Here is a 57671-nt window from a genome sequence, read left to right as displayed (position 1 = left end):
AACAATTTCTTCAACAATTTCTTCAGGCGGAATTTCTTCAACGGGTGGCTTTGCTTTAGCAGGCTTAGGACCACGCATGAGTGCAGGATTGCCAGCGAACCGAGGCTCACTTTTATCTCTAGAATCTCTTTTACCTTTAGAGCGATCGCGATCCCGGTCTTTGTCGCGGTCTTTATCGCGATCGCTGTCACGGTCTTTATTTCGAGTTGGAGGAGGAGGAGAACTCCGCTCCCCAGAAGGCTGGGAAATATCAAGGCTGTCTGTTTCGGTGTCTTTAGCTGGAGTGTCTTTAGCTGGACGCTCAGACTTCTTAATTGGACGTTCTACCATTGTTTTTTCTGATTCACTAGAGGTATCATACCTTGCTCTGGCTATGCAAGGATAACCCAAACCTGGCGATCATGCACTCCTTAGACCGGGTTCTCAAGCTAGGATAGGATTGCTCTTTCCTCCAAAGGTCTTGCAGGCTCACAACGTTGCCTACTCAGTTAACAGCCTCACTTAGGCAAAAGGGATTAAGGTGAGGATAAAAACATGCGCCCCTAGAGCAAGCTGTTATCCTTACCGAGCCGCTGGCACCTCTTTGACGATCCAACCCTGCGCTTCGAGGCTAGCAATTTCTTGCAAGCGTTCATTAAAGTAACGGTTAATACCTTGCAGCTTAATCGGTTGCCGATTGAGTTCATCTAAAGAAACCCGATAGGCAAAAGTTACTGTTCCTAATGGGTCTAAAGTTTTGATCTCTGTTCCACCAAACCCACCATTCCGCGTAGCAGTCACATCATAGGTGGGGGGAAGTTGTGCAAAGTCTTGTCGATCGATCGCAGCCCCTGTCTCCGGATCGTTCAGAAAAGCTGACAAATTAGTGAGTTGTCCTGTTTTATCTTGATTGTTCTGAACCTTGATCGTTAAGTTGGGTTTTGTAGGATCTTTAACGTTCGAGTTGTAAGTAAAAGTAACGTTGATATCGACTCCACCTTCTCGTTCTGCAACTAACTGACCTTGGCGATCATACTCCCGGCTATATCCTTCTCCTTCCCAAGTATTTGTCCATTGATAAATACCTGGCGCGATCGGGTTTGCCAGCAAGTCAGACCCACGGACTTCAGACACATAAGGGAAGCGAGTTCCATCTAACGTTGAACCAGCGCTTGCACTTGGGGCGACTGGGTCTGCAATAGTTTCAACTTCTTCGGCAGGCACCGAATATGCCACAACTCCAGCAGCAATCTGATTGGTTTTCCAACCGCCAGGAACAGCAGCCTCTAAGGGCTTAATTTGTGATTGGTTAAAGTTTTTGGCGATCGCACTAACGGCACCTAGAGCGGGCTGCAACGTTTCGACCTCGTTTTGACTAGTGCGAGGAACGTTCCAAAGAATTCCTAAACCGGTGGCGGCAGCCAAGGCAGTTAAAGCTAAAAAGGCTCTCTGTGAATGAATCTGCTGAGCAGAATCATGATGAGTAAGGGGAACGCCACTAAATTTATATTTCATAATGCTGTCTCTGGTTAAGTATTTTCTCTTATTACGCTGCGTCGAGAAACCCTGATTTATATGATCGAGTATCGTACTGTCATCTTGTATTTTATTTTACAAAATGACTGAAAACAATTAGATCATTCGGTAGAAGGATTTTTGCCCAAGGTGAAGGCAAAACCATGTTTCTTATGACCTAGAACCTACAGATATCTAATCAAACTAGAGTCGAATTTAGAGAAGACTGAGCTTTGGAAAGAACGACTGCCGAGATAAACCTTATACGCTTAATTAAACATTCAAATTAGAAAATCAGGTTGAGGAACTTGTGAAGCACCCAAAGATTCCTATAAAGGAATGAATAATTTATAGATAAGACGCACTCGTGCTTTGTGCTACACAGTAGCGTGGTTAACTTAACTCCCTGCCTGTCATCATTCAAGAATAAGAATTTGGACATAGAACAGAATAAAGTTCAGTTGAAATCTCTGTCCCTTACTTAATCAAATTACTGGTCTTCTCTTCGTTTCCATGGAAGCAAGTTGCCACTTTCAAGAAGTGTCTGGTCTTTGCTAGCGCCATGGGTTGCTGGCTCAAGGAACAACCAATGAATTTGGAATGATTTGCCGCTACGCTTTGTGACACTTTGAGCTTTCGTCCATTGAGGGGTTTGCGATCGCCCAGGTTTGAGCAGCTATTGACTCAGCAATTAAAAAACATCGCGAATTTATCCTGCTTGAATAGAAAACGTTGCCGTTGTAAAACGGCAACGTTTTCTATTCAAGTAAATCTTGAGTGATTATTCTAAGCAGGTGTTAAGCCCAACCATTGTCTTGGAACCAACCTGCGCGTTGGATAACATCCCAAGAATAATCTTTGCCTGTGGTATAGCCATCCACATCCAGCCCAGCCCTAAGAGCGGCAACAACGTTGCTAGGGCCTGCATTGTAGGAGGCGATCGCGCCCCTCAGCAAGTCAAAGCCCGTAAGACTGGTGTTCCGAGATAAATAGCTATAGTACTCAGCCAACACATTATCAACGGCGTACTGGATGTTAACGCCCGGATTACGCCAGTCTTTGGTTCGGATAAATTCTGCATGAGAATCGCTGTCAATTTGCATGATCCCATGACCATACCCGCTATCTCCCTTATCCTGGGAGTCGAGGAACAAGCCCCAACCCGATTCACGGGAACCGATCGCCGCCAAAATTGAGGGTTTCAGCCACTTGTAGGGAGATGCTGCCGCAGTTACCGCCGCTTTATAAGGCTGTGCTGCCTTAAGGTGCTCCCCATAGTAGGTGCTCTTAGGATTAAGAGAAGAGGAATACTTGCCGCCATTATCGCCGCCGTCAACGTAGTAAGCCGCAACGTATCCCGTTTGACCATTGCTGGCTTTGACCTGATACCACTGGTCATAAGGGACATCATTGACGTAATACCTATCTCCAGCAACTTTGCCAACAATGTTCAAGGAAGCGTTCTTAGACAAATCACTTAGAATTGCTGCACTCGTTCCCGCTCCCGATCGCAAGCCGATCGAGCTACCTTTAACAAGCCCTTTAGAAGGAATAGAACCACTGCTTGATCCAAATCCTCCTGTGTTACCAGGAGTTGTGGGGATAGTTGGGGTCGTTGGAGTTATGGGCGGTTTGGAAATGATGCCACCCCCGCCCTCACTCGTGCCTAGCGTTACAACATTAGAGCCACCTACCAGTTCAGACAACCCAGACCCCGCCGAAACAAAGCCCCGCTTGCCGTCCTTAGTTTTAATCTCATACCACGCAGGATTGCTGGCATCGTTAGATTTGACTTGCTTACTAATCTTGAACGTGTCGTTTTGTTTTAGTAACCGGAAGGGAGTGTTGCCTGTTGTTGAAGGCTGTTGGCGAACATTGAGTCCGGTTGAAGTTTTCACCCGCCCTGTTTGTTCCACTTCTTCCAACTTTACATTGATGCTCGATCGCCCGCTCTTGTCGTAGTACTGTACATAAAAGTCGTACTTACCGCCTTTGGGCACGCTTAGCACCTTATTCCATTCAGGGGCTCTAGTACTACGAGTGCGCCAATCGCCACTCAATGTAGTTAATACTTGTCCTGTTTGCTGATCTTTGAAGAAGAAGCGAGTCCCATCGTCTGACTTACTTGAAACCTTATAAAACTTGCCTTCTTGTAGCTTCACGCTTGTCCAAGCCTGCATAGCAAAATTATTGCTTTGAACATTGCTAGTCGGACGACCGTTGCCAAAACTAATTTTCAGTTGAGCTGCTGTTTTGCCTTTGCTGCCGCCAGATCCTAGATCAAGGGTGGCAGCAGGACGGCTAAAATCGTATGAATTATAGTCGGCAACGTCGCTGGAAGTGCGGTTGAGGAAGCTTGCATTCCATTTGCCAGGGTTATTGGTAGATGCAGTTTTAGCTTTTGCCGATCGCACATAAAGATCTTTAGTCGATAATGCAGAATTGGCAGTAGCATTCCAAGAATTGAAGGTGGCGACTTTGGTTTTGGCGGCGATCGTAGATTGGTTTTGGGTCGAAGCTTTAGTGCCTTTGGTATTTGATTCAAGGCTACTTTTTTGATTTAACTGAAAACGGTAATATTTACCTGCATCAGCATCACCGATCGCGTTCTGATAAGCAGTATTTTGAGCGTTCACATTCAAGGTTGTCGCCTGCTTAAGGCTGGTTCCACTATTTCTTGATATCATTGTCTTCCCTATCCCTGTAGTTATATATTTCCTAGTTGATGCCTTAGGAATGCTTGGGTTCTTTTGGTCAAGACTTCTAAAAGAACCTAATCACTAGATGCTCCCTTTCGGCTGGTAGACAACCCTTATGCTTATCCACCTATGACGCAAGATACTCAAACTAAGTGCCCGATTCTAAAGACAAAACTCCACTGTTTTTTCTGGCACACCTTATCCGGAGCATGAGGTAAGCGATCGCCCTCTAAACTCGTTGATTAACAAGGCTTTCAGCTAAAGTAACGATGTGTCACTTCTGGCTTTGGGAGGCAAGTTGCAGCCAATCCGGATGCAATTCTAGATGGAGTGTAAGAAGAATGGTTAGAATTGCAGGGCACTCTAATCGTAGATTTTGAGTCGTGAGTCAGGTAGTGCAACATCAATATCCTATGATTATTAGCATTATGTTTCGCCCCATCGCCCGCGCTAATCTGCGTCGGTTTCTCCCCAAATTTTTGATCTATATAGTCTGGGGAATATTGTTGTTTTACGGGAGTGGCACCCTTATCCATGCTGCCAACCCATTGCCCTTTCTGACTTCGCCTCAAGCAGAACAGTTCCCACGGCAAATTGCTAATCCGATTCGACGCGACTTGGCTCGGCGACTAAATCTGCCTAGGCAGCAGTTGAGTATTGCTAGCTCCACGATTGAAACTTGGGAAGACGATTGTTTGGGTCTCAAAGCGCCTGGAGAATTGTGCATTCAACTTCCAATAGAAGGATGGCGAGTAGAAGTTACCAACGGGCACCGAAATTGGTTTTATCGGGCAGATCGAGCAGGTCAAAATATTCGGTTAGAAAGCGAAGTTGGGGTAGTGAGTTTGCCACCGCAAGTGGGCGATCGCATTCTTGCAACGTCGGCAGAGCAATTGGGCATTCCTGCCAGCCAACTTAACATTGCCCAATCTCAGCAGTATTGGCAGACTTGTCCATCTCTGGCGATCGCCTGCTCTGATTTACCAGGGTGGCGCGTTATTGTCGTTGACAATAGAACGGATAATCCTCAGATCAGCAGTTCTGGAGTGGGTAGCCTTGCTCCAGCGCCTAGTTTCTGGGTTTACCACGCGAATGATAGCGGCTCAGAAATTTATTTGGATGAAGCCGTTAGTCAACAAACTTCGCTTGTTCCCACGTTCCTGCCTACCTATAGAAATCCCGCTAAATTAGGAGCCTCTGTCGTGTTTCGGGCAGTTGCTAGCGGCGGCTTTACTCGTCAAACGTATGAAACAATCTTGCGAGAAGATGGTCAGATTTGGCGATCGCTTCTTAAGCCTGGAGCTTCTCTATCTCAATTTCAGTCTCATCAAATTTCGCTTCAGCAGGTTGAGGCATTTCAGCAGCTTTTAAAGCAACAGCAGTTTAGCGACTTTAATGGGTTAAATTACGTGGGAAGAAATGCCGAGAGTATTACAATAACGCTGATGAGCAAGGATGGAATGACTCAATATGAGAGTACAGTTGAAGCCCAACTTCCTTCTGCTTTATTGGGCATTGTTCGAGCTTGGGATCAGATGGTAGGTTAGAAGGTAAGCGTTTCCCATCTGATTTGTTTCTCTTCAAATTTCAGTGCCGATAGTTCAGTGTCGATAGTTGTAATGACCGAAAATTGCGTTCGGTAAACTTATCTTCTGCAAAAGTAAAGTAAGGCGATAGGATAAATCTATTACAAAGATCACCTAAGACACTTGATAAGATTCAGGAGAAATATTACATGCAAAGCTCGGATGCTGGAAAACGTAAGCTGCTATCGATTCTGAGCCATGGATCGATTTTTATTAGCCTTTCACTGGTTGGCATTGCTATCCCGATAGCAATCTCTGTTCTTTCCGAGGATTCGGTCGTTAAAGCCAACGCCAAGGAAGCCATTAACTTCCACTTTAACGTGTGGTTCTGGGGGGCAATTCTGGGCAGCATTTATGGCGTGCTATCGTTTATCAGCTTCGGTCTATTGGGCTTGGTGCTATGGCCTTTACTTGTTTTAGGATTCTTGCTGCACTGGGGTCTGACGATTTGGGCGATCGCGCACTGCTTGGGCGATTCTAACCAACCTTTCCGCTATCCTTTTATTTTTCGTTTGGTGTAAGGCAAAAAATTTCGCTTAATTCTACAAAGATGACCTGGTTCAATGTCGAAGATGTTAAGCCAGGTCGTTTTAAGTTCTAGCCTAACGAATGATCTCAAAGATGAGTGCGCTTAAGCTAGCGGCGATCGGAATTGTCACGACCCATGCCAAGCCGATCCCTCGCAGTGGCTTAAATTGGACATTCCCTTGCACCAACCCAATTCCCACCACGCTGCCCACAATTGCATGGGAAGTTGAAACCGGAAACCCAAGTTGAGAAGCCACCAAAACCGTCACGGCAGTTCCCCACTGCGCACAAAAGCCTACGCTGGGCTGAAGTGGAATAATCCCTTCTCCTACTGTTGCAATTACCTTTTTGCCCCACGTTGCTAAGCCTCCTACAATGCCCACGCCACCAATGATCAGCACCCACAGCGGCGTTGCAAAGCTTTGATTGGGAATAGAGCCTGTTGTACTGGCATAGACGATCGCCGACAGAGGGGCAATTGCATTGCCCACATCATTTGCACCATGGGCAAAAGCAACCAAGCCAGCACTAAAGATTTGGAATGGAATGAGCGATGATTCGACCTGAGTTAATGCTGTCCTCCAAACTACAATTGCTAGTCCAACGCTCAAAGTTCCACCGACAGCGATTTGCTCAATGGGCAAAATATGATTGCCCCACTCTACTTTTTCGACTAAGGTTGGAAACACTAAGCAGCCAAAAGTACCTACCACACAGGCACTTAACCAGGGTATCCACTCTAGGAGGTGCATGAGAGGATCGGGCTGATCGAGAATCCAATATTTGACCCAACTATAAAGAGCAGCGGCGATCGCGCCACTCACTACGGGCGTGATCACCCAAGTTAAAGAAATCAGCCCGATCGCCTGCCAAGCTACGCCATCAAGGCTACTAGCAACCCAAGCAAACCCGGCGATCGCCCCCACTACGGCATGGGAGGACGAGACGGGCAAGCCAAACAGCGTGGCAATGTTTAGCCAGACTCCGCAGGCAATCACGACTGCAATCATCCCAGCAATAAACTCTTGCGGACTGGGCGTAAAATGAGCGGGATTAATGATTTGTGTGGCTAAGGTTGCAGAAACTTCTTGCCCCAGTAAAAGCGCTCCAGCAAATTCTAAAATTCCGGCGATCGCCAATGCCTGCCTCAACGTTAAGGCTTTAGATCCAACCGCTGTCCCCATGGAATTTGCAACGTCATTGGCTCCCAGGTTCCAAGCGAGATAGAAGGCGAGCAGGCTAGTTAAGAAAAGGAGCGTCATAACTCAAATCATACAAAATAACGGTTCACTGACAAGCTCCCTGCTTTCATTTGCTGTCTTGCCATCTCAATCCCTGTCATATCTATCACTAGATCGCGTCCTGCCGAAAAGCCTTTGCCGCTGTCATTAACTGATAAATAGGTGCGACTTCCCCACTTAAAAAAGACGGCTTCGTTAGGGGCGATCGCCTGCTTTCCTAGCTTTTTTTGATCCTTATCGGCATACGCGGCTTTAGCAGCAGAGGTCAAATTGCCGCACCATTCATCTTTATAAACTTAGACTGTCGTGCCTGTGATGAATAGGACGTGTTAGAGAATGGTTCAAGCGCGATCGCGTTGGTTTGATTACTTTTAGGTATATTAAGCGGCTGATTGATGTTAATTCTGTCTGATCCAGGACTTGTGATTGACATGTCAATCACTGGGGCAGCCACCAAGAACGGATGAATTAATGCCCCGTTCACCTCTTGCAAAGCGCCTAACTTTGATCAACAATTTGGCTATTAGCAGCAACCCGTCGCCCTGTATAGTTAGGGGCAGGATATTCGATGTTACCGCCGCCATCTCTCGGTTGATACCCGACCTGTTGCTCATAGTTAACAACAGATGCAGTATTAAATGCAACGATCGAGTGAGTCAGTGTGACAGGCTGATTCTCATTATTCATCCAAATTGCACCGCTCGCTTGGTTCGCCCAGTTATGAACAATTGTGGTATTAGTGATATTAACGGGAGCGTTAATACTGGTATTCAGTACCATTGCCCCGCCGATGTCATCCGTCACGCGATTGCCCGAAAACGTGCTGTCAAGAATGTTGGTCGGCGAATCTCCATCAATCCAAATGCCGCCGCCTTGTCCTGCTGATGTATTGTTGGCAAAAGTAACGTTGCGAATGGTCAAATCAGAGTTCGATCGCAATCCACCTCCACGCGCCACACCATTGCCAAATCCTTGGGTACCTTTAGCGACAGAATTATTAATGACAGTACTATTTTCAAGAATAATTTTATCGGGCTGATATCCGTACAAAAACAATGCGCCGCCTTCGCCCATTGCTTTATTTCCTTCAAACCAACTGCCCCGCACTGCGATTGTACCGCCAACTGTGCCACCAGGGCCTACTGGATTGCCGCCATCGGTAAAAATTGCACTGCCGCCTTCCCCGATCGCCTCATTATCGCGGAATATACAGTTTTCTACCGTCAGCGGACTTAACAGGCTGTAAATTGCACCGCCGTTAAAGCCTTGGTTGCGGGTAAATTGACTATCTTTGATCACCATTTCACCAGAGCCGTCATTGGCGATCGCCCCGCGAAGCGATCCAGCCCCGCTATCCGCAGCACTCGTCACAGTAATCAAGTTCGGCATCAGAATTCCTTCTTCGGTCAACAACTGGCAAACGCCATCTACTTCTTCAGAGGTTTGCCGGCTAGACCGGATGATTAGGCGTGACTATGCCATTTTATGAGGCGCGATGCTAATCACGGGTAAAGTAGTCAAAGTATGGTAGGGCAACAGGTCTTCTTTATTGCCACAATCTCTCTGCATGATGCTGAATATGATCTTCTATGAAGGTGGAAATGAAGTAGTAACTGTGATCGTATCCTTCTTGCATTCGCAAGTTCAGCGCCTGCCCAACCCGATCGCAAGCTTGTTCAAAGACCTGCGACATGAGTTGCTTTTCTAGAAAAGTATCCGCCGTTCCTTGATCGATCAGAATGGGGGAAGGAAAAGAATGTGTCTGAATTAATTCACTGGCATCGTATGCTTTCCAATGCTCGGAATTTTGTCCGAGATAATGACTCAATGCTTTTTGTCCCCACGGGCATTGGATCGGGGCAACAATGGGGGCAAATGCTGAAACAGAACGATAGCGATCGCTATTTCGCAACGCACAAACTAACGCGCCATGACCGCCCATGGAATGACCAAAAATGCTCTGGCGATCGCTTTTAACAGAAAAATTTTTGGCAATTAGCTGAGGTAACTCCCGCACCACATAGCTGTACATCTTGTAGTGCGATCGCCAGGGCATCTCAGTCGCATCGACATAAAACCCTGCTCCTGTACCCAAATCCCAATCCTCTTCTTCGCCTGCTGTGGCGGTGTTTCGAGGACTAGTATCTGGTGCAACCAGCATTACTCCATACTTTGCCGCAAACTGCTGCGCCCCAGCTTTGGTCATAAAGTTTTCTTCGGTGCAGGTTAGCCCCGACAAAAAATACAGCACTGGGACGGACTCTGATTGAGCCTGCGGTGGAATGTATACCGAAAACCTCATTTCGCTGTTGCACGCCTCAGAAAAATGGCTGTAGAACTGAACCGTTCCGCCAAAGCAAGCATACTGGGAGTTAAGTTTAAGAGTCACAGAATTTCCTTCTCAAAACAGCAGGGTTTCAAAACGTCAGGTTTTTAGAAAGTCAGTTTCTTAAAAAGTCAAAACAGTACGGATGCCTTCGCCTCTGTGCATGATGTCGAATGCTTCATTGACTTGCTCGATCGGCATGACCTTGGTGATTAAATCCTCAATATTGATCTTGCCATCCATATACCAATCCACAATCTTGGGCACATCTGTTCTACCCTTTGCCCCACCAAACGCCGAACCTTTCCAGACTCGTCCGGTAACCAGTTGAAATGGACGAGTGCTAATTTCTTGCCCTGCACCCGCTACGCCAATAATGACGCTAACGCCCCAACCTTTGTGGCAACATTCCAGCGCTTGCCGCATTAATTTAACGTTTCCAATGCACTCAAAGCTATAATCTGCGCCGCCTTTAGTTAAATCTACCAGGTAGGGAACCAGATCGCCTTCAACTTCGCTGGGGTTGACAAAGTGCGTCATGCCTAGTTTCTCAGCCAGCGATCGCTTTTTAGGATTGAGATCTACGCCGACAATCATATTTGCGCCTACCATGCGAGCGCCCTGAATGACATTCAATCCAATGCCGCCCAACCCAAACACCACGACATTTGCCCCTGGTTCAACTTTTGCCGTATTGATCACTGCCCCAATGCCTGTGGTCACTCCACAACCGATGTAGCAGACCTTTTCAAAAGGTGCATCTTCCCGAATCTTCGCTAAAGCGATTTCGGGTAACACCGTGTATTGGGCAAAAGTAGACGTGCCCATGTAGTGATGAATCATGGTTTTATCAATTGAAAAAGGGCTGGAGCCATTGGGCTTACCCTTCTGCGATCGGCTCTGTAGGGCAAAGCGACTGGTGCCATCGGGCATCACCCCGCGCCCCTGCGTCGTCCGGATTGCCTGACAAAGGTTGGTTTTACCGCTGAGGCAATAGTCGCAGTTACGGCATTCTGGCGTGTACAGAGGAATCACATGATCGCCAGGTTTAAGCGACTTCACCCCCGCCCCGACTTCAACCACCACACCGGCGCCTTCATGCCCCAAGATGGTTGGAAATAAACCTTCGGGATCAGCCCCTGATAGCGTATAAGCGTCAGTGTGGCACACCCCCGTTGCTTTAATTTCTACTAAAACTTCGCCTTCTTTGGGAAGGTCGAGATGAACGGTTTCAATCGTTAGAGGCTTGCCAGCTTCAAAAGCAACGGCGGCTTTGACATCCATAACTCAACTCCAAGGGTTACTTTAAAGAACAAACTGCTTACAAGACTCCTGAATAGCAATATGCCATATTTACGCTTAATGTGACGCTCAATGTTGAGTTTCTGAGTTACTAGAGCGGGTTGCTGTTTCAAAATTTCTGAACTGTGCCAGTTTGCTTGCTTATGCCAGTGAGCACCCAACTTTGAGGTTTGACGCAATTTCTGCCCTGTGTCAATCCCAGAACTGCGCCAAACCTTGCTCAAAACCAACTGCGATCGCCCCCATATAAGGTTTAGGAGTATGGGGTAAGACACATGGAACTGAAGCGAGAAATTTCGAGGGTACTCTATCTGGCGATTCGGGAGAAATACGAGCGCGGCTGGTATCGGGATGCAATTTTGGCAGCGATTACTTGTTTAGAAGATTGCATTCGGGAAAAGGCAAACTTTGAACGAGATCAGATTTTAATCAATCCTGAAAGCTGCTTTCATCGCGCATTTGGGAATATTGATCCGCTGATTAAGATTAATGAGAGAACGGCGATCGCCCATCTTTACGAACAGCAAGGTTTTGCCCAAATAGTGTTAGGTATCCACCAAGGCATTCGTACCCCTCGTATTCATGGAGAACTGTGCGATGACGAAAAAACGACCAATACGATTATTGTATTTATTGACTATTTAATTCAACGGATTCAAGCTGCAAACGGGTGAACCATCTTTCGACGCAGCCATTTTAGCCCCAGCCAGCCTAAAAAACTACCCACCGCATAGGGTGGAAAATCTGACAGTGTAAACGTGTTTCCTAAGACAATCCGTCCTAACCAGGTAGCGCGAATGGCTTGTAGAAACGGAGGTTGCCAGAGTTGGAGCAGTTCGCTCACACAGGATGCTACACAAACCCAGACTGCCACTTTTACCAATGATGCACGAGGGTAAAAGAACGTGAAAATTAACATTAAAAGAATTTGATAAGCAAGACTGCCAAAGATATCTTGCAACAATGGCATTCCTAAACCTGGAGCAAAACGCACGCCGTACCCCAAGGGAATAATCAGAGCAATACCGACTAGAAGTGCAGTACGGTAGACTTTATAGTTAGCTTTGTGCATGGGGCTTTTTTGCTAAAATGGGACGAAGGGCGGAACGAGAAAACAGAGAACGAAATACGGACTGGCGATCGCTGATTGATTCATCACTTAAATTCCACATCGTCTCATAAAAAAAGAATGACACTCCTGCAAACCCTTGTCTACGAACTGCTTCCACTTGCTCTTGCACCTGCCGAATTGCTACTGGACGATCCTTCAACCCTGTTAAAATCCCAACCCCAGTCGGAATATGCCTGCGTGCTTCTTGTACCTCTGGACGTGCTAACTCATTTATAAGTCCAGTTACACTGCTGGTATAAACTTGCACCACCAACTCTTCAACTAAGCCTTCCCGCTCCCAGGTTCGCCAGTCTTGCAGATGTTTGTTTAGCGCAAAGTCATAGCGATTAGGAGATAGCGAGACGACTACCTCTTCTTTTTGATCTTTAATGGCTCGGAATAGCTGACGCATGAACGCAGTAATCTTGTTAGCTCGCCACTTAATCCATTCTGGATCTTCAGCATTGCTGGGAGGCAAGTTACCCTGATGTTCTTGACGATAAAGCTGCACAGTATACTCATCGTAGCCGAACTCATGAGGTAAGCCAAAGTGATCATCAAACTGAATGCCATCAATATTGTATTGGGTAACGATTTCTAAAACCAAATTTTGAATGAACTGCTGCACCTCTGGCTGAAAAGGATTGAGCCATTTGCGTTGATAAATGCCTTCTTGCCAAATTTGTGAGCCATCGCGGCGTTGCGTAATCCAGTTAGGATGACGACTTGCCATTTCAGATTCGGCAGTGGTCATGAAGCCAAACTCAAACCAGGGAACGATCGCCAAGCCCCGCCGATGCCCAATCTCAACCATTTCTGCTAAGGCATCACGGTTCTGTAGCCCAGGCGATCGGGGGTCAACGGCTAGACCATAAGTTTGCTGGGCGATCGCACTAGGATATTGGGTATAGCCCCAGTTCCAAACTACCGGATAAACAGTGTTAAATTTTAGTTGCGTTAGTTGGTTAAAGGTGTTCCGAATGCCTGCCCGACTGAACATCACTTCGCTATCTACATTGGTCAGCCATACTCCCCGAATTTCTTGCAGAGGAAGCGTTGTGCGGAGGCGAATTGCTTCAGAAAAGACGGGATTGCTAAATAGCAAAATGGCAACAAGGCTAATCAAGAAAGGAATGACGTATAAAAATTTAGAGCGGAATGGGCGATACATTTTTAGGATGGTAGAAATATAGTCCGACAAATAACTATATTTCATGACGAAAGAATTGGAAGCTGGGTTGCAAAGACTTAACAGCAAACCGTTTTGAGTAAAAAAACTTACCCTTAAGTTCAGACCATTAGCCTGCACGTTCTGGTAAAATCTTGAGAACTTAAGTTTGAACGTTGATCTCAATACAAAGCTTTGTGTCAACCCGATGCTTTGTATTGCTTTTGCATAGAAAATACTTCTCAAGTAGAAGTTATATATTAATCGTACTGTCTTCTACTAAGAGGATGTCTGAGAAGTCTAGATTGTGATCCGATCCGCCCCCTAAATCTCCCAGAATGGGGGACTTTGAAGGAGGACTGGTGCGGAAGTCCCTGCCCCAGAATGGGGGATTGGGGGGCGAGTGTAAGAATCCTTGATACTTCTTAGACATCCTCTAACAGTCCCCTAATCACAGCCCTGTTTCTTGAGATACAATAATGAGGAAAGAAACGATGAAAGAAACTTCGGATCAACAAAGTTTTTCAAGAAGGAATCTCCTGCAACTAGCAGCAGGGCTAATTGGCACAGGTTCCTTGACAGTTTGGTTGGGAGAGGCATCCGCTCAAGGACTTGAGCCGGAAGCTTCTCAACCAAAGCAAAATCAGCCTGCCGCTGCTCTAGGCATGACTCCTGCCCAGAATATGTTGACTCCTGATGAGGCACTGATACAACTCATGGAAGGAAACCAACGATTCGTCACCAAAAAACGGCTCAATCTTCATCAGAATATTGCTCGTATTACTGAAGTCGCCACCCAACAAGCCCCCTTCGCTGCCATCTTAAGTTGTGCAGACTCCCGAGTTGTTCCAGAGATCGCTTTTGATCAGGGCATTGGTGATCTCTTTGTGGTGCGGGTGGCGGGTAATATTGCGGTTACTGAAGACACGGCTAGCGAAGAGTACGCGGTTGCGATGCTGGGCACACCGCTGCTGATGGTTTTAGGGCATGAGCGATGTGGGGCGGTGACAGCCGCACTGAAGGGAGGCGAATTACCTGGCGTTCTGAGCTCTCTTGTCCTGGCAATTCAACCCGCAGTGAAAGCCTCAGAAGGAGAACCGGGCGATCGCCTCACCAACGCAGTGAGAGCCAATGTGCGCCTACAAATCCAGCGCTTACAAACTTCTCCTATCATTGCTTCAGCGGTGCAAGCAGGTAAACTTAAAGTCGTTGGGGGCTTCTATGACCTGGATACAGGCACAGTTGATTTAGTCAGCGTCTAAGTTTAACCCCAGCAGCTTTTTGAGCAAATCCTCTTCTGGATTAAAGCTATAGGCTTGCAGCAGCGGACAATCGGGCTTGGCATAGATTGAATGAGTAACAATCTCACCTACGATCGCCCAGCTTAATTTATTGCTCCCCACGCTGATTAATCTCCACCACCCACTGCCGCCGATCGCCATGTTCCATCTCTAAAATGGATTCTAGCGACCAATGAAAATGCATTGCAATACAGGCTACCTCTTCCCGCATTTGATCCAAAGGGTAGCCTATCACTCCCCCGATAATGCTAACTCCGTAGTGAACTGTTGACGACAGGCAGGACAGGATGTAGGAATTGTTGCGTCTCCTTCCTGGTTAACGCGATTGTAGAACTCACGGAGGAAAGCTAAATCTAACGTGAATAGATTTTCTAAAAGTTCTGGGGTGATGTCAGTGCGATCGCCCAGCCGAGTAATCACCCGCGACAGCATGACCAGTGAGCCATAAGCTGAATTCTCTTGCGCTTGTCGGTTTTTCTGCAAAAAGATTTCGTCACGGGCTGTTGCTAACCGCATAGTGCCTTGCTGATGGCGATCGCCTTGCTCATCTACCAAGCCACGAGGAAGCTGAAAATCAAACTGGGTAATGGCTAAATTGCTCATGATTTGGAGTGTTAAATTTTAGAATTACCCTTCGTCTTCTAGTTCGTTAATTTGCCGATAAAAGGTTTGAAGATAGCTTAAATCGCAGGCAAAAAAACCTTCAACAACCGCTGGAGTCATCTCGTCTATTGCGCCCAAGCGGGTAATCACGCGCGCCAAAATCACAACTGTGGCGTAGGCGGGGTTTGCTTTAACACGCGGGTCGCGGAGAGGAATAATTTCGTCCATCGCGCGTGATAGGCGCATCGTGCCTTTGCGATGGAGGTTGCCATCTGGGTCTAAATAGCCCTTAGGAAGAAGAAATTCAAACTCTGTGGCGATCGCTTCTGGAGCATCTGCCCTAATAAATTCTGCAACTGCTGTTTCCATGCTTTAATCCTGCTCTAGCTAAGAGAAATAAGAGATGAGATCAACACTAAAAGACCTATTTTTTGGTAGAAGTTTAACTCTTGGAATGGGTGGAAGATGCTTTTTTAGAATCGGTGGATGAATTTTTAGAAGAAGGTTTACTGGCAGAGGATGATCCGGTCTTAGCAGTCGGTTCATCCGATACCCGAATAAACTCATCTACCGCTAATTCCATTTCCTCGATCGCAAATTCACCATTACCCGCTTTCACATCTGAGATTTTGTATTGAACAGGCCATCCCCCCAAAAACCGAAACCTTGCCTGTTCGATCGCACCCTGGTCATAAATTACCAAATCACCATCGCGTCGCTGAGTTGCCCAGTTACCACGCTCTACCGCTCGGAACCAATCCCAAACTGCTGTTGAGATCGTCATACCGCGCTTTAACACCAAGTTGTTACACGACGAATTACCCGGTACTTTTGTCCCTACCACTCGACCCGATGCAGTTGCATTTTTACCCCACTTTTGAGGCGTAACATGGGAAAATTCTATGACATCTTGCTTTCGTTGAAAGCCTGAACACTCCATAAAATATCCATCAATTCGATCGTCACTGCCATCTACTCGCAGTTCTAGATAGAAGCGCGAACTACTAAGAATTTCGTAATCATTGTCTGACATAAAATATCTATCGGGGAGTGGGCGATCGCAGTACTCAAACGTTCATAATTTGATTCATTGTCACTTGTCATTAGTGTTAATTCATAACAAATGACAATGACTCACTTCTTACTTCATCCGGTGCAAATGTTCGTAAATAAAGTCCAATGTTTCTGTTGCCAATGCAGTCGATCCTGCTTCCATCTTGGTAGATTTATAGCTAGCTGCCATAATTCCAGTTAAATCCCATTGGGCTGCGGGTTCTCCTCCCTGGTTATAAAAAACGAGCGAACCAGTCAAACGCTTTCCCTTGTTAACAGAACCGCCACCCGCGATCGCTTCGGAATGAGAATCGCTGTAGAGATCTAGTAACCGTCTGTCTTCAACCGTTGAAACATATTCAACCGTAATCTTACCATTTTCCGTTCCAGTTACCGTTGCTTGGATGACGCTTTTCCCGTCTTTCGTCACGCCATAAGACTTCGTATCTCCTGCAACCTGAAGAGTTACACCGACCCCACTGACACTTTTCACAATCAAATCATCGTATCCATCAAGCTGAAAATAAAACTTAGAACAAGATAAAACTTCACCCGCAGCCATAACAATTCTCTCCTAACAAATGCAGTACAAAAAGGTTGCCGAATCACCTGCGTGCAGCCCTGCACGCAGGCGACGCATTAAGTGGGTCGATTAATTTGTTCACAAACAATCTCGTAAGTTTCAAATGCCAGTTCGTTGCTTTCAGCACCCGCATTGGAAACTTTGTAAGACTTGATCCAGGCATTCGTCAGGTTCCAGCGCAAAACTTCTGTATCAGAACTGTCGTACGCCACGATAGAACCCGCCTTACGACTTTCTGACCATTTACCATCGCCGCCTTCACTCTTAGGCATGGTAGATTTCATCCACTTATAAAAGTCCATGTCGCCTTCCACCAAATAAACCTCCAGCGTCACGTTGGGGTTTTCCTCAAAGCCGCCCGATGTACTTTGCCAAAGCGTTTTGCCGTCTTTTGTCGATGCTAGTGGCTTTTGGTGCCCCGACGTTTGACCCGAAAAACTGACTTCACTGACGCTCTTCACCATTTTGTCTTCTAAGCCCTCAAACGAGACATAGAATCGACTGGTAGGAATTGGCTGTAAAGTTGCCATTGTTACAACTCCTTAATGTGGTTGTCTAAAAGATTGAATTCAGAGTACAGGCTGGGTTTCGCAAAGCTTTACCCAGCCTGAAGGAAGCTTTAGAAGTAAGACTTACTGCCCAGGTGCCCACTGGCTGACGCGGAAGATGACAAATTCAGCCGGACGCACAGGGCAAACGCCGACTTCAACGTATAACCGACCTAGCATCATAGTTTCGTGAGAGTTGAGTTCTCCATCGCACTTGACGTAGAACGCTTCACCTGGAGCACCTCCAAACAACGCACCTTCGCGCCAAAGACGCTCTAGGAAGTTGTTGACGGTGCGGGTCACTCTCGCCCACAAGTCTTGATCGTTGGGTTCAAAAACGACCCACTGCGTTCCCATTTCGATCGATTTCTCAATGTAGCTGATTAACCGTCGCACACTGATATAACGCCATTGAACGTTATCAGGTTCCACCAGGGTTCTAGCACCCCAAACTTTCAAGCCCCGGTTGTAGCTGGCGAAGTTACGAATGCAGTTAATGCCCAGCGGGTTGAGCAATTCTTGTTCACGCATATTGGTTTCGTATGCCAAACCTAGTACGCCTCTGGGAGTATCGTTGGCAGGTGCTTTGAAGATCCCGCGCGATTGATCGGTGCGGCACCACAAGCCCATCATGTGACCCGAAGGTGGCACCATAATGGGTCTGCCGCCATTACGAGGGTTGGCGACTTTAATCCAAGGATAATAAAGTGCGCCGAACATAGAGCGACGGTTAAACGTGCTTAACCAAGTAGCGACATCCTGGGGTTTTTGTTGCTCAGGGGCAACGGCAAGGTTGTCGTTTTTGCCGGGTTTAACGGGAGGAGGATCAAGCACCACCATCCGGAATGCTGGACCGGGGAATGAGTTCTCGCAGTTGCTAACCAGCATTTCCATCACGCCATGGACTTGATCTAGATCCATCAAGCCATTTTGGTAAGCTCGCATTAAGTCGGGGCAAGCAATCATTGCCACTTCGTCTACCTCAAAGATGCCCTGGATGCCAGTTTTGTCCGATCGCTGTCCTTGCACATCACGCGCCATGTGCTCTAAACGAGCAATGTATGGCGGTGGAGCAATCTCGTAGGCACCGTTGTTAGGGCGGCGCGAAAGGGGCTGCCCACTTTGAGAGATGTTGGCGATCGTCACATACTCAGAGCTTTCTAACGCTGTTAGCACGTAGTCAGCAACGGCAGTTTCTGCCTGCGGATTCATGGTCAAGTGATCATAGCGCTCTAAAATCTCACCGCTATCTTTCACCAAAATGGAGAAATACTCGCCATTATTCAGCGGTGGGTCGGAGCCTTCGGGTGCATCATCGGGCAACGGTTTAGGTTCGCTTTCAACAACACTCACCACAACTCTGCTGCCCGTGCTAGCAGGTAAAGCTAACGCTCCATCAGCGGCTTCAGGTAGTTTCAGATTGATCATTAAAGATGGCTTACCGCCCGAAGTCATGAGCTTGCTGGCAGTTTCCTCTGGAGGGGGCAAAGGCGAACCTGGAAGTTTGGTGCCAATGCTGACCACCCAGCAGCGACCGCCGCCGTTAGCAAACCAGCCCTGTACCGCAAACGGTAGGTAGGCATCAAAATCAGTGAAGCCATCAGAACCCGCTTTAGCGAAGTATTCTTGATACTGGCTCCAGTTGGTCACCATCATCGGTTTGAAAAGTTCGGCATCGCCGCGTACGTCTTCTGTAAAACCGACAAACCCGCCCACGCTCATGCTCACGCCGTCAATGGGGCGACTACCCCGGTCTACTTCTTCAACGTAGACACCAGGAGCAAAGTAGTCTAAAGCCATTAGAGATCCTCCAGTTGTGGATGCAGAAATTAGAATTTTGAAAATTGGGGGCAGGAGTTTGAGAAGCGAGATCTAACGCTGAGCAATGGACTCATTTAGCCCATTGACACGGGGCAAGCATTTTTCTGTTGTGTCTAGCTTAAAGAGCCGAAAGGCTTGTGGTTATTAGACGTTGGTCGAGAGTTGGCTGAGTAGTAATTTTGCGGAGCGACCAGAAAGGCTCTAAGTTTGCACTAAAGTAGCAACAAACTTTGAACACCAGCTTAATCATTTAGTAATGGATCGTTTCATAAAAAAGGTAAAGAGTTTTAATGCTAACGCTAATAAAGCGATGCATTGAATAGTCTTACTTTTATGAAAATATTAAACAGATTAGGAAGAACCGAAGTCAGCTAAAAATTCTACTTTAAAGCAGGTTTGACCCGGAGTACTCGACACTTTCAAAGAGCCGCCCAAATGGGCAGTTAGCTTAGTCGCTAGAGCAAGCCCCAGCCCCGTACCACCGTGCTGCCATGGGTCGTTGTTTGGAATGCGATAGAACTTCTCAAAAATTCGTGATAGTTCTTCAGGAGGAATTTCAACGCCCGTGTTGCAAACGCTGAACGAGATAATTTTCTGCCTTAGTTTGCCTACAGGTAATTCATCTTCTTGTTCTTCAGTATCGTGTACCTGTGCTGAAACGATAATGGTTTCTCCAGCAGGTGTGTATTTACAGGCGTTTTGCAATAACTCACTTAAAATTCTTTCAAGATGAGAGCGATCGCTGGTAATTGTAGGAAGAGTTGGTTCCAGGTTAAGCAGTAAATGTTGCTGATGGTTATGGGCGCGTTCTACGAACGCCTGGGTAATAGAAGGAATCCAGGTGAAGAGGTCAATGCTAGCAAGGTCTAATGATTCTGAACCTGATTCTAGACGGGATAGATCGAGGAGATCATTAATCAAACCAATTTCACGGCGGCACTCGCTTTGCAAAATGCTGAAGTATTTATTTGCCCGCTGGGTGGTGTCTTCAAGCACGCCCGTTTGTTTTAACACCACTTCTAGCATTTGAATGGCTAGTTTGATGTTGGTCATGGGAGTGCGAAGCTCGTGGGAAACGGTGCTGAGAAAATCGTCTTTGAGTTGGTTGAGGCGTTCGAGTTCTTTGACTTGGGCTTGGGCAGCTTGAAACAGCCGAGCTTGGCGAATGGCGATCGCGCATTGGTTGGCAACCTGTTGCACTAACCGAATATCCTGCTCTGTAAAAATATAGCTGGGATGATTGATCAACCATAAATCACCTAACACGCCCTGGTCGTCCATCATCGGGCAAGTCAACATCACCACCCGACCGCGATCGGGGTTAGGTGTCAATGAACAAAATTGAAATGCCTGCCCATGCACAAGCTGAGAATAAACCTCGGGAAAAGCGTTCATTTGCACCACTCTGCCTTGGTATGGCGAGAGAATATTGGTGTACTCATAATGAACGGTAGAGGTCTGCATTTCCAGATCATAAAGTGAGGCATTACAGCAGTTAACGCCAATTGCTTTTGCCACCTCTTGCAATGCTGCTTGCAAAATTTGGTCTTCTTCTAAGCTATCGCGTACTTCGTCGGTAATCCGCTTGAGAGTAGCTTCAAAGTTGTACGCCAGTTGTAGTTGCGATGTTCTGGCTCGAATTTGTCGCTCTAGGTTAGCATTCCAGCGTTGGTTGCGCTGATTCAATTCTGCCTGCTGCACTACAATTCCTAAGTGAGTAACGAGTTGATTTAACAACTCCAGTTCCCAATCTTGCCAATACCGCTGCTCCTCGCACTGATGCACCACCACCAAACCCCAGAGTTGATCGGGCTGGGAGGTCAATTTATCGCCTAAGCTATTGTTCCGAATCAGGCTGCTATGCTGAAGAAGGTTATTATGCTGAATTAAGATCGGCACTACTACTTCAGATTTTGCGCCTAATTGATGAATAGAATTAAGCCATTGCGGGCTGCATGGCTCTTGATCAGGGGTTGCTTGAACTTGATCGAGGTGCTTGAGTAAGCGACTTTTTTGGTAGCAGATTGCTGCTGCATGAGGATAGTGTCGAATGCTCAAGCAACCTGGTTTGAGGATCTCAATCGTAATATTGCCTGCGGTGTTGGGATGAAACAGGTAAATGAATACTCGATCGGCTTCTAGAATGCGCTGCACTTCGGTAGCAGTGGCTTTGAGGACTTGCTTGAGGGGCAGAGATTGACGAACGGGCAGGGCGATCGCTCGCATGAGTCGTTTCCATTCTGCTTGCAGCCGCAGAACTGCTACAGCTTGCTCCTGTTGACCCATGGCTAAATCCGCCTGCACGCTAGCTCCCATCCATAGCACCGTCTGTTCCCTAGCTCCCTGGAGCATCTGAGCAGTCATAGTTTGCTCAAGGCTGCTGCCGTCTTGCCGTAGAAAGCGAAACGGACTAGGGTAGGGTTGAATAAAATTAACGGCAACAGCTTGACATTCCTGTTGCCAGCGCTGGCGATCGAGAGGATGGACTAAATCAATGAGGGCACTATCAATCAGCAATTCGATGGGGTAGCCTAATGCGATCGCTCCGGATAGACTAACCGACAAGATCATCCCAGCAGCATCTAGTGTAAAACAAAGTGATTCCGCCACATTTTTTGAAGAAACTGCCGATTTAGTCTGCCGCAGGTCAGATTGGACAGGCATAATATTCCGCTTAGGCGAGGTCTTGGCAAGATGCATGAGCGGACGAATTGAGATCGGGCTGTCTGAACTGTCTGAACTGTCTGAAGGGGGCAACTCCGAAGAGGGCAACGACGATTCATAGTAATCTTGCCTCGAAGGGGGAAAGAGGCTCATGGGTCTAGTCCTAAATGGAAATTATTCAAGCCAAACCTAACTAAGGGCTAAGCAAAAGACCATAAGTTGTGAAACTATAAAACAAAAAACTATATATTAACGATCACCGACTCTACGCTGCGAGAATTCAAAGGATGCTCTGTTAGGTATTATTGTGCCAAGTTATGCGGATTAGTGAAATCGCGTTTTTACGGAGAGTCATGAGGTGAAATAGAACTCTTCACGGATGAGTGAGCCGTCTAAGCAGTAAGATTTGATGAATCAACCGTAAATATGCGGAATCTTGAGTGAAAGTCGTTTTCCCTAACGCTCCTTTAGCCCTCAACCCGATAGCCTAGTGCCGCCAACTGAGTCCGAGATTGCCGCCATTTAGGTTGAACTTTAACAAATAGCTCTAGGTAAACCTTCCCCATGACAAGCTTTTGGATTTGTTGACGGGCAGCCGTGCCAATTTCCTTCAGCATTTTTCCACCTTTGCCAATCAAGATGCCTTTTTGAGAGTCGCGCTCAACGTGGATAGTGGCGAGAATGCGAGTGATGGTGGGTTCTTCTTCAACAACATCTACAGCGATCGCCACAGAGTGAGGCACTTCTTCTCGCGTCATCATCAGAATCTGCTCTCGAATCAGTTCGCCCATAATAAACCGTTCAGGCTGATCGGTCACTAAGTCAGGAGGATAGTAGTAGGGCCCCGGCTCTAGGGCGGCTACAAGCTGGGTTTGCAGGTCATCGAGTCCATTTCCAGTTAGGGCAGAAAACTTAACGGTTGACCAACTCCGCTCGGCGGCAAGCTGAGTATAGGTTTCATCAATGCCCAAGCAAGCAGCGGGCTGGAGGTCGGCTTTGTTGATGCCCAAAATGACGGGAGCTTGAGTGCGGGTCAAAAGTTCGGCAATGAAGCGATCGCCGCCGCCCAGATCGGCTGTGCCATCGACCACGAACAGCACCACATCTACTGATTCAATAGCGAGGCAAGCGTTCTTAACTAAGACTTGACCTAATTGATGGTGAGGCTTGTGGATGCCGGGAGTATCGACAAAAATGATCTGTGCTTCTGGCTGGGTCAAAATTCCGCGTAGGCGGTTGCGAGTTGTTTGGGGGATGGGGGAAGTAATCGCAATCTTCTGCCCAATCAAATGATTCATGAGGGTAGACTTGCCGACGTTGGGACGACCAATGATTCCGACAAACCCCGATTTGAACCCCGGTGGCGCAACCGGGATTAAGTTTCCTGCCATCAAATCTAAAGGTACACCCGTCATTTAACTACCTGCATGAATGCTTTATTTTTTAATCTTAATATTTAATTAAAACTCCCGGTTCTTTCTGAATGGGTAGCGCCTCTAAGATGTCGGTTTGGGTGCAATATTTCAAATCTTCCAGACAGTTTAATCGCAGCAGGCGTTGACCATGGCTCGCATGGTGGATTAGCTCTAGCAATTTATCGTGCCATTGCGTGTAAAGCGCGATCGCCGCTACTACTTCATCATTGCCTTCTACAACCTCAGCATGTTGTGCTTTGAGGCTATGGACGATCGCTCCGGCACAAACCGTATCCTCTAATGAATAAGCCCCCTCCCAACCAGAGCCAACGATCCAAACCGTTTCTGGCTGATGTTCTAATAAATAATCAACAACGGCAGAGCGGTTAATTAGCGCCGCTGCCAACACGGTCTTGGCTCCTTGAATGCGCTCCAAACAACGGGTGCCATTCGTGGTGCTGATGAACAAGCGTTTACCCATCATTAATTCAGGCGTGCAGGCTAATGGCGAATTGCCTAAATCGCAGCCAGCGACCGTTCCGCCACCCCGTTCTCCAGCCCGGAGGCGCTTGTCGGGCGACCATTTTTCGCTAACTTTCATCAGTTGATCCAGGTCGCTAAACACTTGCACTGCTTCAGCCCCAGATTGCAATGCTGTTGCCATTGTCGTGGTGGCACGAAGAACGTCGATGGCGATCGCACAATCTGGCATCGCGCCAGTCGGAGTCAGTTCGGGAGTATGGAATACGGAAATTTTCACAAGTGGGTTTGCCTAAGCGCAACAAGCTTCTATCTTATGGCGAATGGTGAGCAGGAGAGTAATTGAGAATGTTACTATTCCCAATGGTATGCAGTGATGGCGACCCAGTCAGCGCCTACCCGTTCCCAATCATCGCTGAGGACTTCCAATCATGGCAAAGAAAATAAAGCGCGATCGGCAACTGCGTGGCTTTGGTACAGCCACTCTGACCAGTAACCTTGGTAAAGCCGAAGCCTTGATGCGGAAAGGGCAGTGGGCACAGGCAAGAGATATTTTAGAAGCGCTTGATGAGCAACACCCCGATCAAGAAGAAGTACTAAGGCTGCTGGCAGCACTTACTTACCAAATTCAAGATTTTACAGAATACCAAATCATTTGCCGTCGGTTAAGCCATCTTAAGCCCGATGATGCTGGACTCATGCTTGCCTTAGGCGGGGCGTACATGGCGGGCGCTCGGACAACTTTGGCTCTGCAAGCCTTTCAGAAGTTTCTAGAGCGATCGCCCAACCATCCCAAAGCGGCAGAAATTCGGGATGCGGTTACGAAGCTGGAAGAAGTGAGCGAGCGAGTCATTGCCGAACTGCACTTAGGTGAATCTTTAACCCCAGAACAGGGACTAGAGGTAGCGGCATTGCACGAGTTGGCGCAGCTACACATGGCGGATGGAGATATGGAGGCGGGGCGACAAGTCTCGGAACAGCTTTTGCAGATTCATCCTAACTATTTACCAGCCCGCAATAATCTCAGTTTAATGGTGGCGATGGATGGCAACTGGGAGGAAGCGATCGCGATCGCCAATTCTGTTTTAGAGGCTGATCCTGAAAACGCTCACGCCTTATCTAACTTAGCTCGCTACCAACGCTTAAGTGGATGTGGCGACTTGGCACAACAAACCGTCACCCGGCTCAAAGCCATCTCCTCCGACCAGCCCGATATCTGGCAAAAGCAAGCAGAGGCGCTCAGTTTTCTGGGCGATTATCCGGGCATATTAGAAGTTTTTCATCAGGCAGAAGCCATCAGTGAGGCATCGCTACCGCCCTTGCTTTATCACTTAGCAGCAGTGGCAACTTTGCGGTTAGGTCGCGAAAGGCAGGCGCGAGAATATTGGCAAAAGGCATTAGAAGTTGCGCCAGACTTCGACTTAGCCGAAGATAACCTTGCCGACTTACAAAAATCTATTAGCCAGCGCCAAAGCCCCTGGTCATTTCCACTCAACTACTGGATTAGTCCTCAAGCGTCAGATGATATATTTTTACTCCAAGAGGCGGCTCAGTCAGACGACGAAGACGACTTGCGCGAAGCGATTCAGCAGTACCTTCAAAACCATCCAGAAGTGAAAACGCTGATTCCAATGTTGTTAGATCAAGGCGATGGTGCGGGTCGTCAGCTTGCCCTGAATTTAGCCCTCATGACGGACACTCCCGAAATGCATCAAATCTTGAAGAATTTTGCCCTGAGTCAATCTGGCTCAGACAGTATGCGCCAACAGGCAGCCCAAGTCGTTGCCCGCAAATTCCGCGACTCAGAAATGCGGCTGTGGATGGCAGGAGAATGGCGAGAGGTGAAGCTATTGGGCTATGAGCTACATGAGGAAGTGGCACACAATCACTCGCCAGAGGTGGACAAACTGACCCGACAGGCGATCGCGGCTCTTAAGGAAGGTAACTGGGCAAAAGCTGAGTATCCCTTGAAACAAGCTCTTAAACTAGAGCCAACCGCCCTAGACTTAGGCTACAACCTGGCAACCGCCTACGAGCGACAAGGCAAGCCAGCGGAGGCACTGGCGATTGTTCAATCATTGCACCAGCAAGATCCAGACTACGCCTTTGCCCGAATTGCGATCGCCCGTTCTCATCTTAAGCAGGGTGAACTTGCCGAAGCGGAAGCTCTCTTGCAGCCCTTAGTTAGCCGCGATCGCTTCCACTACAGCGAATTTAATGCCTTCTGCGATATCTACCTAGAACTTTTGGTAGCGCAAAAGAATTATGATGCGGCTCGATCTTGGCTAGATATGTGGGTGGTGATGGGCGCTTCAAAAGAGCCAGCGCAATACTGGCGATCGCTCTTAGCGGGCGAAAATCCCTATCGCTCGCTGGCATTAGCTCGTAACTGGACGAACCCATGAAGGCGGCACCCACCCAATCTTGGCTGGCATTAATGATTGGCAACTCTCGCCTACATTGGGCTTGGTTTCTCAACTCTACCCTCCACCAAACCTGGGATATTGCCCATTTAACGCCCGAGGCGATCGCTTCTCTATTTACTCCAAACTCCCATCTCTCCAAGTTATTTAATGAAGCTTCTGATCTCTTTCCCCTGACCCATCTCGAATTGCCATTGCGAATTGCTTCAGTAGTTCCCTCTCAAACAGCACTGTGGCAAGGTTACCCCCGCGTGCAAGTTCTTGAGTTGGGGCAAGTGCCGATTGGAGGGATTTATCCATCGCTAGGAATCGATCGCGCTCTTGCTTTACTAGGGGCTTCTAAAACGTTGGGGTTTCCGGTTCTGGTAATTGATGCGGGGACAGCCCTGACGTTTACAGCGATGGATGATCAGGCGCAGTTTTTTGGAGGCGCAATTGTTGCCGGATTGCATACGCAATTGCGATCGCTTGCTCAAAATACTGCGGCTTTACCAGTGGTCAATTCTTGTATTACCGTTTTACCCAGCCGTTGGGCAATGAATACACCAGATTCAATTCAGAGCGGAATTATCTATACGCTGTTAGCGAGTATTCGAGATTATGGCGAGGCGTGGCTAGAACGTTTTCCTGGAGGGGCGATCGCGTTGACAGGAGGCGATCGGGATGTGTTGTTTCAACATTTGCAAACTCAGTTTTCAGACTTGGCAACTCGAATAAGGGTAGAGCCAAATTTAATTTTTTGGGGGATGCAAGCGATTTGATCAATTCTGCAACAATCAATTCCGCAGCAAATAATAGTAACTAAATGATGGTGATTAAGGTGAAGCAGTTTTTGAGAAACCATAATAGTATGGCTTCAAAGCTTACTTTTACCCAACTTTGCAAAAATCACTCGTACGTTTGACTGAAGTAAGTGAGAAATTCTTGAAGCCTATTTGCGGGAGGAGGTACGAGCTAAGATGCCTTTGTTGCCCTATGCTGCGGCGGCGGCGGAGTGGTTTGCTCAAGAGAGAGCTAGGTTATCGGCGATCGGCAAAACTCCTGCCTATGCTGATGGACAAATTGCGGCTGTTGCCCAAGTGAATAATCTTATTGTGGTGACAAACAACGTTAAGGACTATGCCGACTTCCAAAATCTCCAGATTGAAAACTGGTTCTCTTGAACTTTTTATCTGGATATTTCAATTTCTGAGATTAAACATCTCGATCGCCATACGTTAAAGATTTTTAAGCGGTAGGGATCAACGCTGAACAGTTGCACTACGATACCTAACAACCCTTTCATGTGACGGTAACTATGAACAAAGCTGAACTCGTGGATGCAATTGCCACAAAAGTAGAAGGCGCAACTAAGAAAGAGATCGATGCAGTGCTATCTGCTGCCTTAGAAAGCATTGAGCAAGCCGTTGCAGCAGGCGACAAAGTAACACTGGTTGGATTTGGTTCTTTTGAGCCACGAGAGCGTCAGGAGCGCTCTGGACGCAATCCTAGAACCGGAGAAGAGATGACAATTCCAGCAACAAGAGTTCCAGCATTCTCAGCAGGAAAGTTATTTAAGGAAAAAGTAACCGCCTAGAATCATCTGTTTTGAACTCTCTCCCAGCCTTTAAGAGCAAGACTGGGAGAGGGCGATCGCGCCGATCGTTTCCTTTGAACCTTGCTAAAGTTAAACTACTCGCTAAAGCTTCCTGCCGCTCAAGTTAGTGACAATTGTCTTTCGGGGCAGAGGGCGGCACATCCATCGCTGGGCTTGCATCGAAGAACCCCACGGGTTTTAACATAAACCCAGAATAGGCAGTGGACATCACTGGATAATCCTCCGGACGTGGAATATGGTGGTGTCCAAACGTGTACCACATCACGATATCAGTGTTCTCAATAGAACGATCTGCCTGTGTCCACTGAGGTAACCCTTCACCGCCAAGATGCTGGTTAGGGTAAGCTCCGGCAGCGTATAGTTCATTAGCAGCGTAGGGTGTCACCCAGAGGTGCTTGGTCATGAAGCCAGCCCGTTTGAGAATGGCTGAGTCAGGATGAGCGTAAGGAATAGCATTATCGCCTGGAATAATTTTGTAGCCCACGGGCTGACCCAAACGATTATGAACAGAATCGTTGACCACTTTCCAGTAACGCGCTTTGAAAGGATCGATCAGGCGCTGAGCCGATCGCTCTGTGCTAAGAAGCGTAGGCTGAGCATAGAAAGCGTTGCCGTAGGGGTTATTTTCGCCCATTGGCTCGGCTTCTGTGTTGACTTCGTAGACTGAGTTAGCCGTCCCTTCTAAGTCAAAATCTAGCCGCATACTGAAGAAGTGTTGGTGATTGATGGCGTTGAGTTCTGGGGCAACTAATGTGCCATATTTACCCATGTTGCCCAATGCACCACAGAGAAGATTTCCCGTTAATTTAACTTCGTATTGGATGTTTCCATCCTGGTAAAAGTACCAGAAAAAACCGTACTCGTAGTTATCTACTGTGGCGATAAAAGAAATAGCTAAACGGCGCGATCGCCTCACTTCAGCTTCATCTAATCGCCAGTCTGTATGTTTCCATAAAATGCCATAATCCTCTTCGTGTAAACAAACAGCATTCTGTGTGATTGAAACGTTTCCTCGGCTGTCCGTTAATGCTGCATCAAAGTAATAAATTTCACCCAAACAATCGCATCCTAACTTTAGAGAATTTGCCAGCATTCCGACGCCATGTTCACCCAGATCAAAGGCATTTTTGCGAAAATGCTGGGGACGCGGATCACCGTAGGGTACGACCATTTCAGACAAAGAAGCTCGATAGAGAATAGAACGGAGTTTGCCTTGATCTTCGTAACTGACGTTGTACAGTACCAGACCCTCGCGGGGAGTAAAACCAATGCGAAAGTCCCATTTCTGCCAGCGAATGTGGTGACCTTCAACCTCGAAGCTAGTCCCCTCAGGTTGAGTAATGGTGAGGGGTTTAATATCAGTGCGCAGCTTGGGAGTAAACCGAGTAGCATACTCGCCGGGTTCAGGAGGCACTGGCACAATACCGATATCTTCGATGGATAATACCTGCATTTTATTAAGGTCTACGACAGGCACTAAGCCATCAATTGGGCGAGAATAGAAGTTGCCATCAGGAACCGATCGCAGATAGCAAATAGCGCGAGAAAGGCGGATACCGACCTCATTGGCAAAACCAAAATTACCGATCGCCCAAGGATCAACGACCACTAGATCTAAATTAGTAATGCCTCGCTTTACTAAAGCCGCCAAAAAATCAGGATGGGCTTTAACTGCGGCTTCACACTCAACTAACTCATCGGCCATGATATTGGGTTGAACATTGGGAATATGCTTCCAGGAAACCAGCGTTTTTTCGGTCAAAGAAATGATAGCTTCGTAGGTGTTGCCAGTCGCATTATCTAACAAAATTAAAAACGCTTCACGGAGGATGCGATCGCCCTTTTGAAAATCTAAAACGGCTGATTTGGTAGGCTCGTGCAAAGTTACACAAGGGAAGCGAAAAGAATTGCCGAGGGATTGAGAAGCACGGGCGATCGCCACGGCTGCGGCAACTTCTGCTGCTGTTAAGGGCTCTAATGGGTGTTGAACGGTGATCTGAGCAGTTGCGAACATGGGTTAGAGGGGTAGTGGGCTACGATGAGCTATTTAGGTAAGTAAATGTTAGCAGGGGACTAAATTTTCTAGAGAGTTGCTATATCCAAAACTATGTCTTAAGACAGTTACTTTTTTGAAAAGAGCCCATTAAGTCTCAATATCTTCTGTATCAAAAATTACGTTTTGTTTCCTCAAAACCCCAGAATGAATTCAAATCTGTAAGAGTAATATCTATAAGTTAGTAAATTCCTTTACTCCTCATGCCTTAAGGAAACAGTGGAAAGAAAGCCAAACCCTCAAAATATAGTCGGTTATTTTCCCCTGTTGAACGCTTGTTAAGAAAACTTGTATTTCAATACCCTTGTACTCAGGCGATCGCTATTAATTAAGCAATTGGTTAATAAGTCGGGCGCTTAGGATTACTAGCTTTTAAGTCATTGCCTATCGCCACAGGCAAGTGCTTTTTGCTCAATTTATTAATTAAGGAAAACCCTTTTATGTCTCTACTAAAGTCAACCCTTCGCCAGTGGCTCCCAGTCGTTGGAATGCTGTTGTTGGCTGCGTGCAGCACTGCCAACCCATCCTCCACAGAAAGAACTGACTCAGCCCTACAAAGTTCTGGCTCAACTCAATTCTCTGCTGCAAAAGGATGCAAAAACGTAGGCATTTTATTGCCTGAATCTGATTCTTCAGCTCGCTACGAAGCATACGATCGCCCCCTTCTAGAACAAGAAATTAAGGCAGCAATTCCTGATGTCGCTCTTCAGTATTTTAACGCTAATAATAGCGCTACAACTCAGCAAAACCAAGCTGAAGCAGCCTTGACTAAAGGGGCTTGTATTTTGGTAGTTGGTCCCAATGACAGTGAGCAGGCATCTGTCATTGTTCAGCAAGCGAAAAATAACGGCGTACCTGTGATTGCTTACGATCGCCTCATCCAAGACCCTGACTTAGCTTACTACGTCTCTTTTAACAACGAAAAAGTGGGCGAACTGCAAGGGCAATATATTGTCGATCAATTGGCAGCAGGAACATTGAAATTAGAGAAGGGTGCCAACCTGGTGATGATTAACGGCGCTCAAACTGATAATAACGCGCTGCTGTTTCGGAAAGGTGCACTCAGCAAGCTACAACCTTTAATAGACAAAGGAGAGCTTAAGCTAGTGTTTGACCAGTACACACCTAACTGGGATAGCGCTAGGGCTCAATCGATGATGGAAGGTGTTCTCACAAAAACTAGCAATAATGTACAGATTGCTTATGCTGCGAATGACGGTTTAGCGAACACGGTTATCGCAGCACTGCGAGCTCAAAATTTGAACGGTAAAGTCCTAGTTACAGGACAAGATGCCACGCTGACTGGAATTCAAAATATCCTGTCGGGTGACCAAGGAATGACCATTTATAAGCCCATTGCTAGAGAGGCAAAGGCAACCGCTCAGCTAGTACGGGCTTTGAGCCGTGGAGAAGACACCCAATCTTTAGTCAATGGTGCAACAGAGATTCAAGGAGGAAAGAGCATTCCGTCAATTCTAGAAAATCCGATCGTGGTAGATCAGAAGAACGTGGCTGATACCGTCATTAAAGATGGATTTTTAACGAAGGAACAAGTCTGTAAAGGCTTACCTGTTAAAGCAAGCAGCGTTTGTCTATGACAGCCGAATTGATCTTTTGAATAAACCTATTTAAAAAATATGGCAAATATTACTTCTCCTCTGCCCGATCGCATTTTCACTAGCAGTCAAGCTCCGCGTTTACAGCTTAAGAATATTTCTAAAAGCTTTGGTGGCGTTCAGGCACTCAGCCAAGTTGACTTTGAAGTTTTCGATGGTGAAGTAGTCGGACTTGTGGGCGATAACGGGGCAGGAAAATCCACTCTAGTTAAAACAATGTCTGGAGCTTACGTCCCTGACAGTGGCGAAATTTCAATTGATGGTCAGCCTGTAACGATTAGCAGCCCTCAAGATTCCACCCGGTTAGGCATTGAAACCGTCTACCAAGATTTAGCGCTCTGCGACAATCTAGATGTAGTTGCCAATTTATGGCTAGGACGGGAGGCGCATCGCAGTCTCTTCCCAGGGTTCTTTCGCATTTTAGATGAGACCGAAATGGAACAAAAAACCATTGAGGTTTTAAAGACTCTAGATGTCAAAATTCCCTCTGTGCGCTCCACTGTTGCTTCACTGTCGGGTGGACAACGCCAATGCATTGCCGTTGCAAAAACAATTTTGCGCCAGCCTAAGGTTGTATTACTCGACGAACCGACCGCCGCTTTGGGAGTTGCTCAAACCCGCCAAGTGCTGAATTTAATCTTGCGTTTGAAAGAACGCGGACTGGCTATTGTGGTTATTTCTCACAACTTACACGATGTGTTTGAAGTGACCGATCGCATTGTGGTCATGCGTTTGGGAAAAAGAATTCGTACCTTTGAAACCAGTCAAACAACCCCAGAGCGCGTGGTGGGTGCCATCACTGGGGCAGAAACCGAAGAAATTGAGGCTTAAGAAATACCATTATGAAAAGTTTAGAACCTGATGTTACTCCTCGTTCTTCCAACCCCTCGATCGCCGCGCAACCTGCGGCAAAGTTTGATTTGCGATCGCTCATGCAAGGTGATCTTGGCTTCATTCCCGTCATCCTGACCCTAGCGCTGATTACCATTTATTTTCAAATCACGACCAGTGGTATATTCCTCGAAGCTCGTAACTTGTCCAACCTGACCCAGCAGATTGTGACGATCGCTATTCTCAGCGTTGCCGCTGTTCTTGTGCTGCTCCTAGGCGAAATTGATCTGAGTCTCGCTGCCGTTGCTTATGCCTGCTCTGCAATCATGGCAACCGTTTCCGTCTATCAAAACTGGAATGCAGGCTGGGCAATCTTAGCAGCCCTTGTTGCTGGGGCAGTAATTGGATTAATCAACGGTTTCTTTGTCGCAGTGCTGCGAGTTCCGTCTTTCATTGTGACGTTGGCAGGTTCGATTGGCTACGCAGGATTACTGCTAGTGGTCATGGGAGCGCAGACTACTTTAGTCGTACGCGATCCATTTATTCGTTCTTTAGCACCAACTTACTTACCTGCGGGTTGGGGGTGGGGACTGCCGCTGTTATGTCTAGGGCTATACGCGCTAGGCGTTTGGTATGACCAAAAACGGCGATCGCAAGCAAATCTACCTGTCAAACATCCCACTCAACTGGTTTTGCAACTGCTCGCTGCCGCTGCTGTCGTTGTCGTTCTAATCTTTCTGTTTCAGTCTTATCAGGGCGTTCCTCAAGCCGTCATGATTGCCTTGGGCTTAGTAGTAGTTGCTTGGCTCATTCTTCGTAAAACTACCTTTGGAAGACATCTCTACGCGGTCGGTGGCAATGCCGAGGCAGCCAGAAGAGCAGGCATTAACGTGGTGCGCATGAAGCTGACTGTTTTCATGGTGGCTTCTATGCTGGCAGCTTTAGCAGGCGTGATGATGACTTCTCGCAGTACAGCAGTTGCGACCCAAATTAGTTCTACCTTGTTGTTGAATGCGATCGCCGCCGCCGTAATTGGAGGAGTCAGCCTGTTTGGAGGGAAAGGTTCAGTCTGGGCAGTCATCTTAGGGGCGCTTGTGATTGGGAGCCTCGACAACGGACTAGACCTGCTCAACCAAGACCAAGGCATTAAAAATATGGTTCAAGGGGGCGTTCTTCTTCTTGCCGTCACTGCCGATGCCATCGTCCGTCGGGCTGGCTTCGCTAAAGTCAAAAAATAAGAATGTTTCCTGACTTCTAGTCCTCGCTGCCCCAAAGAAATACCCTTAACCCGATATGATCGTCCCAGGATTAAAGATATTTAGGACGAACTTATGGATCAGGTCAAAATTGGGATCATTGGCGGCAGCGGACTCTACAAAATGGAAGCCCTTAAAGACGTTAAAGAGGTAAATATTAATACGCCGTTTGGCGCTCCTTCAGATGCTTTAATCGTTGGAGAACTAGACGGCACCTCAGTCGCGTTTTTAGCCCGCCATGGTCGCAACCACAGTCTTTCCCCTTCAGAAGTTCCCTTTCGAGCCAATATTTATGCCCTCAAAAGTCTGGGCATAGAGTACATCATTTCTGCTTCTGCGGTTGGCTCTCTTAAAGCCGAAGCCAAACCTTTAGATATGGTCATCCCTGACCAATTCATCGATCGCACTAAAAATCGCGCCTCTACTTTCTTTGGCGAGGGGATCATTGCTCACATCGCCTTTGGTGATCCGGTTTGTCCTCACTTGGCAAAAGTGCTGAGTGACGCGATCGCCACCCTCAATCTCCCTGACCTAACCCTTCACCAAGGCGGCACCTACGTTTGTATGGAAGGGCCCGCTTTTTCCACCAAAGCCGAATCCAACCTCTACCGCAGTTGGGGTGCCACCATTATTGGCATGACTAATCTGCCCGAAGCCAAGCTTGCCCGCGAAGCCGAAATTGCCTACGCGACCCTTGCCATGGTCACCGACTACGACTGCTGGCACCCTGATCATGACAACGTTACTGTCGAGATGGTGATTGGCAATTTGATGAAAAACGCGGTTAACGCTCAACAAATTATCCGCGAAACCGTCCGCCAACTCACTCTAAACCCACCCTCTTCCGAAGCCCACTCAGCCCTTAAGTCTGCCATCATTACTCCCCTAGACAAAGCCCCAGCCGCAACGAAAGAAAAGCTAGAGCTATTACTGAGGAAGTATTTGTAATTGAGCACGGTCAGCATTAAAGCTGCCGTCAGGATTATAAACACTGCTTGCAGAGTGTACTCTGGAGAAATGTTGAGTAGACTGTTACATTAAGGGTTTTTACAGAGTGGAAGCTGAATCAAGTCGTCTAGAATCTGTTGTTTTACAAATTGGAGAATCGGTTCTAACCACGACCGAAACCGTAGACAAGCTCTCTGCCCAAGTAGATGCGTTAGCATCGCAGGTGCAGCAACAAGGCTACCAAATCTTTGCCCTGAGCGATGCTATCCAAACTTTGGCAGAAAATCATGATGCGGCTTTAACCGAACTGGGTCAAATATCAGAAGCGCTAAAACGACTAGTGGCGGCTTTTGAAGAAGGATAATCTCTCATCCCCACTTCTCACCCCTAGGGGTAATTTCTCTCTGAACCTAACTTAGAGAAACTTTAATGAAGGATATTCCGAAGGGGATATATAAGATAGGGGAAATCACAGCAGAAGGATTGGTTGCTCAATGGCATTGGTTGAGGAATTTAAGGAAGAGTGGCGATCGCGCATTCAAACAGAGAGTCCGCAACTCTCATTGACCGACCGGGAAAGCATCATTGCTTGGTTGATCGGTGAGGACGAGGAGCGCTATGGCGATTTGCCGTCTGCACAAGTCACCATTGCCCGACAAGCAATGGACTATCGCTACCGCATTTTGCAGCAGCGCTACTTAGGCGTTTCGCAAGAATCGGCTTATCGTCAGCTGATTCAACGGCTCAGCAGCTTATTCTTGATCCGTAGCAAAATTCGGACTTGGGTGGCGCTCTCCCGCGATCGCCGTCGTACAGTCATGGATGTTTTGCAAGAAGTCATTCAAGAGATGATGCAAAGCGATACCTATATCCGTCAGCAGGTGGCATGGATCGCCAAATGTACCCCCAACCCGCGCGTCCGCAATGCCCTCATGCTTGCCAGCCTAGAAGAATATTGTCTGCGTCCCATCCGCAATCAACCGCTTCTAGTCTTTCGCTTCGTCAACTACCTGCGGCGTAGTCAGCGGGGTGGCATGACCCATGTGCCGACTGGAGAACTAATTCGGCTAGTCTCTGACGAAATTGCGCCTGATGATGCCGAGAATCCAGTTAACCTGCTAGATGGGCAGGCGATGATGCAGCATCAGGAAACTCAAGCTTTTGAGGAGCAGCAAACCCTCCGTACTAGCGTCACTCAAGAATTTCAGGACTATTTGGCAGAACACGTCGAACCTGTGGCAGCGCAGTGGCTACAACTCCATCTCCAAGGCGAGTCCCAAGAAGCGATCGCCCAAGCTTTAAAGCTGCCCATCAAGCAAGTGTATCGACTGCGCGAAAAAATTAGCTACCATGCCATTCGGGTCTTTGGCTTCAAGCACAAGCCGGAACTGGTAGCGGTTTGGCTAGGAACCTCGTTACAAGATCATAGCCTGGGGTTAACCCCCGACCTCTGGCAGCAGTACTGGTCAACCCTCAACACTTTCCAACAGCAGCTTCTCAATAGCCTCAAAGCAGGACAAACGATGCAAGCGATCGCCAAACACCATAACCTTAAGGCAAACCAGGTAATGGGCGAATGGAGCAAGCTCTATTTGGCAGCCCAGGAGTTACGCAGCGCCTCCTAAACTTAGGGACAATTTTTTGGGGACAATTTTGAGGGCAATTTTGGGAACGCTATCTTTTATCTGTGTTAATTTCGGGTTTTGCCATGTCGTCCTCGAATGCTGATTCGATATTTTCTGCGCCTGTTCAACAGCGCTTGTTAGATCAACTGCGGCAGGGATCTTCACCTAGCTTTTCCTGGGAAAAACTGGGCGATCGCATTAACCTCGATCAAATGTTTGTCTTGATAGATGGCATATTGCCCTTCGAGGCGTGCCTTTACTACCAAGTGCTGCCACTTTTTGTAGACGACAATCAGCTTAACCTGGGCATGGTTAGCCCCGAAGATGAGGTAGCGTTCGAGTATATCCGCCGCATCATCTCCTATCTCAATTATTCTTTAGTGTCTCTTCCCATCACTTCAGAAGCCCACCAATCTGTTCTAACTACGTATCTTAGCCACAGCGCCAAAAAACCCCGTCGCACGCCAAACCCTTACCGTTCCAGCATTCGCGCTAAAAAAGAAAAAGTTATTAATTCGGGCGATCGTCTTACTTTTCTCCTCGACGATTCCAATCCTTCTGAAATTGAGACCCTTGATCTTTCTGCACCTGATCCTTCTGCACCCAATTTTTCTGCACCCGTTTCCCCTACTGCCGCCGCGATTCCAGAGCTAGTCTCTCAAAGTATTGATACCCCAGCGCTCATTTCACCTTTACCAACGCTCAATATTGAATCCCGCTACAGCGCTAACTCTGTTGAAACCCTGGCGAACCTTCCATCTCACGATTTGCTGCAAGAGCTTTTTGCCCGCGTTCTTGAAAGCGGCATTGGGCGACTGTACTTTGAATGTGGCACTCTCCAAGGACGAATTCTCTGGAGCCAAGATGGCGTATTGCAATCCGTGATGGAAAATCTCACATTCCCAACTTTGCAAGCCGTGATCGATCAACTCAAAGTGATGGCGCAACTGCCGCTTCTGCCGCTTCAGAAAACAGAGCAAGTTGAAGTTGAATACCTCTATCAACGGAGCAGAGTATTACTGCGGTTCCAGTTTATGCTAAGTTCTCCAGGAGAAGCTGCGACTGTGCAAATTTTGCGAGGCGCTGCCCTAAAGTTTTATCAGCGGCAGCAAATTTCTAAGCTAGAAAGAGATGCCTTAGGAATTGCTAAGCAACTCCAGGTAAAGCTCAGCGAAATCCGCGATCGCGCTCAGGCTGAGTCAGGGTTAGCAGGAGCAAGGTTTGATGTGTTGCCTAACCTTAACCAACTTTTGCAAAACATGGGGCAAGACTTAAACGACTGGGTCAATCCCTCTTAATCTCTCCTGATTTGAGATCAAGAACCAGAAAAATGAGGTAGCCAAGAAGGAGCTTGCCGAAACTTGATCCACTCGCGGCATCGTCAGCTATCTTTAAAGCACTTTGCGTTAAAGAAATTTGGGGTGATTGAGGAATGGCAAATTACTGGGCGATCGCAATTGGCATTAATCAGTATCAATCGTTCCAGCCGCTGATCTACGCCCAGAGGGACGCACAGTTGTTCCGCGACTTTTTGGTCACAGACGGTGGATTTGAAGCAGATCATTGCCTCTTAATGACCGATAGTGCTTTAACCCCTGACCATGTGGCATACCCCAGCCGAGGCAATATCCAAGCTCGGATTGTCCAAATTTGCCAGCAAATTCTGCGCCCCAGTGACTTGCTCTGGTGTTTCTTCAGCGGCTACGGTATGCGGTTTCAAGGCAGAGATTACTTGATGCCTGTGGATAGCGATCCGTTGCACGTAGAAACGACGGGCATTCCCATGGAATCAATTTATCGCCTGCTCCATGCCGCCCCAACCGACAACATTATTGTGGTGTTGGACATTAACCGTAGCCAAAGCGCCTTGACTGGCGAAGGTGTGGGGGCAGAAACCGCTGCTTTAGCCAAACAATATGGCATTGCCACCTTCTTATCATGCCTGCCCGAACAGTTTTCTCACGAAACCTTGGCGCTGCGGCAAGGTTTGTTTACCTCGGCCGTTGTAGAAGCCATTCGCTATCAAGGTTGTGTCACGTTGGAGCAGTTAGAGCAATACTTGGAAGATCGCCTTCCTCAACTCAGCGAACACCATTGGCGACCCCGTCAGGAGCCCCTGAGCATTATTCCTCCTGAAAAAGAGTACTTGCTGATTGTCCCCGAGCAAGCCGCAGTCACGCTAGGAACAGTCACGCCGCTCTTGGTTCCCAACTTTGTCAATTTAAGTGAACCTGCCCAGTTGCCGATTTTACCTCAAGGCAGTTCTATCGCCTTGCTGGAGCGATCGCCGCATCGTTTACCTGCTGCTGATCCCTTATCTTTTGAGGCGCTTGAGGAGCGATCGATTCCTCAGACTCCTGCTTCAACGGAGCCAGAAGTTTCTACCCGTGATCCTTTTATTCAGAAGCTTCTATCTTGGGGTGGCATGATTGCCTCAGTCTTATTGGTTGGTGTTCTACTGCGCAACTGCGGCATTCTAACTCAGCCGCCACCCTCTGTGCCCGTCGCGCCTAAGGCTCAAAGCGCTCTTCCTTCTGGCTTTTTAGACACCACAAATCTACCTGACATTAAAGCAGAGGCAGGTTCACCTCTGGCGGCAGTGGTGACGGCGATCGACGCGCAGCAGTTTGAAACGGCGAAGCAACAAATTGAGCTAATCCCGCCGGCACAGCGTCAGGGCAGCTACAACCAGGCTTTGGCGCAGATTCATCGAGGTTTGCTCAGCGAAGCTCGCAGTATGATTAATCGTGTGCGAGAGACTTCTCAACAAAACCAAGCTTCTGATTTTGTGGAAGGCATCAAGAAAGTTCGTCAAATCAAGGCGGGTCAGCCTTTTTACGAGGAAGCTCAGCAGGATATCGATCGCTGGAGCCGTGTCATTTTAGACATGGCACAGGGACGCGCCGGACGTAATCACGGTGACCTGTCAGTTCGAGCGAAAGCTGAAAATTTTAATGGGGCGATCGCGTCTGCCCGACTCATTCCTACCGATCGCCCTGAACTTCATGACCAGGCGCAGCAGGCAGTCGGGAGATGGGGTCAAGCGATTTTAGATATAGCTTTAGCAAGCGCCGCTGAAGGCAACTTAGATGAAGCGATCGCTGCTGCCGAGATGGTACCGCCTAATACGCCCGTTTACCCCGATGCGCAAGAAGCGATCGCGGGTTGGCGCAACCAGACGTTGCCGGATTTAGAACCCGCTCTAGCCCCAACCAATGACCTTGGATTAGTAGAACCTGTTCCCCTTGCGCCTGAGCCAGCCGACTTCTAAGTCATCTTATTTATAAAAGCTAAGCAGTGATCCCCAAAATTTTTGAGGTTGTGGGGATCAGTGTTTTTAGAATTCTTACTTTTCTAAGCGCACCACATACCACTGCAAATACTGCCCTGGCTCAACGTCCAGTTCGCAGGATGTTTCCATCAAATATTTTGCCTGCACCTCCAGGTCAGAGAACTTTTGCAAGTCCCTTGGCAAGTCATCTTGACGAGTTGCCAAAACTGCTTTCAGTCGTTCCAATAGCTCAGCAGGCGAAAGAAACTGTTCTGGCTGGTTCGGTTCCAGCAAAACATAAGCATCCTCAGAATACATGATGGAGTTAGGCATTACTCGTCCTCTGCAAACACAAAGCGGTAAAGCTCACTAGGATCAGGTTCGGGGCTGTCTAGAGCAAACTTGACTGCGTCCTCAATATCCTGCTGAATGCCGCGATCGATCGCCTTCAGTTCATCAGCATCAGCAAGGTGATGCTCCACCAGGTGAGCATTCAACTTTTTAATAGGATCACGAGCAAACCATACCTCCTTCTCTTCCTTCGATCGCATCTCATCCGGATCAGCCAACGAATGCCCCCGAAAGCGATAGGTCAGGCACTCAATGAGCGTGGGCCCTTCGCCTGCTCTGGCACGGGCTACAGCCTCCTGTGCCACTGTTCGCACTGCCAGCACATCCATCCCATCTACCTCTATCCCAGGCATCCCAAACACGCTAGCTTTCTTATAAATTTCAGGCTGCGAAGTTGCCCGTTCATGGGACATGCCGATCGCCCACTTATTATTTTCTACAACAAATAAAATTGGCAGTTTCCAGAGAGCCGCCATATTCAGGCATTCAAAAAACTGACCATTATTGGTTGTGCCGTCCCCAAAAAATGCCGCTGTGACATGATCCGAACTCTCATCACCTAACGCTTCCCGCCGATATTTTGACTGAAACGCTGCCCCCAGCGCCACCGGAATCCCCTCCCCAATGAAGGCGTAGCCCCCCAACAGACGATGTTCGACCGAAAATAAGTGCATCGAGCCACCCCGACCCTTACTACACCCAGTCGCCTTCCCAAAAAGTTCTGCCATCACATTTCCAGCCGGAACGCCTGCACTCAAGGCATGAACGTGATCTCGATAGGTGCTGCATACGTAGTCTTCACCAGGGCGCATCGCTTGAATAACGCCCGTCGAAACGGCTTCTTGACCATTGTAGAGATGGACAAACCCGAACATTTTGCCTCGATAATACATCTCAGCACACTTGTCTTCAAAAGTACGCCCCAAAACCATGTCTTTGTACAAGACCAGTCCTTCTTCTCGGGTAATGGCGTTGATGGAGGGCAAAACTGGGATTATCCGTTCCTGAATCATGGGTATTTAGTATCCTTGGGCTTCAAAACAATCAAGTATGAGGGAGAGATCGTAAACTTTCCTGAAGGCCTAATAAAGCAATTCAATCAGTCTGTCTTCTATGAGCATAGAGGTAGGCTAGCCAGGGTTCAAGTGAATGAGTTTCCGGGTGACCCCGTATAAAGAATGTAAGAGTAACAAATCAATACTCAGTATTGTCTTTTGCGCTACTTCTTGGCGCTCTTGAATGATGAGCCTAAGTCACTTTTAAGCGACTTCTTGAGGCGAGGAGTCAGGTGCATCGTCAATGACTCATCAATCTTGCTCCTAAAGATTGGCAATGTTCTAGAAGAGTCCCTGAAAATTAATTTAATTTTTTAAGAGAGGATGTTGTCGCATAGAATTTTATGATGTTAAAAGTAAACACCGCTGGAAAGAAACAGGCATTAGAATGGATCAAAAGTGACAATAGTAAAGGAATTTAATACCCTGTCAAACGTCCTTAAATATCTGCAAAGTCTTGAGATACTCTGTTAGTTAGCTACTGTTTCTGTTTAATCGCTCGCCTAGTTTGGCATAATTAGCCTAGTGAAATTGCATTTAGAGAGACTTTAAAGATCAGAAAAAAGCCAGCTTTAAGTCAGTCGGTACGTGTAAGTATGATTTCCTCCAGTTTTTTGTCTATGCTGAGTAGTCATGTCGAACTCTAGGGTTTCTCAGTTTTTTAAGATTGTCAACCACTACCGCCAAAGCTTGTTCGCGATAGTTGGAAAGGTTTAGTTTCTAATTTTTTATTGTTGCGGGGGATAGGGATTGTGCGAATTCCGCTAGACTACTACCGAATTCTTGGCTTACCAATTCAGGCGACGGCTGAACAGCTGCAGCAGGCTCACCGCGATCGCACGTTGCAGTTGCCTAGGCGTGAATTTTCTGAAACGGCGATCGCTGCTCGACGGGAACTGATTGACGAAGCCTTCGCGGTTTTATCTGACCCGACTCAGCGCCAAGCCTACGACGCAAACTTTCTAACTCGGTCTTACGATCTGCCTGATGAAACAAAGACAAATCTAGAAGACGGTCTAGAGAACGGCATAGCCTATACATCCACGTCTTTAGAGCCTGTCGATCTTTACACCTCCAGCATTGAAATTCAAGATCACCAGTGGGTAGGTGCTCTCCTGATTTTGCTGGAAATGGGAGAGTATGAGCTAGTCATTAAATTAGGACGACCCTATTTAGGAAATCACTCCTACGAGACAGGCAACTCTGAAATCATTGCTGCTGATATTACCCTGACCGTTGCCCTCGCCTGTTTGGAGCTAGGGCGAGAGCAATGGCAACAAGGACGGTACGAAAATGCCGCCGAGGCTCTAGCGACTGGCAAAGATGTTCTTCTACAAGCAGGACTATTTGCCAACATTCGCGGCGAAATGTACTCCGATTTATCAAAGTTGCGTCCTTACCGCATTTTAGAGCTAGTTGCCCTTCCCGAAGACCACAAGGCAGAACGTGAGCAGGGGTTAATGCTCCTCTCAGACATGTTAGAAGAACGGGAAGGAATGGACGGGACTGGGGATGACCAGTCTGGGCTGAGTATGGATGATTTTCTCCGATTCATTCAGCAGTTGCGGAGCTATCTCACCTCGGCAGAACAGCACGCCTTATTTGAAAAAGAATCCCGTCGTCCTTCAGCAGTCGCAACTTATTTGGCGGTTTACGCGCTGTTGGCACGTGGTTTTGCTCAACGTCAACCTGGATTGGTGCGTCGTGCTAAGCAAATGTTGACGCGGCTGGGTAGTCGTCAAGATGTGCATCTTGAGCAAGCCGTTTGTGCGCTGCTTTTAGGACAAACCGAAGAAGCGAGCCTTGCCCTAGATTTAAGTCAAGAAATTGAGTCGATCGCCTTTATTCGAGAGCATTCTCAAGGTTCGCCCGATCTGCTGCCGGGGCTATGTCTTTACAGCGAGCGCTGGCTACAAAATGAGGTCTTTCCCCACTTCCTCGATCTAGCCCAAAAACAAGCTTCCCTCAAAGAATATTTTGCTGATGAGGATGTGCAGGCTTATCTAGAAGAGCTACCGGGCGAACCGCAGCCTGCAATTCTGCCTGACTCAATTGCTGAAACAGCCCCCAGTCCTAGCATGATTCGGAGCCGCGAAACCGCCTATCGTTCCCCTCGATCGACTGTGACAGCCCTTTCTGAGCCTCGACTGAAGCCAACAGAGCAGGGACAAGAGTATGCAGGGCATCCTGCCAATAGTTCCCAGACTGCTTTGGTCGAGCCACCCCCATTAACCGACAACACAGATTTGGCGATCGCTTCATCCAGTACCAGTGAGCCATTCACTCGCTTAGAAAACAACGATGTTTCGTTACGAGCTAACGGGCGGGGCAACGATGACAATGGCTCACGACGCACTACCCCCGTGCCTCCTACTGATCGGGTGAGGCGTAATCCAAGCTCTCCACGGCTCGATCGCCTCCTGTTTTTGGCAGCCCTCAGTATGGTTGGGGTTTTGCTAGTGGCGTTTTTAACAAACTGGCTGCTGAATGGGCGATCGACTCAGCCAGCAGTGGCAGCCTCTAGTTCTACGGCTCCTCCTGTGATCCCTGAGTTAAAGAAGCTCCAACCTGTTCTTACCAACAGGGTGTCTCAGCCTGTTCCATCGGCTTCGGAGCCGTTGACTACTGGAAGCGCCTTGACCGTGATCAAGAATTGGCTAACGGTTAAAGCAGCCGCCATGGGCGAAACCCATGCCACCGATCAGTTGCCTAAGGCGCTGGTTGGTTCGGCACTGAGCCAATGGCAATCTTGGGCAGATCCAGAGAAGGTTGGCAATTCTTACCTAAAGTACGAGCATTCTGATGTCACCGTAGATTCGGTAGAACTCAGTCCCGATAACCCTGACCAGGCGATCGTTGAGGCAAAGGTCATTGAAGAGAAAGAGGTTTATGCAGATGGCAAGCTTGTGCCTACTGCCTCTAACCCTGCTAACTTGCAAATTCGCTACACTTTGGTTCGGCAGAACGGTCAATGGTTGATTCAAGCGATCGAACCCATGTAGGGTCAAAGCCTTAGTGGTGCCCTTACTCGTTAGGATGCTCACTCCCCTGGAAGGAATGAGGGCTGATCCCCGTCTTGCCCTTGTGCTAATAGCAGGAATGCCGACTGCCTTCGCAGGATTAATTTTATTTGGGCAGGGTATTCCGTAAACTAGTGAACCGATAGTGTTTTACTAGCTAAACCCCCTTACCAGGAGTACCGCCCCATGTGTGGAATTGTCGGCTACGTTGGCACCCAAGCAGCCAGCAAAATTTTGCTAGAGGGTTTACGAAAGCTAGAGTATCGGGGCTACGACTCTGCGGGCATTGCTACGTTGTTAGAGGGCGAGGTTCACTGCGTTCGAGCCAAAGGCAAACTGCAAAACTTAGAAGATAAAATGGCGGGCTGGGAAAATCCTGCCAGCATTGGAATTGGGCATACTCGCTGGGCAACCCATGGCAAACCCGAGGAATATAACGCCCATCCACATATGGATACTGCCCAACGAATTGCAGTAGTTTTAAATGGAATTATTGAAAATTACCGAGACTTGCGCGAAGCATTGAAAGTCAAAGGACATGAGTTTCGGTCGGATACTGATGCCGAGGTCATCCCCCATTTGATCGCGGAGTGCTTAAAGAATTTACCTGCTGATCAACCGCTGTCCTTTTTAGAGGCAACTCGGTTAGCGGTGAACGAGTTGAAGGGTGCGTTTGCGTTGGCAATGATCAATGCAGACTACCCTGATGAAATTATTGTGGTGCGGCAGCAGGCTCCGTTGGCGATCGGGTATGGAGAAGGCGAGTATTTTTGTGCATCCGATACACCTGCATTGGTGGCACACACCCGAACGGTGCTGACGTTGCAAAACGGCGAACTCGCCAGGCTGACTCCTGAAGGTGTGACCGTGTATAACTTTGGGGGCGATCGCCTCAAAAAAGCACCGCGCACCCTCAACTGGAATCCTATTCTGGTCGAAAAGCAGGGCTTCAAACACTTCATGCTGAAGGAAATCTTTGAGCAGCCCGGAGTCGTTCGCGCTTGCCTGGAAGCCTTTGCTAACCCTGATTGGACTGCTACCTCCACCGATGCCCCGATCAACCTCGACCTACCCGCCGAATTTTACGAAAACCTGGATCAAATTCAAATCGTGGCTTGCGGCACCAGTTGGCACGCCAGTCTGGTCGGTAAATATCTACTGGAGCAATTGGCAGAAATTCCGACCCAGGTGCAGTATGCCTCAGAGTTTAAATATGCGCCGCCGCCATTAACTGCTAACACGCTGATCATGGGTGTGACTCAATCGGGCGAAACGGCTGACACGTTGGCGGCGCTGGAAATGGAGAAAAAGCGGCGAATTGTTAAGGGCGATCGCTTCTTACCCAAGCTCCTGGGCATTACAAATCGCACTGATAGTACTTTAGGTAGTCTAGTTAACTATTTAATTGATACCCATGCAGGCATGGAAATTGGGGTAGCGGCGACCAAAACCTTTACCGCTCAGCTAATGGCGTTTTACTTCCTGGCGATCGATTTAGCCTATCGTCGCCAAACGATCGCGCTCGATCGCCTGGAAGAAATTTTGACTGGACTGCGCCAACTCCCGGCACAAATTGAATCGATTCTAGAAATTCAGGAACGCTACGTCGAACAACTGGCTCACCATTTTTCCGATACCCAAGACTTTATCTTTTTAGGGCGGGGTATTAATTTCCCGATCGCCTTAGAGGGCGCATTGAAGCTTAAGGAAATCAGCTACATTCATGCCGAGGGCTATCCGGCTGGTGAAATGAAGCACGGGCCGATCGCCCTGTTAGACGAAAAAGTGCCCGTAGTCGCGATCGCGATGCCTGGAACGGTTTACGAAAAATGTCTTTCCAATGCCCAAGAAGCCAAAGCCAGAGATGCCCGCTTAATTGGCGTGACCCCCATGGGCGACCCAGAAGCGATCGAGGTGTTTGATGATTTGCTGCCTGTGCCTGCGGTGGAAGAACTTCTGTCGCCTATTTTAACCGTCATTCCCTTACAGTTTTTGGCGTATCACATTGCGGCACGGCGCGGCTTGGATGTGGATCAGCCGAGGAATTTGGCAAAGAGTGTCACAGTGGAATAGGAACAAAGTATTTGGTTGTACCAATCACCGCCTGCTGTCAAGAGAAGTCATGCCGCAGAAGCTAGATCGGCAAGAGGTGCTAAAATCGGCGATCGCAGTCTGAATTAGGGTTTCAGACTGCGAGGCGCGATCGCCATTGGGTTAATGGAATACTATACTGCTTGAGCACTACCACTGCTAGCAGGTTGCTCTTCTGCTCCGGCTTTCAGTCGGCTTACCGTACTCCTGCGAATTCGCTCGCTCTTGCGCACACCGCCTGCCATTTCGTATTCGCGGCTGTTTTTCCCATATTTGAATGCGACCCCAATTAACATCTGGTCTGCTAGATCGCCCAGGTTTTTCTCCAATGCTTCAATTTCAGTTTTGGAGGAATCGATGATGGCAAGGGCAGTATTGTAAGAGTCGATTTTGGTGCGGAGTCGTTCGATCTGGGTGGTGAGATTAGTCATTGTCCGAGCATCGCCAAAATCGATGGTTGGATCAATGGCTTTCAATCCAGCAGAACGGAGTTCAGCTTTTTCGAGCATCCGAGAAGTACGTTTTTTGCGAGTCATAAATGCAGTCCTGCAATAAAGGTGAATAAGACCAGCATGGCTGGTGTATACCTGCTTCCGGTTCAGCGAACCGCACAGAAAAAACGTGGTTTCTCGATAAAGATCTTTAAGCAAGCTGACGATTGTGCTGAAGTAGGGTACGGATGGGATGACCTGTGTCATGGCAGGTTGAAGCAAGCTGTTTGACTGCGCTCTATCTGAGCTTTTTGGGGTGGCGATCGCACAAATCAACTTTACTGGGGCTTTACCGTTAGTAGCGATCGCTTCACGGTTGGTCACGATCGCTTTATTATTCCTGACGACTGTTTGTGTGAAAGCAACGACTGCTTGTATGCAAGTAACGATCGTTTTAGCGGTACTAATGTCACCAGATGCGGTGGCAATGACAACTTCTATGTTGGTAACGACGGTTTTGTCGGAAGTAACATCAGCTTTTTCAGTAATAACGATCAGGTTGTTTCAGTTCGGGTTGCTTGGATGGAAAGGCAAAACGGCTTTTTCTATCTGAGAGGTGGTCTGAGAAGTCTAGGTTGCTATCTCAATCCGCCCCCTAAATCCCCCATTTTGGGGGACTTTGAAGAAGGAGTGGCTCGGAAGTCTCCCAAAATGGGGGATTTAGGGGGCGAGTGTAAGAATCTTTGATACTTCTTCAGACATCCTCTGAGGCAATTGGCACTCGGTTTAGGTGCAAGCCATAATAGGCACAGTTACGAAAAAAAGATAACAGGTGAGTAGTCGTGGACATCTCAGAGCAATTTTCTGGCAGGTAAATTTGTCAAACTGCTCGGTAAGAGTAGACAATTCAGGCAGCCAATGAATTTGTAATTCGGTATGTCGAATTGTTCGGGACGAATTGAATCGACTGGAAGTACTTAGGGAGTTGCAATTCAATAACGCCCCGAACCGCCCCCTAAATCCCCCATTCTGGGGGACTTTGAAAGGTTCGGAAGTCCCTGCCCCAGAATGGGGGATTTAGAAGGCTGAAAAGTCAATGCATTTCACTGGTGTTTTATTTTCACGCAACTCCCTTAGTTTGCTTCGCATGGATCGGCTAACGAGCCGTCAAAGCCTTAGCACGGTGAATTACATTATCCCTCAAGCTACCTTACCTCTCAGGCTGAAAAATCTGTTGCATGATCTGTTCTTGCTGACGTTGCTGTTGCTCCATAAACTGCTGTTGTTGCTTTTGGAGCACGGTCTGGAGAGTTGTCTGGGCTAAAGCCAATTCAGGATTAATTGCCAACGCTGCCTCTAAGGTTTTCTTGGCTTCGTCGTATTGTTTGAGTTGCACCAATACGATTCCCGCTCCTGTCAAAGCATTCACGTTTTGGGAATCAATCTCAGTGACTTTACGATATGCATTTAACGCTTCGGGGTACCGCTTTAGGGCATAAAGTGCAACGCCTCGGTTATACCAGCCTTGCGTCGAATTAGGATTCAGTAGAACGGAGCGATCGGCTGAAACGATCGCTTCATCATAACGAGAAAGTGACCAAAGCGTAACGCTGCGATTTGCCCAAAATTCATCATTTTGTGGATCAATGCGAATGGCTTGATCGTATGCAGAAAGAGCCGATTCATACTGTGCTAAGGTTCGCAGTACGGCGGCTTGGTTTGCCCAGGCTTGAGCATAGGTGGGATCTAAAGAGACGGCTCGCTGAATAGAGGCGATCGCTTCTGGATACTGCTTCAAATACCAGAAGATTACGCCTCGATAATTCCAAGCTTCGGCGTAATCTTCTCGGATGCCTACCGCCCGATTTGCTGCCGCCATTGCATCTTCGTATTTACCTTGTCCCGTTAGGGCAATACTGCGCTGTGTCCAGCCTTCAGCGATGCCACTTTCTCTCCAGGTTCCATCTCCTTGTATCGCCAAGTCACAGGCAGCCGCAGCGGGTTCATACTGTCGTGTTTTGTTGAGCATTTTGCATTGACCGACTAGTGCCATCGTGTAATCTGCTTTGATTTGTACGGCACGATTGTAGGAGGTCAATGCCTCTTCATAGCGACGTAATTTTTCTAGTACATAGCCTTGTCCTGCCCAGGTAATTGCACTGTTCGGATCAATGGCGATCGCCTTGTCATAAGCTCCGATCGCCTCGGCATATTGCCCTAAGCGGGTCAGTAGTTTACCTTGAGTCAGCCAAGCAAATGCAGCCGACAAATCGCCCCAGTTGCCGTTTCCTTCTATGGCTTCAGTGCAGCTTGCCATGGCTAATTCATACTGCACCAGTTCGGTTAACGAAGCACAGCGATAGGCTAAAGTAATTGACTCTTTCGGCTCCATCAACAGCACGCGATCGTAGGCAATAACGGCTTGTTCATAGTTCTGTTTTTGGGCAAGAATAATGCCCCGATGAAGCCAAGCGATCGCGGGTGATTTCCGTCCCCAAGCGCCGTCAACACGGAGGGCTTCGGTGCAAATATCTAAAGCTTTATCATTGTCGTTTAATGCCTCGTATGCCATGCATTTGTACGTCAGAGCGAGGGAGTTTTTGGGATTAAATACCAGCGCTTGATCGGCAGAAGCGATCGCGTCAGGATACTTCTTCAGCTTGAGTAAAATCTCGCTGTGGTCTGCCCAAATTCCAGAATCTTCGGGTTCAATGGCGATCGCTTTTTTGCAAGCTTCCAATGCCTGATCATAAACGCCCGTATCGGTTTGCAAATGGCAAAGATTTGACCAGTAGCTAAAATCCTGCAAGGCATCAAATTCCTGAGGTTGCTTTGCTAATAGCACAGGCTGATTCGTCTCCGGCTGATTTATTCCTGGCTGATTTATTGCCATGGCGGGAACTTGTCCAAACAAATTCATTGCCGCGACCAACCCTAACCACTGAAGGCGTTCCATAGAAACCCTAGACCTTAAGACGATAGACTTCAAAATTTAGACTAGATAAACTCCAAAGTCTATCGGCTAAAAGTCCAACCCTTTACCCGTCATCATGTTTTACAAATCCTTGGCGATCGCTCTTCTTCTGTTGCCCCTTGCGCTTCCAGCACAGGCACTTAATCCTAACGACTTGGTGCAGCTTCAAGCCACCCGCCAATGTGCCCGCTGCAATTTGCGCGATGCCGATTTACAAGGAGCCTTTTTGCGGCAAGCGAATTTACAGAGAGCCGATTTGCGTGGAGCCAACTTGAACGGAGCCGATTTACGTGGCGCATACTTGCGCGATGCCGATTTACGGGGAGCAGACCTCCGTAATGCCAATGTAGAAGATGCCAACTTGCAGAGTGCTCAACTCGAAGGAGCGCGGCTCGATCATCTACAAACGAGCATTTTGACCGTATTGGAAGAACGCTGGTTATTAGTGCGTGATTTAGTGACCGATGGGGGTAGCGATCGCGATCTTCAGCAAGCCGATTTACGCGGTGCAAACTTAGAGGGCGCAGATTTACGGCGATCGAACCTGCAAGGGGCAAACCTGCAAGACGCTAACTTAGAAGGATCTTCTTTAAGCGGTACCAACTTCAATCAAACCAATTTGCAAGGTGCAAGTTTATTTATTGCCGATGTGCGCAATTCAACGCTAAATTCGGCAAATGTCGAGCGGGGCAGTTTACGCGCAGCAGACTTGCGCAACGCAGATTTAAGCCAAGCAAACTTAACCCGCACCGATCTTCATGCAGCTTATTTAGATGGCGCTAATTTAGCTAGTGCCAATCTGCGGCGGGCTGATCTTTCCGCAGCATATCTGTCGGGGGCAAACCTCAACGCTACTATTCTGCGGGGCGCTGATTTATTTGTAGCAGATTTGCACAGTGTGGATTTGGGCGGAAGCTCGCTGCGTGGAGCCAATGTGGAAGGAGCAAATCTGCAAGGAGTTAATCTCAAAGGAACAGATTTGCGTCGCCTTAATCTTAGCAACGCAAATCTATCGGGGAACGATCTGAGTAACGCTAATTTAAGCGGAATGAACTTGAGTGGTGCAAACTTAACTGGCGCAAACTTAGAAGGTGCAAACCTTACCAATACCAACTTAAGAGATGCAAACTTACAGCAAGCTAATCTACGAGAAACAACCTTGACTCGGGCAAATTTAAGGAGTGCAAACCTAAATCAAGCCGACCTGACCCATGCTAATTTAACGAATGCTAACCTGCGAGAAGCCAATCTAGAAGAGGCAAATTTAACCGATACTAATCTAACCTCAGTCACATTCAGAGATGCAGATTTGACTCGAACAAATTTTAGTAATGTACATTTAGACAGAACTAACTTTTGCGGTGCAATTATGCCTAATGGAGAGCCAAAGGTTTGCGCAACACTGACCTTACCCGCAGCAGTTCCTAGCCTTCCGGCTGAAATGCCGAAGCCGCCAGAGTAGCGAGAAAGCAACGATCGCCTTTTCTATCGTTCACTTCTTAGACGCAACATTTCTTCAATCCTTATTTCACAATCGGGAAACGCGAGTGGTGAAACAATAATTTCTTCCAACAAAATAGTTTCACTCTGATATCCGGCTGGGCTAGGCAATCGGAAAACGTGCAGTTTTCGGGCGATTACGTCCAGTATCCAATAATCGGAAAGACCAGACTTGGCGTAGGCGATCGCCTTGACTTCGCAGTCGTATTTAAGAGGATGTCTAAGAAGTATCAAAGATTCTTACACTCGCCCCCCAACCCCCCATTCTGGGGGACTTCCGCACCACTCCTCCTTCAAAGTCCCCCATTCTGGGGGATTTAGGGGGCGGATCGGATAACAATCTAGACTTCTCAGACATCCTCTAAGACTACTATCAGCAATTTCAATGATTAAAAATACTTCTGAAGCAGTTGGATGGTGATCTTCGTAGTCAAATGGATCTGGTTTAACGAGTGCAATATCGGGTTCTGGTTCAGAATAATTATCTAGCTCAATCGGGTCTTGTAGTCGCAAAAGAATGCGATCGCCCAATCGACTTTTCAGCAACCGATTAACGCGCGTAATTGCAGCACTATGCGCCGTTCCTTTTGCTGCTATTGGAATCACTTGTCCTGCAATAAATTCGACTCGCTCATCGGGGCGAAAAATTTCTGCTTCCGCCATTTTATAATAGTCATGAACTGAGAGGATGTCTGAGAAGTCTAGATTGCTATCTGATCCGTCCCCTAAATCCCCCATTCTGGGGGACTTTGAAGGAGCATTGGTTCGGAAGTCCCCCAGAATGGGGGGGTGGGGGGCGAGTGTAAGAATCTTTGATACTTCTTAGACATCCTCTGAGATTAAGCGGAACTTGACAGGCATCGTTAATTTCTCCACCTGTTCTGGATCATCTGATCAGTTTGCCGTCTCTATTCTAAACCGCTCGAAGCGCCTAAACCTCAACCGTACCTAATCCCCAATCGACGATCGCCACTTTAGGCGCATCATAATTATCAAACCAACTCGCAAACTTCCGCAGGTCAGACTTGTTGAGAATACCCACGCAGCCGACGGTTCCCGGATAGATGTAGGAATTATTATCAAGGTGGAACCCAATGGCGCTCCGTTCAGTTCGATAAGTTGGTTGCATCCCTACCCAAGCAGGGCCTACTCCATCATCCGAATCCGCCCAACTTTTAGACTCATCCCCCTTAATTCCACTTGCCCATTCTACGCTGCCCAATGTCCAATAGCCTTCGGGTAATGGTTCTGCCGAACCAGCTTTGCTGATTTCTGCGGTGCGGAAAGATTGCCTGCTGGGTTGTCCGGATACAGCGGCGATCGAGTCGATTAGTTTTCCATCCCTCATCAGAGAAACCTGAAGTTCGGCTAAACCATTTGAATTAGTGCGGTTGGTTTTTGTCACTTTGATAGCAGTGCTGTTTGAAGCAACTTCGGTCAGGTTAGTATTAACTTGGTAGCTCAAAGATTGGCTGTTATCACTGGCAACTTGCAGAAAATAGGTGCCACTGTTAAGGAATCGACGGATAGCTTTGTTGCTAGATAAAACTTCTCCCGCATCGATCGCCCCATTATTATTACTGTCTTGCACCGAACGAACGGTAGAGTTTCCTGCTAAACCTGTGACATCAGCCGAAAAAACACCCGATTTGCTCAAGCTAAAGCGGTAAGTATCCTCGCGATCGGCTCCCCCCACTAGATCGCTACGCGAGAAAGTTGCCGATACTAACTCAGCAGACAATAACGAGCCAGAACTGCCGCTGTTTGTGTTTCCCGTTGAGTTACCTGTCGAGCCGCCTGATGAAGTCCCTGGCAAGCCGCCTGAGCCATCTGCCGAAAGCTTTAACTCATAGCTTGTCCGCAAATTACCGAGCCGAGAAACCTGTACAAAATAGGTGCCTGCGTTCAATGCTTCGTTCATCAATTCATTAGTTGAATCATCACTAGTAGAGCGAGAAATCTCGTTTCCTCTCCTGTCTAATAGACTAAGATCTACGTCTCTTCGCAAGTTACTTAATGACAGATTAATGTTTCCCTTCTCAGATAAATTAAACCGATAAAGATCTTTATCTCGGCTGCTTACTCGCCCTTTATAGGAACGAGTTGCACCGCTTAAAATTCCAGTATCTAAAGCGTTTCTAATGTCATTCCCTGCATCAATCGATCGCCCTGATCCCTCAATGTCTAGCTGATAGCGGGTACCCTCTCCAGCAGCAGAGACTTGGACATAGTATTCGCCTTCACCTAATCGGCTTTTGATCGACTCACTGCGTTGATTAGTTTGAGTAGAACGCTTGATTTCTTTACCGCTCTCACTGAGTAACCGTAGATCGGCCTTACTACTCAAATTTCCCAGAGATAAGTTGATCGAACTGCTACGAGAAAGCTTAAACTTAAATAGTTCATGAGATCCATTATTAACTTCTCCTTGTTGGGAGTAAGTCGTATCTCCAGTCAAATTGCCAAGGTTGCGAGCTTGATTGAGCGTAGTCACGGCAACCCGATTGGAACTATTCAGCATAAAAACCTCTCTTAAGTCTCTTCAGCACTAAGCATTTGAAAACCGGGCAATAGCACTGCCTTTGCTGACGTGCAGGCTTCTCGCGATCGGGTATTTAGCTCGTTATTTAGCAGTGACGCAAGAGATGCTCGATCGTTCCCCCCAAGCTGATAGCTTCCGTCGAGTATGAGCTTTTACCACTGATATGCATAAATATCAAGTGGTTGCAATATTTATACATATCAAGTTACATTTAATTACGAGCTATTCATAAAGCCTAAGCTTGCGGTAAACTGATGCGGTTTGTCGCTTTGATTCCACTCTCTTTGCAACTTAATAAGGTAGAAGTCTATGCCATTTACCATTGACTCAGCTCGGGGTATTTTCCCCGGCACTCTCTCTGCTGATGTTGTGCCCGCCACGATCGCCAGATTCAACCAGCTTAGCGCTGAAGACCAACTGGCATGGATTTGGTTTGCCTATCTCGAAATGGGTACAACTATCACAGTTGCGGCTCCTGGTGCAGCAAGTATGCAGTTTGCCGAAGGCACCATGAACCAAATCAAGCAAATGAGCTTTGCTGAACAAACGCAAGTTATGTGCGACCTGGCAAACCATGCAGACACCCCTATTTGTCGTACCTATGGTACTTGGAGCGCAAACATTAAGCTGGGTTTTTGGTATCAGTTGGGTCAATGGATGGAAGATGGCACCGTTGCGCCCATTCCACCAGGTTACCAGCTCTCTGCCAATGCCGCAGCCGTGCTGCAAGTGATTCGGGAACTGGATCAGGGGCAACAGATTACAGTGTTACGCAACACCGTTTTAGATATGGGGTTTGACCCGCAGAAAATGGGCAGTTACACCCCAGTTGCCGAGCCTGTGGTAGCTCCTAGAGAAATGGCAGAGCGGACTAAAGTAACCATTGAAGGCATTGATAATCCCACGATTCTCAGCTACATGAACAACATGAATGCCAATGATTTTGATGAACTCATCAAATTGTTTGCTCCCGACGGTGCGCTACAACCCCCCTTCAAAAGACCCATTGTAGGCAGCGATGCTGTTTTGAGGTTTTTTAGAGAAGAATGCCAGAACCTCAAGCTTCTACCTGAGCGTGGTGTGATTGAGCCTGCTGAGGATGGGTACACTCAAATTAAAGTAACAGGCAAGGTGCAAACTGCTTGGTTTGGTGCAGGGGTAGGTATGAACATGGCATGGCGTTTCTTGCTTAGCCCAGATAACAAAATCTATTTTGTTGCCATTGACTTGTTAGCTTCACCCAAAGAACTTCTCAATTTAGCTCGCTAAATATTAGCTCATGTAATAGATAGGAACGTTCTCGTATAGAGGGCGTTCTTTTGTTTTTTAACCTGTCAGGAAATTTTTATATTTAGGTTTGAAACCCATTAAAAAATTCGTTACAATACTATAACATTCATAGATTTAACTTTAACAATGCCAGCACTTAATACCGATTGGACTGATGTAGAAAAGAACGTTGCTCAAACAGCCTTTAATAAAGCCTATGAACGAGAACTTACGGGTTTAATGCAAGCAGTTCGAGAAAGCTCGAACCAAATTGAGAAGCCTGATGATCTGTGGCGTTTACATGATTTGTTAAGTGCTAAGAGACACGAGATTGATGGAAAGTATGACTACCGCTATCCAGCACTCATGTTTGTTTTTGCAGGTTTAGTCAAGGAAGGCTGGCTTAGTATCGACGAATTGGACGGTCTGCAAGGCAATAAGGTTGCTAAGATTTTGGCTCTCTCTCGAATGTAATTTTAAGGCATAATTTTAAGGCAATAGAAGCTTAGTTACTCTGATACTATCAGTTCATTTTCTCTATTGCCTAGCCTGTTCTCTTGCCCAAACTCGTACTGCCTTTCGTATTGTTCGTCGTCCTTCTGCGCGGTGGCGTTCAATAATTTGGGGCAGTTCTTTTATGGGCAGTTGTGGTAAAGCTAAGCTGGTTTCAGCTTCAACATATGTGGTATCTCGCAGATGGTAAATTTTTAGTTCGCCGTTGTCATAACACCACAGTTCGGGCACTTCTAATCGAGCATAAATTGGAAAGCGATCGAGAGATTTGTGAGTAATGTCAATTTCTAATGCCAGGTCAGGAGGAGGATCGCCCTTGCTCAGGTCAAGGTCTAGCCGACCCCGCACGATCGCTTCATTTTGAAAATAAAAGCAGTTATCTGGCTCTAACCCTGCCATCTTGATCTGCTTTCGCCAGGTAGTTGAACCGTAGCTTTCATAATCAATTTCTAATTCTTCGGCAATGTCCTGCACGCCAGTACCAATAACTTCTTTGAAGTACTCATGTTCTGGTAAGGGTGTCATAATTTCTAATGTTCCATTGTCGTAAGCAATCCGAGCCGCTCGATGATTTCCCAGGTTTTCTAAGATGTTCTCAAACTGTTCCCAACTTACGCTATACAACATGACTCGGTCTGCCCGATTAACTGTAGCCACCATCGATCGCCCTCCGCCATTTGTAGAAGATTGCTATTAGTGTAGCTTTAGGACTCTTGAAGTGCTCTGCCCTACATTTAACTCGAAGCACTGGTATAAAACCGAAGCGCAAATCGCCAAAACACATTAGAAAAAATCAACAGCGCGATCGCCAATCCTCCTGCGCCGACAATCCAACCGATCGCCACTCGACCCAACAAGGCTTCAGCCGGAACCGTTGTCAGAAAAGCCACAGGCACTACAAACGTAAAGAAAAATCTGAACCCTACCGGGTAAGCCGCCATCGGAAATCGTCCCGCTTCTAGCAAGCCGCGCAGTACTTCAGTAACATTATAGATTTTGACAAACCAAATGCTGGTTGCTCCTAACATGAACCACAGGCTGTAAAGGCTTAGAAATCCAAATATCAATGGAATCAAAGCGAAAAGATAGGCGATCGGAGCTACACCCAAGCGACTGCCTGCATAACCAATCATGCCAAATCCAAAGAGCAAGTCGGGCACGCCCCAGGGCGAAACCGTGCGGGCAGAAAGCCAAAACTGGGAGCTAATGGGCTTGAGTAAGACAAAATCTAAGGTGCCCTCCTGAACTTGTTTGACAATTTGGTTGAGATTGGGGGCTAGAAAAGTGGCTGAAAAGCCTTGGAGCGTGGTGAATACGCCCAGCACAATCAGTGCCTCTTCCCAACTCCAGCCTTGGAACGTGTAGCCTGTTTGGTAGAAGAGAAATAAGCCAAATATGCTGCCGATGAGACTGCCTAAACTGGTGAGACTGGCGAGAACAAAGTTAACGCGGTATTCTAATTCGGCGGCGATCGCCGTTGACCAAAATCTCTTTAAAACAATCCAGTAGCGTTGCATCACCCTAGCTCTCCTCCGTTCTTTGAACGGGTGACGGCGGAACGACTAAAACCTTATCGACTCGGTTCCCATCCATGTCCATCACCTCTAGCCGAAAACCATCCCATACAAAGTGATTAGACGACTTAGGAATGTGTCCTAACTGCGTGATTACAAAGCCTCCTAATGTCTGGTAATTGTCCCGTTCTTCGCCGGGAAGTTCTTCAATATTTAGAAGTTCCTTAAATTCGTTAATTGAGAGCCGACCATCCATCAGCCAAGAGCCATCTTCTCTCTGAATCGCTTCTTTCTCTTGCTCTTCGTCTTCAAATGGAATATCTCCAATAATGACCTCTACAACATCATTCAGGGTCACTAACCCCTGAGTTACTCCGTACTCATTGACGACTAATGCTAGTTGGTTCCCTGTTTTCTTCAGGAGTTCTAGCACCTTGAGCGCATGGGTACTTTCGGCAAGGAAAAGCGGTTGATGTAACACAGAAGCTAGATCAATGGCTTGATTATTTTGTGCTAGTAGATCTTTAACATGAATAATGCCCAGCACATCGTCTAACGATTCTTGGCAAACAGGATAGCGACTGTGACGGCTTTCGGTCATTTTTTGACGGTTCACCTCTAGAGAATCATTAAGGTCAAGCCAGACAATATCTAACCGGGGTGTAATTAGGGCACTCACGGGTTCATCACCCAGGCTAAAGACACGCTCAATCATATCTTGTTCGGCAGCGTCGAATGTTCCCTCTGCCGTGCCTTGACGCATGAGGACTTTGATTTCTTCTTCAGTGATTTGCGGTTCGTCCGAGGTAATATTGCTACCCATTAACTTCAACAACAAGTCGGTTGACAGACCCAGCAAATGAACGAT

At 47.6% G+C, this 57671-nt stretch carries 54 protein-coding genes (2 of these 54 cut by a window edge); 22 read left to right on the top strand and 32 right to left on the bottom strand.

Translation table 11 applies throughout. From position 1 onward, the window contains the following. From KME11_07765 to KME11_07755, 3 genes are all read right to left on the bottom strand, one after another. Positions 1-330, bottom strand: the 5' portion of a protein-coding gene (locus tag KME11_07765) for a hypothetical protein (protein MBW4515106.1). The gene continues 516 nt to the left of window position 1, outside the view; 330 of the gene's 846 nt are visible here — the first part of the coding sequence; its start codon is at positions 328-330; its stop codon lies beyond the left edge, outside the window. Positions 331-561: 231 nt separating this feature from the next. Further along, on the bottom strand, positions 562-1494 hold the full coding sequence (locus KME11_07760; protein MBW4515105.1) for a hypothetical protein: 933 nt from the start codon (positions 1492-1494) through the stop codon (positions 562-564). Positions 1495-2291: 797 nt separating this feature from the next. Next, complete coding sequence (locus tag KME11_07755; GenBank protein MBW4515104.1) at positions 2292-4181, bottom strand: SH3 domain-containing protein; 1890 nt, start codon at positions 4179-4181, stop codon at positions 2292-2294. A gap of 425 nt (positions 4182-4606) precedes the next feature. On the opposite strand from KME11_07755, the gene KME11_07750 reads away from it, so the two are divergent. Both KME11_07750 and KME11_07745 read left to right on the top strand, forming a co-directional pair. Then, positions 4607-5740 carry a hypothetical protein gene (locus KME11_07750; protein MBW4515103.1) on the top strand — a complete coding sequence of 378 codons (1134 nt, stop codon included), beginning with the start codon at positions 4607-4609 and terminating at the stop codon, positions 5738-5740. 188 nt (positions 5741-5928) lie between these two features. Further along, positions 5929-6300 carry a DUF4870 domain-containing protein gene (locus tag KME11_07745; GenBank protein MBW4515102.1) on the top strand — a complete coding sequence of 124 codons (372 nt, stop codon included), beginning with the start codon at positions 5929-5931 and terminating at the stop codon, positions 6298-6300. Positions 6301-6381: 81 nt separating this feature from the next. Here KME11_07745 and KME11_07740 read toward each other — a convergent pair whose 3' ends face one another. The 6 genes from KME11_07740 to KME11_07715 all read right to left on the bottom strand — a co-directional run bounded on the left by KME11_07740 (position 6382) and on the right by KME11_07715 (position 11451). Beyond that, on the bottom strand, positions 6382-7569 hold the full coding sequence (locus KME11_07740) for an inorganic phosphate transporter (protein MBW4515101.1): 1188 nt from the start codon (positions 7567-7569) through the stop codon (positions 6382-6384). An 8-nt stretch (positions 7570-7577) separates the two neighbouring features. Further along, positions 7578-7817, bottom strand: coding sequence for a hypothetical protein (locus KME11_07735; GenBank protein ID MBW4515100.1), 240 nt, complete (start codon positions 7815-7817; stop codon positions 7578-7580). Between the two features lie 229 nt (positions 7818-8046). Continuing rightward, the gene (locus tag KME11_07730) at positions 8047-8937 is read right to left on the bottom strand and encodes a hypothetical protein (protein MBW4515099.1); all 891 of its coding nucleotides are present in this window, start codon (positions 8935-8937) and stop codon (positions 8047-8049) included. 157 nt (positions 8938-9094) lie between these two features. Continuing rightward, positions 9095-9937, bottom strand: a complete 843-nt coding sequence (gene fghA / locus KME11_07725; GenBank protein ID MBW4515098.1) for an S-formylglutathione hydrolase — start codon at positions 9935-9937, stop codon at positions 9095-9097. Between the two features lie 60 nt (positions 9938-9997). Beyond that, positions 9998-11158 carry an S-(hydroxymethyl)glutathione dehydrogenase gene (locus KME11_07720; protein MBW4515097.1) on the bottom strand — a complete coding sequence of 387 codons (1161 nt, stop codon included), beginning with the start codon at positions 11156-11158 and terminating at the stop codon, positions 9998-10000. Continuing rightward, the gene (locus KME11_07715) at positions 11113-11451 is read right to left on the bottom strand and encodes a hypothetical protein (GenBank protein ID MBW4515096.1); all 339 of its coding nucleotides are present in this window, start codon (positions 11449-11451) and stop codon (positions 11113-11115) included. Before KME11_07715 ends, KME11_07720 begins: the two co-directional genes overlap by 46 nt. On the opposite strand from KME11_07715, the gene KME11_07710 reads away from it, so the two are divergent. Further along, a complete protein-coding gene (locus tag KME11_07710) occupies positions 11452-11850 on the top strand; it encodes a TIGR02391 family protein (GenBank protein MBW4515095.1) in 399 nt (132 codons plus the stop codon). Here KME11_07710 and KME11_07705 read toward each other — a convergent pair. Together KME11_07705 and KME11_07700 are read right to left on the bottom strand one after the other, a co-directional pair. Then, on the bottom strand, positions 11832-12248 hold the full coding sequence (locus KME11_07705; GenBank protein MBW4515094.1) for a DUF2809 domain-containing protein: 417 nt from the start codon (positions 12246-12248) through the stop codon (positions 11832-11834). The two genes, KME11_07710 and KME11_07705, sit on opposite strands and share 19 nt — an antisense overlap. Continuing rightward, positions 12235-13503, bottom strand: coding sequence for a glycoside hydrolase family 10 protein (locus KME11_07700; GenBank protein ID MBW4515093.1), 1269 nt, complete (start codon positions 13501-13503; stop codon positions 12235-12237). Before KME11_07700 ends, KME11_07705 begins: the two co-directional genes overlap by 14 nt. Positions 13504-13949: 446 nt before the next feature. Here KME11_07700 and KME11_07695 point away from each other — a divergent pair, with 446 nt between their 5' ends. Next, complete coding sequence (locus tag KME11_07695) at positions 13950-14717, top strand: carbonic anhydrase (GenBank protein ID MBW4515092.1); 768 nt, start codon at positions 13950-13952, stop codon at positions 14715-14717. On the opposite strand, the gene KME11_07690 is transcribed toward KME11_07695, so the two are convergent. The 10 genes from KME11_07690 to KME11_07645 all read right to left on the bottom strand — a co-directional run bounded on the left by KME11_07690 (position 14703) and on the right by KME11_07645 (position 24203). Continuing rightward, positions 14703-14858 (bottom strand): hypothetical protein, encoded by a 156-nt coding sequence (locus KME11_07690; protein MBW4515091.1) that lies wholly within the window; start codon positions 14856-14858, stop codon positions 14703-14705. The two genes, KME11_07695 and KME11_07690, sit on opposite strands and share 15 nt — an antisense overlap. Before the next feature lie 129 nt (positions 14859-14987). After that, complete coding sequence (locus KME11_07685; protein MBW4515090.1) at positions 14988-15359, bottom strand: phage tail assembly protein; 372 nt, start codon at positions 15357-15359, stop codon at positions 14988-14990. Between the two features lie 24 nt (positions 15360-15383). Next, complete coding sequence (locus KME11_07680; GenBank protein ID MBW4515089.1) at positions 15384-15680, bottom strand: hypothetical protein; 297 nt, start codon at positions 15678-15680, stop codon at positions 15384-15386. A 121-nt stretch (positions 15681-15801) separates the two neighbouring features. After that, on the bottom strand, positions 15802-16392 hold the full coding sequence (locus tag KME11_07675; GenBank protein ID MBW4515088.1) for a phage tail protein: 591 nt from the start codon (positions 16390-16392) through the stop codon (positions 15802-15804). Between the two features lie 108 nt (positions 16393-16500). Then, on the bottom strand, positions 16501-16974 hold the full coding sequence (locus KME11_07670) for a phage tail protein (protein ID MBW4515087.1): 474 nt from the start codon (positions 16972-16974) through the stop codon (positions 16501-16503). 77 nt (positions 16975-17051) lie between these two features. Next, positions 17052-17525: a phage tail protein gene (locus tag KME11_07665; GenBank protein MBW4515086.1), complete on the bottom strand. Its 474-nt coding sequence runs from the start codon at positions 17523-17525 to the stop codon at positions 17052-17054. Positions 17526-17627: 102 nt separating this feature from the next. After that, on the bottom strand, positions 17628-19343 hold the full coding sequence (locus KME11_07660; protein ID MBW4515085.1) for a phage tail sheath subtilisin-like domain-containing protein: 1716 nt from the start codon (positions 19341-19343) through the stop codon (positions 17628-17630). A 372-nt stretch (positions 19344-19715) separates the two neighbouring features. Then, complete coding sequence (locus KME11_07655; GenBank protein MBW4515084.1) at positions 19716-22181, bottom strand: GAF domain-containing protein; 2466 nt, start codon at positions 22179-22181, stop codon at positions 19716-19718. A 314-nt stretch (positions 22182-22495) separates the two neighbouring features. Continuing rightward, positions 22496-23419, bottom strand: a complete 924-nt coding sequence (gene era / locus KME11_07650; protein MBW4515083.1) for a GTPase Era — start codon at positions 23417-23419, stop codon at positions 22496-22498. A gap of 58 nt (positions 23420-23477) precedes the next feature. Continuing rightward, positions 23478-24203, bottom strand: a complete 726-nt coding sequence (locus KME11_07645) for a 2-phosphosulfolactate phosphatase family protein (GenBank protein MBW4515082.1) — start codon at positions 24201-24203, stop codon at positions 23478-23480. 151 nt (positions 24204-24354) lie between these two features. Here KME11_07645 and KME11_07640 point away from each other — a divergent pair, with 151 nt between their 5' ends. From KME11_07640 to KME11_07625, 4 genes are all read left to right on the top strand, one after another. Next, on the top strand, positions 24355-26328 hold the full coding sequence (locus KME11_07640) for a tetratricopeptide repeat protein (GenBank protein ID MBW4515081.1): 1974 nt from the start codon (positions 24355-24357) through the stop codon (positions 26326-26328). Next, positions 26325-27107, top strand: coding sequence for a pantothenate kinase (locus tag KME11_07635; GenBank protein MBW4515080.1), 783 nt, complete (start codon positions 26325-26327; stop codon positions 27105-27107). The genes KME11_07640 and KME11_07635 overlap by 4 nt, the downstream gene beginning before the upstream one ends. Before the next feature lie 198 nt (positions 27108-27305). Beyond that, positions 27306-27509, top strand: coding sequence for a hypothetical protein (locus tag KME11_07630; protein MBW4515079.1), 204 nt, complete (start codon positions 27306-27308; stop codon positions 27507-27509). A 134-nt stretch (positions 27510-27643) separates the two neighbouring features. Further along, positions 27644-27922: an HU family DNA-binding protein gene (locus KME11_07625; GenBank protein ID MBW4515078.1), complete on the top strand. Its 279-nt coding sequence runs from the start codon at positions 27644-27646 to the stop codon at positions 27920-27922. Positions 27923-28046: 124 nt separating this feature from the next. On the opposite strand, the gene KME11_07620 is transcribed toward KME11_07625, so the two are convergent. After that, complete coding sequence (locus KME11_07620; protein MBW4515077.1) at positions 28047-29957, bottom strand: primary-amine oxidase; 1911 nt, start codon at positions 29955-29957, stop codon at positions 28047-28049. Positions 29958-30436: 479 nt separating this feature from the next. Between KME11_07620 and KME11_07615 the strand changes: the two genes are divergently transcribed. The 8 genes from KME11_07615 to KME11_07580 all read left to right on the top strand — a co-directional run bounded on the left by KME11_07615 (position 30437) and on the right by KME11_07580 (position 39543). After that, entirely contained in the window at positions 30437-31594 is a 1158-nt protein-coding gene (locus tag KME11_07615; protein MBW4515076.1) for a sugar ABC transporter substrate-binding protein, read from the top strand. Between the two features lie 39 nt (positions 31595-31633). Continuing rightward, positions 31634-32443: an ATP-binding cassette domain-containing protein gene (locus tag KME11_07610; GenBank protein ID MBW4515075.1), complete on the top strand. Its 810-nt coding sequence runs from the start codon at positions 31634-31636 to the stop codon at positions 32441-32443. Between the two features lie 11 nt (positions 32444-32454). Further along, positions 32455-33681 carry an inner-membrane translocator gene (locus KME11_07605; protein ID MBW4515074.1) on the top strand — a complete coding sequence of 409 codons (1227 nt, stop codon included), beginning with the start codon at positions 32455-32457 and terminating at the stop codon, positions 33679-33681. A gap of 93 nt (positions 33682-33774) precedes the next feature. Next, a complete protein-coding gene (locus tag KME11_07600; GenBank protein ID MBW4515073.1) occupies positions 33775-34647 on the top strand; it encodes an S-methyl-5'-thioadenosine phosphorylase in 873 nt (290 codons plus the stop codon). Positions 34648-34753: 106 nt separating this feature from the next. Next, positions 34754-35011, top strand: a complete 258-nt coding sequence (locus KME11_07595; GenBank protein ID MBW4515072.1) for a hypothetical protein — start codon at positions 34754-34756, stop codon at positions 35009-35011. 130 nt (positions 35012-35141) lie between these two features. Further along, positions 35142-36272 carry a HetZ-related protein 2 gene (locus tag KME11_07590; GenBank protein MBW4515071.1) on the top strand — a complete coding sequence of 377 codons (1131 nt, stop codon included), beginning with the start codon at positions 35142-35144 and terminating at the stop codon, positions 36270-36272. Between the two features lie 83 nt (positions 36273-36355). After that, positions 36356-37570, top strand: coding sequence for a hypothetical protein (locus KME11_07585; protein MBW4515070.1), 1215 nt, complete (start codon positions 36356-36358; stop codon positions 37568-37570). A 134-nt stretch (positions 37571-37704) separates the two neighbouring features. Further along, the gene (locus tag KME11_07580) at positions 37705-39543 is read left to right on the top strand and encodes a caspase family protein (GenBank protein MBW4515069.1); all 1839 of its coding nucleotides are present in this window, start codon (positions 37705-37707) and stop codon (positions 39541-39543) included. 75 nt (positions 39544-39618) lie between these two features. On the opposite strand, the gene KME11_07575 is transcribed toward KME11_07580, so the two are convergent. Together KME11_07575 and pdhA are read right to left on the bottom strand one after the other, a co-directional pair. Then, positions 39619-39876, bottom strand: coding sequence for a chlororespiratory reduction protein 7 (locus KME11_07575; protein ID MBW4515068.1), 258 nt, complete (start codon positions 39874-39876; stop codon positions 39619-39621). Further along, positions 39876-40907 (bottom strand): pyruvate dehydrogenase (acetyl-transferring) E1 component subunit alpha, encoded by a 1032-nt coding sequence (gene pdhA / locus KME11_07570; GenBank protein MBW4515067.1) that lies wholly within the window; start codon positions 40905-40907, stop codon positions 39876-39878. Before pdhA ends, KME11_07575 begins: the two co-directional genes overlap by 1 nt. Before the next feature lie 794 nt (positions 40908-41701). Here pdhA and KME11_07565 point away from each other — a divergent pair. Continuing rightward, a complete protein-coding gene (locus KME11_07565; protein MBW4515066.1) occupies positions 41702-43951 on the top strand; it encodes a DUF4101 domain-containing protein in 2250 nt (749 codons plus the stop codon). A 204-nt stretch (positions 43952-44155) separates the two neighbouring features. Beyond that, positions 44156-46042, top strand: a complete 1887-nt coding sequence (glmS, locus tag KME11_07560) for a glutamine--fructose-6-phosphate transaminase (isomerizing) (protein MBW4515065.1) — start codon at positions 44156-44158, stop codon at positions 46040-46042. Between the two features lie 152 nt (positions 46043-46194). Here glmS and KME11_07555 read toward each other — a convergent pair whose 3' ends face one another. Continuing rightward, entirely contained in the window at positions 46195-46596 is a 402-nt protein-coding gene (locus KME11_07555; protein ID MBW4515064.1) for a hypothetical protein, read from the bottom strand. A 211-nt stretch (positions 46597-46807) separates the two neighbouring features. Between KME11_07555 and KME11_07550 the strand changes: the two genes are divergently transcribed. Next, the gene (locus KME11_07550) at positions 46808-47104 is read left to right on the top strand and encodes a hypothetical protein (protein ID MBW4515063.1); all 297 of its coding nucleotides are present in this window, start codon (positions 46808-46810) and stop codon (positions 47102-47104) included. A 597-nt stretch (positions 47105-47701) separates the two neighbouring features. Here the strand turns inward: KME11_07550 and KME11_07545 are convergent. Continuing rightward, positions 47702-49447, bottom strand: coding sequence for a tetratricopeptide repeat protein (locus tag KME11_07545; GenBank protein ID MBW4515062.1), 1746 nt, complete (start codon positions 49445-49447; stop codon positions 47702-47704). Positions 49448-49541: 94 nt separating this feature from the next. Here KME11_07545 and KME11_07540 point away from each other — a divergent pair, with 94 nt between their 5' ends. After that, a complete protein-coding gene (locus tag KME11_07540) occupies positions 49542-50927 on the top strand; it encodes a pentapeptide repeat-containing protein (protein MBW4515061.1) in 1386 nt (461 codons plus the stop codon). A gap of 23 nt (positions 50928-50950) precedes the next feature. On the opposite strand, the gene KME11_07535 is transcribed toward KME11_07540, so the two are convergent. The 3 genes from KME11_07535 to KME11_07525 form a co-directional block, all read right to left on the bottom strand. Then, a complete protein-coding gene (locus KME11_07535) occupies positions 50951-51199 on the bottom strand; it encodes a Uma2 family endonuclease (GenBank protein ID MBW4515060.1) in 249 nt (82 codons plus the stop codon). Positions 51200-51205: 6 nt separating this feature from the next. Next, on the bottom strand, positions 51206-51703 hold the full coding sequence (locus KME11_07530) for a Uma2 family endonuclease (protein ID MBW4515059.1): 498 nt from the start codon (positions 51701-51703) through the stop codon (positions 51206-51208). A 193-nt stretch (positions 51704-51896) separates the two neighbouring features. Further along, entirely contained in the window at positions 51897-53486 is a 1590-nt protein-coding gene (locus KME11_07525; GenBank protein ID MBW4515058.1) for a PPC domain-containing protein, read from the bottom strand. 330 nt (positions 53487-53816) lie between these two features. Between KME11_07525 and KME11_07520 the strand changes: the two genes are divergently transcribed. Further along, a complete protein-coding gene (locus KME11_07520) occupies positions 53817-54776 on the top strand; it encodes an orange carotenoid-binding protein (protein MBW4515057.1) in 960 nt (319 codons plus the stop codon). 147 nt (positions 54777-54923) lie between these two features. Next, entirely contained in the window at positions 54924-55250 is a 327-nt protein-coding gene (locus KME11_07515; protein ID MBW4515056.1) for a hypothetical protein, read from the top strand. 63 nt (positions 55251-55313) lie between these two features. Here KME11_07515 and KME11_07510 read toward each other — a convergent pair whose 3' ends face one another. The 3 genes from KME11_07510 to KME11_07500 all read right to left on the bottom strand — a co-directional run. Further along, a complete protein-coding gene (locus tag KME11_07510; protein MBW4515055.1) occupies positions 55314-55949 on the bottom strand; it encodes a Uma2 family endonuclease in 636 nt (211 codons plus the stop codon). Between the two features lie 74 nt (positions 55950-56023). Continuing rightward, complete coding sequence (locus tag KME11_07505) at positions 56024-56806, bottom strand: ABC transporter permease (protein ID MBW4515054.1); 783 nt, start codon at positions 56804-56806, stop codon at positions 56024-56026. 4 nt (positions 56807-56810) lie between these two features. Next, positions 56811-57671: the 3' portion of a hemolysin family protein gene (locus KME11_07500; GenBank protein MBW4515053.1), read on the bottom strand. Its footprint extends 450 nt past the window's final position; the window shows 861 of its 1311 coding nt (coding positions 451-1311); its start codon lies off the right edge, out of view — the gene reads right to left on this strand; the stop codon is at positions 56811-56813.

The organism is Timaviella obliquedivisa GSE-PSE-MK23-08B (assembly GCA_019358855.1).
GTDB lineage: Bacteria > Cyanobacteriota > Cyanobacteriia > Elainellales > Elainellaceae > Timaviella > Timaviella obliquedivisa.
The sequence above is the reverse complement of the archived record's forward strand: the minus strand, read 5'-3'. Positions and strand labels throughout refer to the sequence as shown.

Coding starts and splice junctions, on each gene's coding strand:
- KME11_07505 (MBW4515054.1), bottom strand. CDS start 56,806: ATGCAACGCTACTGGATTGTTTTAAAGAGATTTTGGTCAACGGCGATC.
- KME11_07630 (MBW4515079.1), top strand. CDS start 27,306: ATGCCTTTGTTGCCCTATGCTGCGGCGGCGGCGGAGTGGTTTGCTCAA.
- KME11_07730 (MBW4515099.1), bottom strand. CDS start 8,937: ATGCCGAACTTGATTACTGTGACGAGTGCTGCGGATAGCGGGGCTGGA.
- KME11_07685 (MBW4515090.1), bottom strand. CDS start 15,359: ATGAGCAATTTAGCCATTACCCAGTTTGATTTTCAGCTTCCTCGTGGC.
- KME11_07670 (MBW4515087.1), bottom strand. CDS start 16,974: ATGGCTGCGGGTGAAGTTTTATCTTGTTCTAAGTTTTATTTTCAGCTT.
- era (MBW4515083.1), bottom strand. CDS start 23,419: ATGGCAGGAAACTTAATCCCGGTTGCGCCACCGGGGTTCAAATCGGGG.
- KME11_07510 (MBW4515055.1), bottom strand. CDS start 55,949: ATGGTGGCTACAGTTAATCGGGCAGACCGAGTCATGTTGTATAGCGTA.
- KME11_07705 (MBW4515094.1), bottom strand. CDS start 12,248: ATGCACAAAGCTAACTATAAAGTCTACCGTACTGCACTTCTAGTCGGT.
- KME11_07605 (MBW4515074.1), top strand. CDS start 32,455: ATGAAAAGTTTAGAACCTGATGTTACTCCTCGTTCTTCCAACCCCTCG.
- KME11_07575 (MBW4515068.1), bottom strand. CDS start 39,876: ATGCCTAACTCCATCATGTATTCTGAGGATGCTTATGTTTTGCTGGAA.
- KME11_07600 (MBW4515073.1), top strand. CDS start 33,775: ATGGATCAGGTCAAAATTGGGATCATTGGCGGCAGCGGACTCTACAAA.
- KME11_07640 (MBW4515081.1), top strand. CDS start 24,355: ATGGCAAAGAAAATAAAGCGCGATCGGCAACTGCGTGGCTTTGGTACA.
- pdhA (MBW4515067.1), bottom strand. CDS start 40,907: ATGATTCAGGAACGGATAATCCCAGTTTTGCCCTCCATCAACGCCATT.
- KME11_07660 (MBW4515085.1), bottom strand. CDS start 19,343: ATGGCTTTAGACTACTTTGCTCCTGGTGTCTACGTTGAAGAAGTAGAC.
- KME11_07525 (MBW4515058.1), bottom strand. CDS start 53,486: ATGCTGAATAGTTCCAATCGGGTTGCCGTGACTACGCTCAATCAAGCT.
- KME11_07760 (MBW4515105.1), bottom strand. CDS start 1,494: ATGAAATATAAATTTAGTGGCGTTCCCCTTACTCATCATGATTCTGCT.
- KME11_07590 (MBW4515071.1), top strand. CDS start 35,142: ATGGCATTGGTTGAGGAATTTAAGGAAGAGTGGCGATCGCGCATTCAA.
- KME11_07720 (MBW4515097.1), bottom strand. CDS start 11,158: ATGGATGTCAAAGCCGCCGTTGCTTTTGAAGCTGGCAAGCCTCTAACG.
- KME11_07675 (MBW4515088.1), bottom strand. CDS start 16,392: ATGTCAGACAATGATTACGAAATTCTTAGTAGTTCGCGCTTCTATCTA.
- KME11_07555 (MBW4515064.1), bottom strand. CDS start 46,596: ATGACTCGCAAAAAACGTACTTCTCGGATGCTCGAAAAAGCTGAACTC.
- KME11_07620 (MBW4515077.1), bottom strand. CDS start 29,957: ATGTTCGCAACTGCTCAGATCACCGTTCAACACCCATTAGAGCCCTTA.
- KME11_07545 (MBW4515062.1), bottom strand. CDS start 49,447: ATGGAACGCCTTCAGTGGTTAGGGTTGGTCGCGGCAATGAATTTGTTT.
- KME11_07740 (MBW4515101.1), bottom strand. CDS start 7,569: ATGACGCTCCTTTTCTTAACTAGCCTGCTCGCCTTCTATCTCGCTTGG.
- KME11_07530 (MBW4515059.1), bottom strand. CDS start 51,703: ATGGGGGATTTAGGGGACGGATCAGATAGCAATCTAGACTTCTCAGAC.
- KME11_07515 (MBW4515056.1), top strand. CDS start 54,924: ATGCCAGCACTTAATACCGATTGGACTGATGTAGAAAAGAACGTTGCT.
- KME11_07625 (MBW4515078.1), top strand. CDS start 27,644: ATGAACAAAGCTGAACTCGTGGATGCAATTGCCACAAAAGTAGAAGGC.
- KME11_07710 (MBW4515095.1), top strand. CDS start 11,452: ATGGAACTGAAGCGAGAAATTTCGAGGGTACTCTATCTGGCGATTCGG.
- KME11_07615 (MBW4515076.1), top strand. CDS start 30,437: ATGTCTCTACTAAAGTCAACCCTTCGCCAGTGGCTCCCAGTCGTTGGA.
- KME11_07635 (MBW4515080.1), top strand. CDS start 26,325: ATGAAGGCGGCACCCACCCAATCTTGGCTGGCATTAATGATTGGCAAC.
- KME11_07695 (MBW4515092.1), top strand. CDS start 13,950: ATGAAAGAAACTTCGGATCAACAAAGTTTTTCAAGAAGGAATCTCCTG.
- KME11_07580 (MBW4515069.1), top strand. CDS start 37,705: ATGGCAAATTACTGGGCGATCGCAATTGGCATTAATCAGTATCAATCG.
- KME11_07655 (MBW4515084.1), bottom strand. CDS start 22,181: ATGAGCCTCTTTCCCCCTTCGAGGCAAGATTACTATGAATCGTCGTTG.
- KME11_07610 (MBW4515075.1), top strand. CDS start 31,634: ATGGCAAATATTACTTCTCCTCTGCCCGATCGCATTTTCACTAGCAGT.
- KME11_07665 (MBW4515086.1), bottom strand. CDS start 17,525: ATGGCAACTTTACAGCCAATTCCTACCAGTCGATTCTATGTCTCGTTT.
- KME11_07540 (MBW4515061.1), top strand. CDS start 49,542: ATGTTTTACAAATCCTTGGCGATCGCTCTTCTTCTGTTGCCCCTTGCG.
- KME11_07745 (MBW4515102.1), top strand. CDS start 5,929: ATGCAAAGCTCGGATGCTGGAAAACGTAAGCTGCTATCGATTCTGAGC.
- KME11_07585 (MBW4515070.1), top strand. CDS start 36,356: ATGTCGTCCTCGAATGCTGATTCGATATTTTCTGCGCCTGTTCAACAG.
- glmS (MBW4515065.1), top strand. CDS start 44,156: ATGTGTGGAATTGTCGGCTACGTTGGCACCCAAGCAGCCAGCAAAATT.
- KME11_07700 (MBW4515093.1), bottom strand. CDS start 13,503: ATGAAATATAGTTATTTGTCGGACTATATTTCTACCATCCTAAAAATG.
- KME11_07755 (MBW4515104.1), bottom strand. CDS start 4,181: ATGATATCAAGAAATAGTGGAACCAGCCTTAAGCAGGCGACAACCTTG.
- KME11_07750 (MBW4515103.1), top strand. CDS start 4,607: ATGATTATTAGCATTATGTTTCGCCCCATCGCCCGCGCTAATCTGCGT.
- KME11_07520 (MBW4515057.1), top strand. CDS start 53,817: ATGCCATTTACCATTGACTCAGCTCGGGGTATTTTCCCCGGCACTCTC.